At 72.3% G+C, this 55,313-nt stretch carries 54 protein-coding genes, 1 tRNA gene and 1 riboswitch (1 of these 56 running past the window's edge); of the genes, 28 read left to right on the top strand and 27 right to left on the bottom strand.

Features of this window, described 5'->3' with window-relative positions:
- Together LE181_RS16145 and LE181_RS16150 are read left to right on the top strand one after the other, a co-directional pair.
- Positions 1-1,216: tetratricopeptide repeat protein (locus tag LE181_RS16145; protein ID WP_225661984.1), on the top strand; the 1,216-nt coding region annotated here is incomplete at its 5' end.
- 101 nt (positions 1,217-1,317) lie between these two features.
- Positions 1,318-1,391: transfer RNA gene (locus LE181_RS16150), tRNA-Met, on the top strand.
- A gap of 80 nt (positions 1,392-1,471) precedes the next feature.
- Here LE181_RS16150 and LE181_RS16155 read toward each other — a convergent pair.
- The gene (locus tag LE181_RS16155; RefSeq protein ID WP_225661985.1) at positions 1,472-1,888 is read right to left on the bottom strand and encodes a Fur family transcriptional regulator; all 417 of its coding nucleotides are present in this window, start codon (positions 1,886-1,888) and stop codon (positions 1,472-1,474) included.
- Positions 1,889-2,049: 161 nt separating this feature from the next.
- Here LE181_RS16155 and LE181_RS16160 point away from each other — a divergent pair, with 161 nt between their 5' ends.
- A complete protein-coding gene (locus tag LE181_RS16160) occupies positions 2,050-3,543 on the top strand; it encodes a catalase (protein ID WP_372458383.1) in 1,494 nt (497 codons plus the stop codon).
- An 82-nt stretch (positions 3,544-3,625) separates the two neighbouring features.
- Here LE181_RS16160 and LE181_RS16165 read toward each other — a convergent pair whose 3' ends face one another.
- Both LE181_RS16165 and hisN read right to left on the bottom strand, forming a co-directional pair.
- Complete coding sequence (locus LE181_RS16165; protein ID WP_225661987.1) at positions 3,626-4,027, bottom strand: CBS domain-containing protein; 402 nt, start codon at positions 4,025-4,027, stop codon at positions 3,626-3,628.
- Positions 4,028-4,222: 195 nt separating this feature from the next.
- Positions 4,223-5,017: a histidinol-phosphatase gene (gene hisN / locus LE181_RS16170; protein ID WP_190111463.1), complete on the bottom strand. Its 795-nt coding sequence runs from the start codon at positions 5,015-5,017 to the stop codon at positions 4,223-4,225.
- Positions 5,018-5,158: 141 nt separating this feature from the next.
- Here hisN and LE181_RS16175 point away from each other — a divergent pair, with 141 nt between their 5' ends.
- A complete protein-coding gene (locus LE181_RS16175; RefSeq protein WP_225661988.1) occupies positions 5,159-5,785 on the top strand; it encodes a TetR/AcrR family transcriptional regulator in 627 nt (208 codons plus the stop codon).
- Positions 5,786-5,806: 21 nt separating this feature from the next.
- Here the strand turns inward: LE181_RS16175 and LE181_RS16180 are convergent, their stop codons facing one another.
- The 4 genes from LE181_RS16180 to LE181_RS16195 form a co-directional block, all read right to left on the bottom strand.
- Positions 5,807-6,130 (bottom strand): DMT family transporter, encoded by a 324-nt coding sequence (locus tag LE181_RS16180; RefSeq protein ID WP_190111461.1) that lies wholly within the window; start codon positions 6,128-6,130, stop codon positions 5,807-5,809.
- Between the two features lie 85 nt (positions 6,131-6,215).
- A complete protein-coding gene (gene rsgA, locus LE181_RS16185; protein WP_225661989.1) occupies positions 6,216-7,220 on the bottom strand; it encodes a ribosome small subunit-dependent GTPase A in 1,005 nt (334 codons plus the stop codon).
- Positions 7,221-7,237: 17 nt separating this feature from the next.
- Positions 7,238-8,608 carry a 3-phosphoshikimate 1-carboxyvinyltransferase gene (gene aroA / locus LE181_RS16190; RefSeq protein ID WP_225661990.1) on the bottom strand — a complete coding sequence of 457 codons (1,371 nt, stop codon included), beginning with the start codon at positions 8,606-8,608 and terminating at the stop codon, positions 7,238-7,240.
- 60 nt (positions 8,609-8,668) lie between these two features.
- Complete coding sequence (locus LE181_RS16195; protein ID WP_225661991.1) at positions 8,669-9,385, bottom strand: M50 family metallopeptidase; 717 nt, start codon at positions 9,383-9,385, stop codon at positions 8,669-8,671.
- A gap of 41 nt (positions 9,386-9,426) precedes the next feature.
- Between LE181_RS16195 and LE181_RS16200 the strand changes: the two genes are divergently transcribed.
- From LE181_RS16200 to def, 8 genes are all read left to right on the top strand, one after another.
- Positions 9,427-10,254, top strand: coding sequence for an SOS response-associated peptidase (locus LE181_RS16200; protein ID WP_225661992.1), 828 nt, complete (start codon positions 9,427-9,429; stop codon positions 10,252-10,254).
- 115 nt (positions 10,255-10,369) lie between these two features.
- Complete coding sequence (locus tag LE181_RS16205) at positions 10,370-11,011, top strand: alpha/beta hydrolase family protein (RefSeq protein ID WP_225661993.1); 642 nt, start codon at positions 10,370-10,372, stop codon at positions 11,009-11,011.
- Between the two features lie 262 nt (positions 11,012-11,273).
- On the top strand, positions 11,274-11,960 hold the full coding sequence (locus LE181_RS16210; RefSeq protein ID WP_225661994.1) for a sigma-70 family RNA polymerase sigma factor: 687 nt from the start codon (positions 11,274-11,276) through the stop codon (positions 11,958-11,960).
- Positions 11,957-12,280, top strand: coding sequence for a mycothiol system anti-sigma-R factor (gene rsrA / locus LE181_RS16215; RefSeq protein WP_190111454.1), 324 nt, complete (start codon positions 11,957-11,959; stop codon positions 12,278-12,280). The genes LE181_RS16210 and rsrA overlap by 4 nt, the downstream gene beginning before the upstream one ends.
- Before the next feature lie 134 nt (positions 12,281-12,414).
- Positions 12,415-13,770 (top strand): HD-GYP domain-containing protein, encoded by a 1,356-nt coding sequence (locus LE181_RS16220; RefSeq protein ID WP_225661995.1) that lies wholly within the window; start codon positions 12,415-12,417, stop codon positions 13,768-13,770.
- Positions 13,767-14,999, top strand: coding sequence for an HD-GYP domain-containing protein (locus tag LE181_RS16225; protein WP_225661996.1), 1,233 nt, complete (start codon positions 13,767-13,769; stop codon positions 14,997-14,999). The genes LE181_RS16220 and LE181_RS16225 overlap by 4 nt, the downstream gene beginning before the upstream one ends.
- A gap of 290 nt (positions 15,000-15,289) precedes the next feature.
- Positions 15,290-16,282 carry a tetratricopeptide repeat protein gene (locus LE181_RS16230; protein ID WP_225661997.1) on the top strand — a complete coding sequence of 331 codons (993 nt, stop codon included), beginning with the start codon at positions 15,290-15,292 and terminating at the stop codon, positions 16,280-16,282.
- Positions 16,283-16,374: 92 nt separating this feature from the next.
- On the top strand, positions 16,375-17,022 hold the full coding sequence (def, locus tag LE181_RS16235; RefSeq protein WP_225661998.1) for a peptide deformylase: 648 nt from the start codon (positions 16,375-16,377) through the stop codon (positions 17,020-17,022).
- Positions 17,023-17,085: 63 nt separating this feature from the next.
- Here the strand turns inward: def and LE181_RS16240 are convergent, their stop codons facing one another.
- From LE181_RS16240 to LE181_RS16260, 5 genes are all read right to left on the bottom strand, one after another.
- Complete coding sequence (locus LE181_RS16240) at positions 17,086-17,442, bottom strand: YciI family protein (RefSeq protein WP_225661999.1); 357 nt, start codon at positions 17,440-17,442, stop codon at positions 17,086-17,088.
- Positions 17,443-17,530: 88 nt separating this feature from the next.
- On the bottom strand, positions 17,531-18,547 hold the full coding sequence (locus tag LE181_RS16245) for a ribonucleotide-diphosphate reductase subunit beta (protein ID WP_225662000.1): 1,017 nt from the start codon (positions 18,545-18,547) through the stop codon (positions 17,531-17,533).
- Entirely contained in the window at positions 18,547-20,937 is a 2,391-nt protein-coding gene (locus tag LE181_RS16250) for a ribonucleoside-diphosphate reductase subunit alpha (protein ID WP_225662001.1), read from the bottom strand. The genes LE181_RS16245 and LE181_RS16250 overlap by 1 nt, the downstream gene beginning before the upstream one ends.
- Positions 20,938-21,114: 177 nt before the next feature.
- Positions 21,115-21,216, bottom strand: a riboswitch (adenosylcobalamin-variant (AdoCbl-variant) riboswitch).
- A 172-nt stretch (positions 21,217-21,388) separates the two neighbouring features.
- Entirely contained in the window at positions 21,389-23,020 is a 1,632-nt protein-coding gene (gene mctP / locus LE181_RS16255) for a monocarboxylate uptake permease MctP (RefSeq protein WP_225662002.1), read from the bottom strand.
- Positions 23,017-23,298 (bottom strand): DUF3311 domain-containing protein, encoded by a 282-nt coding sequence (locus tag LE181_RS16260; RefSeq protein WP_225662003.1) that lies wholly within the window; start codon positions 23,296-23,298, stop codon positions 23,017-23,019. Before LE181_RS16260 ends, mctP begins: the two co-directional genes overlap by 4 nt.
- 410 nt (positions 23,299-23,708) lie before the next feature.
- On the opposite strand from LE181_RS16260, the gene LE181_RS16265 reads away from it, so the two are divergent.
- Both LE181_RS16265 and LE181_RS16270 read left to right on the top strand, forming a co-directional pair.
- Positions 23,709-24,320, top strand: a complete 612-nt coding sequence (locus tag LE181_RS16265) for a carbonic anhydrase (RefSeq protein WP_225662004.1) — start codon at positions 23,709-23,711, stop codon at positions 24,318-24,320.
- Positions 24,321-24,394: 74 nt separating this feature from the next.
- A complete protein-coding gene (locus LE181_RS16270; RefSeq protein WP_225662005.1) occupies positions 24,395-25,882 on the top strand; it encodes a SulP family inorganic anion transporter in 1,488 nt (495 codons plus the stop codon).
- Between the two features lie 60 nt (positions 25,883-25,942).
- Here the strand turns inward: LE181_RS16270 and LE181_RS16275 are convergent, their stop codons facing one another.
- Complete coding sequence (locus tag LE181_RS16275) at positions 25,943-26,449, bottom strand: hypothetical protein (RefSeq protein WP_225662006.1); 507 nt, start codon at positions 26,447-26,449, stop codon at positions 25,943-25,945.
- A 391-nt stretch (positions 26,450-26,840) separates the two neighbouring features.
- Positions 26,841-27,608, bottom strand: a complete 768-nt coding sequence (locus tag LE181_RS16280; protein WP_225662007.1) for a GntR family transcriptional regulator — start codon at positions 27,606-27,608, stop codon at positions 26,841-26,843.
- Positions 27,609-27,846: 238 nt separating this feature from the next.
- On the opposite strand from LE181_RS16280, the gene LE181_RS16285 reads away from it, so the two are divergent.
- The 4 genes from LE181_RS16285 to LE181_RS16300 all read left to right on the top strand — a co-directional run bounded on the left by LE181_RS16285 (position 27,847) and on the right by LE181_RS16300 (position 32,533).
- On the top strand, positions 27,847-29,118 hold the full coding sequence (locus LE181_RS16285) for an extracellular solute-binding protein (protein ID WP_225662008.1): 1,272 nt from the start codon (positions 27,847-27,849) through the stop codon (positions 29,116-29,118).
- 96 nt (positions 29,119-29,214) lie between these two features.
- Complete coding sequence (locus tag LE181_RS16290) at positions 29,215-30,195, top strand: carbohydrate ABC transporter permease (protein WP_225662009.1); 981 nt, start codon at positions 29,215-29,217, stop codon at positions 30,193-30,195.
- Positions 30,192-31,037, top strand: coding sequence for a carbohydrate ABC transporter permease (locus LE181_RS16295; RefSeq protein ID WP_225662010.1), 846 nt, complete (start codon positions 30,192-30,194; stop codon positions 31,035-31,037). Before LE181_RS16290 ends, LE181_RS16295 begins: the two co-directional genes overlap by 4 nt.
- An 11-nt stretch (positions 31,038-31,048) precedes the next feature.
- Positions 31,049-32,533, top strand: coding sequence for a glycoside hydrolase family 3 protein (locus LE181_RS16300; RefSeq protein WP_225662011.1), 1,485 nt, complete (start codon positions 31,049-31,051; stop codon positions 32,531-32,533).
- Between the two features lie 110 nt (positions 32,534-32,643).
- On the opposite strand, the gene nagB is transcribed toward LE181_RS16300, so the two are convergent.
- Positions 32,644-33,429, bottom strand: coding sequence for a glucosamine-6-phosphate deaminase (nagB, locus tag LE181_RS16305; protein WP_225662012.1), 786 nt, complete (start codon positions 33,427-33,429; stop codon positions 32,644-32,646).
- A 113-nt stretch (positions 33,430-33,542) separates the two neighbouring features.
- Here nagB and LE181_RS16310 point away from each other — a divergent pair, with 113 nt between their 5' ends.
- The 4 genes from LE181_RS16310 to LE181_RS16325 all read left to right on the top strand — a co-directional run bounded on the left by LE181_RS16310 (position 33,543) and on the right by LE181_RS16325 (position 37,189).
- Positions 33,543-34,592: an SIS domain-containing protein gene (locus LE181_RS16310; protein WP_225662013.1), complete on the top strand. Its 1,050-nt coding sequence runs from the start codon at positions 33,543-33,545 to the stop codon at positions 34,590-34,592.
- A 64-nt stretch (positions 34,593-34,656) separates the two neighbouring features.
- Positions 34,657-35,247: a TetR/AcrR family transcriptional regulator gene (locus LE181_RS16315; RefSeq protein WP_225662014.1), complete on the top strand. Its 591-nt coding sequence runs from the start codon at positions 34,657-34,659 to the stop codon at positions 35,245-35,247.
- Positions 35,248-35,511: 264 nt separating this feature from the next.
- Positions 35,512-36,222, top strand: coding sequence for a helix-turn-helix transcriptional regulator (locus LE181_RS32460; protein ID WP_308103140.1), 711 nt, complete (start codon positions 35,512-35,514; stop codon positions 36,220-36,222).
- A gap of 37 nt (positions 36,223-36,259) precedes the next feature.
- Positions 36,260-37,189, top strand: a complete 930-nt coding sequence (locus tag LE181_RS16325) for a LysR family transcriptional regulator (protein ID WP_225662015.1) — start codon at positions 36,260-36,262, stop codon at positions 37,187-37,189.
- Positions 37,190-37,350: 161 nt separating this feature from the next.
- Here the strand turns inward: LE181_RS16325 and LE181_RS16330 are convergent, their stop codons facing one another.
- The 3 genes from LE181_RS16330 to LE181_RS16340 form a co-directional block, all read right to left on the bottom strand.
- A complete protein-coding gene (locus LE181_RS16330; protein ID WP_225662016.1) occupies positions 37,351-38,358 on the bottom strand; it encodes a TauD/TfdA family dioxygenase in 1,008 nt (335 codons plus the stop codon).
- Positions 38,359-38,482: 124 nt separating this feature from the next.
- Positions 38,483-38,896, bottom strand: a complete 414-nt coding sequence (locus LE181_RS16335; RefSeq protein WP_225662017.1) for a cupin domain-containing protein — start codon at positions 38,894-38,896, stop codon at positions 38,483-38,485.
- 34 nt (positions 38,897-38,930) lie between these two features.
- Positions 38,931-40,394: an MFS transporter gene (locus tag LE181_RS16340; protein ID WP_225662018.1), complete on the bottom strand. Its 1,464-nt coding sequence runs from the start codon at positions 40,392-40,394 to the stop codon at positions 38,931-38,933.
- 65 nt (positions 40,395-40,459) lie between these two features.
- On the opposite strand from LE181_RS16340, the gene LE181_RS16345 reads away from it, so the two are divergent.
- Positions 40,460-41,275, top strand: coding sequence for an ArsR/SmtB family transcription factor (locus tag LE181_RS16345; RefSeq protein ID WP_225662019.1), 816 nt, complete (start codon positions 40,460-40,462; stop codon positions 41,273-41,275).
- Between the two features lie 75 nt (positions 41,276-41,350).
- Here the strand turns inward: LE181_RS16345 and leuD are convergent, their stop codons facing one another.
- The 4 genes from leuD to LE181_RS16365 form a co-directional block, all read right to left on the bottom strand.
- Positions 41,351-41,938 (bottom strand): 3-isopropylmalate dehydratase small subunit, encoded by a 588-nt coding sequence (gene leuD, locus LE181_RS16350; RefSeq protein ID WP_225662020.1) that lies wholly within the window; start codon positions 41,936-41,938, stop codon positions 41,351-41,353.
- Between the two features lie 23 nt (positions 41,939-41,961).
- Entirely contained in the window at positions 41,962-43,362 is a 1,401-nt protein-coding gene (leuC, locus tag LE181_RS16355) for a 3-isopropylmalate dehydratase large subunit (protein WP_225662021.1), read from the bottom strand.
- Between the two features lie 67 nt (positions 43,363-43,429).
- A complete protein-coding gene (locus LE181_RS16360; protein WP_225662022.1) occupies positions 43,430-44,608 on the bottom strand; it encodes a pyridoxal phosphate-dependent aminotransferase in 1,179 nt (392 codons plus the stop codon).
- Positions 44,605-45,186: a cysteine hydrolase family protein gene (locus LE181_RS16365; RefSeq protein WP_263869015.1), complete on the bottom strand. Its 582-nt coding sequence runs from the start codon at positions 45,184-45,186 to the stop codon at positions 44,605-44,607. The genes LE181_RS16360 and LE181_RS16365 overlap by 4 nt, the downstream gene beginning before the upstream one ends.
- 305 nt (positions 45,187-45,491) lie before the next feature.
- On the opposite strand from LE181_RS16365, the gene LE181_RS16370 reads away from it, so the two are divergent.
- The 4 genes from LE181_RS16370 to LE181_RS16385 all read left to right on the top strand — a co-directional run bounded on the left by LE181_RS16370 (position 45,492) and on the right by LE181_RS16385 (position 51,063).
- Positions 45,492-47,381 (top strand): FAD/NAD(P)-binding protein, encoded by a 1,890-nt coding sequence (locus LE181_RS16370; protein ID WP_225662024.1) that lies wholly within the window; start codon positions 45,492-45,494, stop codon positions 47,379-47,381.
- A gap of 116 nt (positions 47,382-47,497) precedes the next feature.
- A complete protein-coding gene (locus LE181_RS16375; RefSeq protein ID WP_225662025.1) occupies positions 47,498-48,682 on the top strand; it encodes a LeuA family protein in 1,185 nt (394 codons plus the stop codon).
- Between the two features lie 67 nt (positions 48,683-48,749).
- A complete protein-coding gene (locus LE181_RS16380) occupies positions 48,750-49,361 on the top strand; it encodes a helix-turn-helix transcriptional regulator (RefSeq protein WP_225662026.1) in 612 nt (203 codons plus the stop codon).
- 232 nt (positions 49,362-49,593) lie between these two features.
- Positions 49,594-51,063 carry a sensor histidine kinase gene (locus LE181_RS16385; RefSeq protein WP_190111512.1) on the top strand — a complete coding sequence of 490 codons (1,470 nt, stop codon included), beginning with the start codon at positions 49,594-49,596 and terminating at the stop codon, positions 51,061-51,063.
- Between the two features lie 143 nt (positions 51,064-51,206).
- Here the strand turns inward: LE181_RS16385 and LE181_RS16390 are convergent, their stop codons facing one another.
- Both LE181_RS16390 and LE181_RS16395 read right to left on the bottom strand, forming a co-directional pair.
- A complete protein-coding gene (locus LE181_RS16390) occupies positions 51,207-51,464 on the bottom strand; it encodes a WhiB family transcriptional regulator (protein ID WP_004937597.1) in 258 nt (85 codons plus the stop codon).
- Between the two features lie 322 nt (positions 51,465-51,786).
- Entirely contained in the window at positions 51,787-52,755 is a 969-nt protein-coding gene (locus tag LE181_RS16395; RefSeq protein ID WP_225662027.1) for a diacylglycerol/lipid kinase family protein, read from the bottom strand.
- An 81-nt stretch (positions 52,756-52,836) separates the two neighbouring features.
- Here LE181_RS16395 and LE181_RS16400 point away from each other — a divergent pair, with 81 nt between their 5' ends.
- Positions 52,837-53,313, top strand: a complete 477-nt coding sequence (locus tag LE181_RS16400; protein WP_372458381.1) for a hypothetical protein — start codon at positions 52,837-52,839, stop codon at positions 53,311-53,313.
- A gap of 1 nt (position 53,314) precedes the next feature.
- On the opposite strand, the gene LE181_RS16405 is transcribed toward LE181_RS16400, so the two are convergent.
- The 3 genes from LE181_RS16405 to LE181_RS16415 form a co-directional block, all read right to left on the bottom strand.
- Positions 53,315-54,274: an RNA polymerase sigma factor SigF gene (locus tag LE181_RS16405; protein WP_225662028.1), complete on the bottom strand. Its 960-nt coding sequence runs from the start codon at positions 54,272-54,274 to the stop codon at positions 53,315-53,317.
- A 16-nt stretch (positions 54,275-54,290) separates the two neighbouring features.
- Positions 54,291-54,707: an ATP-binding protein gene (locus LE181_RS16410; RefSeq protein WP_071962378.1), complete on the bottom strand. Its 417-nt coding sequence runs from the start codon at positions 54,705-54,707 to the stop codon at positions 54,291-54,293.
- A 462-nt stretch (positions 54,708-55,169) separates the two neighbouring features.
- Positions 55,170-55,313 carry the 3' portion of a UBP-type zinc finger domain-containing protein gene (locus tag LE181_RS16415; protein ID WP_225662029.1) on the bottom strand. Its footprint extends 117 nt past the window's final position, so only the last 144 of its 261 coding nucleotides appear in the window; the start codon falls outside the window, past its right edge; the stop codon is at positions 55,170-55,172.

Consider the following 55,313-nt stretch of genomic DNA (forward strand, 5'->3'; position numbering starts at 1 on the left):
CGCCGCCGCCGCGGGCGGCCGCCGCCAGGACGGCCCGGCCGGCGAGGCCGAGCAGTGGTACCGCCAGGCCGCCGCCCGCGGCCACCGGCGCGCCGCCCTGCACCTGGGCACCCTGCTGGAGGGGCGCGGGGAGACGCAGGAGGCCGCCCGCTGGTACCTGACCTCCGCCAAGGACGGCGAGCCGCGCGCGGCCTGCGCCCTCGGCTTCCTGCTGCGCGACGCGGGCGACAGCGACAGCGCGGCCGTCTGGTGGCGCCGCGCCGCCCAGGAGGGCGACGGCAACGCCGCCAACGCCCTGGGCGCCCTGCACGCCGACCGCGGAGAACCCCAGCAGGCCGAGCGCTGGTACCGCACCGCCCTGGACGCCGGCGACGTCAACGGCGCGTACAACCTCGCCCTGCTCTGCGCCGAACAAGGCCGCACCGCCCAGGCCGAGCAGTGGTACCGCCGGGCCGCCTACGCGGGCCACCGGGAGGCCGCGAACGCGCTGGCCGTGCTCCTCCTCCAGGGCGGCGACTCCGCGGGCGCCGAGCCGTGGTTCTCCAAGGCCGCCGAGGCCGGCAGCGTGGACGCCGCCTTCAACCTGGGCATCCTCTACGCCGAGCGCGGCGAGGAGCAGCTGGCCTTCCAGTGGTACGAGCGCGCCGCCGTCGCCGGGCACACCGACGCGGCGCTGCAGGTCGCCATGGTGCTGCTGCGCGACGGCGGGGCCGACGACGTGGAGGCGGCCGAGCGCCACCTGCGGGTCGCCGTGCGCGGTGGCAGCCCCGAGGCCGCCTTCCGGCTGGGCGCGCTGCTCGACCGCGACGAGGACACCCGCTTCGAGTGCGAGGAGTGGTACGAACGGGCCGCCCGCCACGGCCACCGGCGTGCCCAGGTGCGCCTGGGGATGCTGGTCGCCGAGCGCGGCGACCTGGCCGCCGCGGCCCACTGGTACCGCGAGGCCGCCGAGGCCGGCAGCCGCAACGGCGCCTTCAACCTCGGCCTGCTGCTCGCCCGCGAGGGCAGCGAGCCGGAGGCCGCGATGTGGTGGGCCCGGGCCGCCGAGGCCGGGCACGGCCGCGCCGCGCTGCGGCTCGCCCTGCTCGCCGCGCGCCGCGGCGGCCTGGCCGAGGGCCAGATGTGGTGCGCACGGGCGGTCGAGCTGGGCCCGCCGGAGGTCGCCGAGCGGGCGGCCCGGCTGCGGGACGCACTGCAGCAGGAGCTCAGCGCGTAGCCGCGGCACGGGCCTGCGGGCGGCCGGAGGGGCCCGGCGTAAGCGGCCGTGTAAAGGGATTTGCCCCTGGGGTCACGGACGGGTTAGGGTGGTGTCACCGACGCGGGGTGGAGCAGCTCGGTAGCTCGCTGGGCTCATAACCCAGAGGTCGCAGGTTCAAATCCTGTCCCCGCTACTCTGCACAAGGCCCGGATCCTTCAGGATCCGGGCCTTTGTCGTACGTCTGCGGTGTCGCCGCAGCCTGGCGGCCAGGGCTCACGCCGTGCTGCAGCTGGGGCAGATCCCGCGGTAGGTGACCTCGACCGCCGAGACCTGGAAGCCGAAGCGCTCCTCGGCGGGGAGCCCGGCCAGGAGATCGCCCGCGGGGTGCACGTCGCGGATCGTGCCGCACCGCGAGCACACCAGGTGCTGGTGCGCGTGGTGCGCGTTGGGGTCGTAGCGCTTGGCGCGCCCGTCCGTGCTCACCTCCAGGACCTCGCCCAGCGAGACGAGCTCCCCGAGGGTGTTGTACACCGTCGCGCGCGAGATCTCGGGCAGCAGGTCGGCCGCCTTCGCGTGCACCTCGTCGGCGGTGTAGTGGACGTGGTCGCCGTCCAGGACTTCGGCGACGACGCGCCGCTGCGCGGTCAGTCGCCAGCCCCGGCCGCGGAGCCGTTCCAGCAGGTCACTCATGCCATTCACCTATCAGTCAGATAGGACCAGCGTAGCAGCGGCCCTTGTCCATCCATGGAATCGATATCGATGACTCACTCATCTTGACTTAGACAAAGTCCAATGTAGGATCGAAACCGGTTCGAGACGCGGAATCTGCGCCTCGGGCCACGAAGACGGATCTGACGACGGAGGCGTACGTGACGACGAACGGCCAGGCGGCAACGGCGGCGGGCCCGCTGACCACGGAGTCCGGTGCTCCGGTCGCGGACAACCAGAACAGCGAGACCGCGGGTCTGGGCGGCCCCGTCCTCGTGCAGGACCAGCTGCTGCTGGAGAAGCTCGCGCACTTCAACCGCGAGCGCATCCCGGAGCGCATCGTGCACGCCCGCGGCGCCGGCGCCTACGGCACCTTCACGGTGACCGCGGACGTCAGCCGCTGGACCCGGGCGGCGTTCCTCTCCGAGGTCGGCAAGCAGACGGAGACGTTCCTGCGCTTCTCCACCGTCGCCGGCAACCTCGGCTCGGCGGACGCCGTGCGCGACCCCCGCGGCTTCGCGCTGAAGTTCTACACCGAAGAGGGCAACTACGACCTCGTCGGCAACAACACCCCGGTGTTCTTCATCAAGGACGCCATCAAGTTCCCCGACTTCATCCACACCCAGAAGCGCGACCCGTACACCGGTTCGCAGGAGGCGGACAACGTCTGGGACTTCTGGGGCCTGTCGCCCGAGGCCACCCACCAGGTGACCTGGCTCTTCGGCGACCGCGGCATCCCGGCCTCGTACCGCCACATGAACGGCTACGGCTCCCACACCTACCAGTGGAACAACGAGGCCGGCGAGGTCTTCTGGGTCAAGTACCACTTCAAGACCGACCAGGGCATCAAGAACCTCACGGTCGACGAGGCCGTGCAGGTCTCGGGCATGGACCCGGACAGTCACCAGCGCGACCTGCGCGAGGCCATCGAGCGCGGCGACTTCCCGAGCTGGACCGTGCAGGTGCAGATCATGCCGGCGGACGAGGCGGCGAACTACCGCTTCAACCCGTTCGACCTCACCAAGGTGTGGCCGCACGAGGACTACCCGCCGATCGAGATCGGCAAGCTGGAGCTCAACCGCAACCCCGACAACATCTTCGCCGAGGTCGAGCAGGCCATCTTCTCGCCGGCGCACTTTGTGCCGGGCATCGGCCCGTCCCCCGACAAGATGCTGCAGGGCCGGCTGTTCGCCTACGGCGACGCCCACCGCTACCGCGTCGGCATCAACGCCGACCACCTGCCGGTGAACCGCCCGCACGCCACCGTGGCCCGTACGAACAACCGTGACGGCCACGCCTACGACGGCCGCCACGGCCGCGCCAAGAACTACGAGCCCAACAGCTTCGGCGGCCCCGTCGAGACCGGCCGCCCGCTGTGGCAGCCGCTCCCGGTGACCGGGATGACGGGCAACACCGAGGCGCCCTCGCACGCCGAGGACAACGACTTCGTCCAGGCGGGCAACCTCTACCGGCTGATGTCGGAGGAGGAGAAGGAGCGTCTGATCGCCAACCTGGCGGGCTTCATCGCCAAGGTCTCGCGCGACGACATCGTCGAGCGGGCCGTGGCCAACTTCCGCCAGGCGGACCCCGACTACGGCAAGCGGCTCGACGCCGCGGTCCAGGCCCTGCGCGGCTGATCGGCCACTGGACGCTTGCCGTACGAACCGGAGAGGCCGGACGCCATGGGGCTCCGGCCTCTCCGGCCTGTCCGGGCCGTTCTCACACGGGAACGGCGCCCGCCCGCTCCCGGGCCGGCAGCCAGCAGCGGATGATGTCGCGCACCGACACCACGCCCACGGGCTCGTGCTCGTCGAGGACGACCAGATGCCGGAACTCGCCGCGCGACATGGCCGCGGCGGCCTCCTCCAGGGTCCACTCGGGGGCGGCGAAGACCACGTCCGTGGTGGTGTGGCCGTGGGCGGTCTCGCGGTCGGGGTCCTGCCCCGCCCCGACCGCGTTGAGTATGTCGCGCTCGGTGAGGATGCCGAGCCCGCAGGTGTCGGGGTCGAGGACGACCGCCGCACCGACCCTGCGCGCGGACATCAGCCGTGCGGCCTGCCGGAGGGTGTGTGCCGGGCCGATGGTGAGGACCACCGTGCTCATGGCGTCGCGGACGAGCATGGCCGTAAGCCACCTCCTTGGTGGACTGCGGAACAGTCCCGGAAGAATGAACTCCACCCCAGGGCGGAACGCCGGGGGTTCACAAGTTCACAAGCGTCGGGACTGTCAGCGTGGCATGCCGTGCCGGACGGAACAAGGTCTGGGGAGGGCTGGATTTTGCCGAATTTTTACGACGGCCTGGTAGGTTTAAGGCCGTTACTGCCGTAGATAGCTCAACAGCTCGTCGTGCAGCAGCCCGTTGGACGCGGCGGCGTTCCCGCTGTGCGGACCCGGCCGGCCGTCCAGACCGGTGAAGCGGCCGCCCGCCTCCTCGACGATGACCACGTTCGCCGCCATGTCCCACAGCGACAGCTCCGGCTCCGCACAGATGTCCACCGATCCCTCGGCCACCATCATGTACGGCCAGAAGTCCCCGTAGCCGCGCGTCCGCCAGCAGTCGCGCGTCAGGTCCAGGAAGCCCGGCAGCATCCCGCGCTCCTCCCAGCCCGTCAGCGAGGAGTACGCGAAGGAGGCGTCGTCGATCCGGCCCACCCGCGAGACCTGCAGCCGCGACGCCGACGTCAGGCTCCGGCCGGTGTACGCACCCGAATCCTTCGCCGCCCACCAGCGGCGCCCCAGCGCCGGCGCCGACACCACGCCGACCACGGGCTGGAAGCCGCCCTCGGCCTGCACCATCAGCGAGATCAGCGTGGCCCACACCGGAACCCCGCGCACGTAGTTCTTCGTACCGTCGATCGGGTCGATCACCCAGCGGCGCGGGCCCATGCCCTCGCTGCCGAACTCCTCGCCCAGCACGGCGTCGCGGGGCCGGGCGCGGTGCAGATGACCACGGATCAGCTCCTCGGCGGCCTTGTCGGCCTCGCTCACCGGAGTCATGTCCGGTTTGGTCTCGACCTTCAGGTCGAGGGCCTTGAACCGGTCCATGGTGGCCGCGTCGGCGGCGTCGGCCAGGACGTGGGCCAGTCGCAGATCATCGTGGTAGTCGGACATGCCACGCACACTACCCGCGGCCACGCGGTCACGCGCGGCGCGACCTGCCGACGCCCTTGACAGCGTCTGGCGGTGCGTCAATCCTGTGGCCTGGCCACAACGCCACATCCGTCGTGCGGCCGTACGGCCGGGGAGGCGACGATGCCCGCGGCACGAGAACTCTTACTGGACGCGGCGTTCACAGCGCTCGGCGCCCGGCCCTGGCACGGGGTCCGGATGGTCGACGTCGCCGCGGCGGCCGGGGTGTCCCGGCAGACCCTCTACAACGAATTCGGCAGCAAGGACGGACTCGCCCGCGCCCTGGTGCGCCGCGAGACCGACGCCTTCCTCACCGGGGCGGAACGCTCCCTCGCCGAGGCCGCCGCCGCCGGCGACGCCGGCGACTGCTGCGCCGCGGCCGCCCTGTGGACCCTGCGCACGGCGCGCGCCAACCCCTTCGTACGGGCGGCGCTCACCGGCTGCCGCGGGGACCGGCTCCCGCCCGCCGCCGCGCCCCCTGTCCCGCCCCCGCGCGCCCCGCGCGACGGCCGGCCGCTCCGCGGCCCCACGCCCGGGCTGCTGGCCGAGCGGATACGCGACAGCGCGGCGGCCGCCATCGGCAGCTCCGTACCCCCGCAGGACGGGCCGGGCGACGGCGTGCTGAGGGCCTGTGAGGCAGCGGTGCGGCTGACGCTCTCCTACGTCGTCGCCCCGGCCGCCACCGACGAGGAGGCGGCGCGGGAGGTCGCCCGCCTGGTGCGCGCACTGCTGCGCCACACGCCGGCGTGAGCGGCCGGGCTCACCCGGGGGTCAGTGCGCCGAGCCCGACAGCTGCAGCCCGATGACCCCGACGATCACGAGGGCGATGGAGACCAGCTTGAGCGTGGAGACCAGGTCGTCCAGGAAGACCATGCCGTAGATCGCGGTGCCGGCCGCGCCGATGCCCGTCCAGACGGCGTAGGCCGGCCCGACGTCGAGCTTGCGCAGGGAGAGGGTCAGCAGGCCGAAGCTGCCGAGCGCGAAGCAGGCGAAGGCGATCGTGGGCCACAGCCGGGTGAAGCCGTGCGAGAGCTTGAGACAGACGGCGAAGCCGGTTTCCAGAAGTCCGGCGACGACGACCAGCAGCCACGCCATCACATTGCCTCCCGTTCGCGGACGCCCGCCGGCCCCGGCGCTCTTCATGCCCTTGCCGCCCGGGGCCGTTCGCAAACGTAGGCGATCAGTCGCCTTCGCGCCGCTCCCGGGTCGCCAGCAGCCGGCGCAGCGAGTAGAGGCGCTGCGGGTCGGCGTGGCCGTCCGCGACCCACTGGTCCAGCGCGCAGTCCTGCTCGTCGTGGCTGCACGCGCGCGGGCAGCCCTCCGTGCCGGGCTCCAGGTCGGGGAAGGCGTGGATGACCCGCGAGGGGTCCACGTGGTGCAGCCCGAAGGACCGCACGCCCGGGGTGTCGATGACCCAGCCCGTGCCCTCCGGCAGCGGCAGCGCCAGCGCCGAGGTGGTGGTGTGCCGGCCGCGCCCGGTGACGGCGTTGACGTGGCCGGTGGCCCGCTGCCGCTCCACGAGCGCGTTGACGAGCGTGGTCTTGCCGACGCCGGAGTGCCCGACGAACGCGGTGATCCGGCCCTCCAGCTGCTCGCGGACGCGGCGGGCGGCGGCGCCCTCGGCCAGCTCCTCGCGGCTGGTGACCACGTAGCGGATGCCCAGGGAGCCGTAGGACTCCATGAGCGTGTCCGCCGACGCCAGGTCCGACTTGGTCAGCACCAGCAGCGGCTCCAGCCCCGCGTCGTACGCCGCGACCAGGCAGCGGTCGATCAGGCGCGGGCGCGGCTCGGGGTCGGCGAGCGCGGTGACGATCGCCAGCTGGTCGGCGTTGGCGACGACCACCCGCTCGTACGGGTCGTCGTCGTCGGCCGTCCGGCGCAGCACCGAGCTGCGCTCCTCGACCCGCACGATGCGGGCGAGGGTGTCCTTGGCGCCGCTGAGGTCGCCGACGACCGCGACGCGGTCGCCGACGACGGCGCTCTTGCGGCCGAGCTCGCGGGCCTTCATCGCGACGACGGGCCGGTCGTCGACGAGGACGGTCAGCCGGCCGCGGTCCACGGTCAGCACGAAGCCCTCGGCGGCGTCCTCGTGCTTGGGCCGGATGGTCGTGCGCGGGCGGTTGCCCTTGCGGTTGGGGCGGACGCGGACGTCGTCCTCGTCGGTGTGCTTGCCGTAGCGGCGCATGGTGCTTCCAGGGTCTCTCAGCTTCTCGGCGCCGTCGTCGCCCCCGCGACGGAGCCGAGCATCCCGGTCCACAGCTCCGGGAAGTCGGGCAGGGTCTTGGCCGTGGTGGCCACGTTCTCCACCTGGACGCCGTCGACGGCGAGGCCGATGACGGCGGCGGCGGTGGCCAGCCGGTGGTCCTCGTAGGTGTGGAAGACGCCGCCGTGCAGGGTGCGCGGGCGGATGCGCAGGCCGTCCTCGGTCTCGGTGACGTCGCCGCCGAGCTCGTTGATCTCCTTGGCCAGGGCGGCCAGCCGGTCGGTCTCGTGCAGCCGCAGGTGGGCGATGCCGCGCAGGACGGACTCGGTCTCGGCCAGGGCCGCGACGGCCGCGATGACCGGGGTCAGCTCGCCGACCTCGTGAAGGTCGGCGTCGATGCCGGTGATGCGGCCGGTGCCGGTGAAGGTCAGGCCGGCGTCGGTGAGCTCGCAGCGGCCGCCCATGGCGGTGAAGATCTCGCGCAGCGCGTCGCCCGGCTGGGTGGTGCGCTCGGGCCAGTCGGGGATGGTGACCTTGCCGCCGGTGACCAGGGCCGCGGCCAGGAAGGGCGCGGCGTTGGACAGGTCGGGCTCGACGACCAGGTCGCGGCCGAGGAGGGCGCTGGGGGAGACCCGCCAGACGTCGGGCTCGCCGCCGGACTCGGGGGTGTCGACCTGGGCGCCGGCCGCCCGCAGCATGTCCACGGTCATCCGGATGTGGGGCAGCGACGGCAGGGCGGAGCCGACGTGCCGGACCTCGACGCCCTGGTTGAAGCGCGGGCCGGACAGCAGCAGGGCGCTGACGAACTGGGAGGACGAGGAGGCGTCGATCTCGACCGGGCCGCCGTCCAGCGCCCCGGCGCCGTGCACGGTGAGCGGGAGGGCGCCGCGGTCGTTGTCGTCGATGCGGGCGCCCAGCGCGCGCAGCGCGTCGATCACGCCGTGCAGGGGACGCTCGTAGCTGCGGGGGTCGCCGTCGAAGCGGACGGGGCCGTCGGCCAGTGCGGCGACGGGCGGCAGGAAGCGCATGACGGTGCCAGCGTTGCCGACGTCGACGGTGGCCGGGCCGTGCAGCCGGGCCGGGATGACGCGCCACGCCTCGCCCGTGGTGTCCGGGCCGCCCGTGACGGAGGAACTGGACGACACCGTCTCCTCGATGCCGACGCCCATGGCGCGCAGCGCCTCGGCCATCAGCACGGTGTCGCGGGAGCGGAGCGGGCGGCGCACCCAGCCGGGCTCGGCGGCCAGGGCGGCCAGCACGAGGGCCCTGTTGGTGACCGACTTCGATCCGGGCACGGTGACCGTCGCGTCGACGGCCCCTGTCGCGAGGGGGGCGGGCCAGAGATCGGGGTGCGCGGGGCTCTCGGTCATGCCCTTACCTTACTGAGGTTCTCTCGGTGGTCGGCTCCGCGAAGGGCATGGCCCGGCCCGTCACAGGCCGAACAGCCACCGGCCGCCGCCGGTCAGGGAGGTCAGCGACACGATGTGGAAGAGCACCAGCCACACCGTCGCGGGGAGGTTCGTCAGCCGGGCGAGCTGGTCGGCGTCGGAGTCCGGGGCGCCGCCGTGCCGGCGCTTGCGCTGCAGCTCGAAGGCGGGCCGTATGCCGCCCAGGAGCAGGAACCACACGACGCCGTAGGCGAACGCCGCCTGCACCGCGGGCCCGGTGAGCCAGGAGACGGCGACGAACGCGCCTCCGGCGAGCACCACGGTCAGGGCGCCGTAGGCGTTGCGGATCATCACCAGCATGGCGGCGAGGAGGGCCGTGGCGCCCCACAGCAGGGCGGTGATGTGCCCGGCGGCCAGCAGCCAGGCGCCCGCGAGGCCCAGCAGGGAGGGGGCGGTGTAGCCGGCGGCCGCGGTGAGGATCATGCCGGGGCCGGTCGGCCGGCCGCGCGAGACGGTCAGCCCGGAGGTGTCGGAGTGCAGCCGGATGCCGTCCAGGGTCCGCCCGCTGAGCAGGGCCATCAGGGCGTGGCCGCCCTCGTGGGCGATGGTGACGGCGTTGCGGGTGATCCGCCAGACGCCGTACGGGCCGACGGCCGCGAGCGCGACGAGGGCGGTGCCGGCGACGAGCCACGTCGAGGGGTGGGGCTGGGTGCCGAAGATGCGGTTCCAGAGGTCGGTGGCGGTGGTGCTGTTGTCCATCTGTGAGCCGCTCCTTGCGTCTTCGTGGCAGTGTGGAACTCATGTGCGGGCGATATGCGGCGAGCCGGAGGCCGGAGGACCTGGCCGGGCTCTTCGGGGTGGAGAAGTGGGAACCGGAGGAGACGCTTGCTCCGGACTGGAACGTGGCGCCGACGAAGAGCGTCCACGCGGTGCTCGAACGTCCCTTGAAAGACGCCGCCGACCGCCGTCCGGTTCGTCAGCTGCGGGTCCTGCGGTGGGGACTGGTGCCGTCGTGGGCGAAGTCCCCGGAGGGCGCGGCGAAGATGATCAATGCCCGGGCGGAGACGGTTCACGAGAAGCCGTCCTTCCGCCGGGCCTTCGAGGCGCGGCGCTGCCTGCTCCCGGCGGACGGCTACTACGAGTGGGTCACGGGGGCGCAGGAGCGGGAGCTGGAGGAGAAGGGCCGCCGCAAGCGGAGCCGTAAGCAGCCCTACTTCGTCACGCCGGCCGACGGGTCGGTGATGGCGCTGGCCGGGGTGTACGAGTTCTGGCGCGACCCGGTGCTGCCGCCGGACCATCCGCTGGCCTGGTGGGCCACGTGCTCGGTGCTCACCACCGAGGCGGATCCCGGGCCGTTCGCCGGGGCGGAGGAGGCCGGCGGGGACGACGGCCCCCGGTCACTGGCGGAGATCCACCCGCGGATGCCGCTGGTCCTGCCCCCGGAGAAGTGGTCGGCCTGGCTGGACCCGGCGTGCACGGACCCGGCCCGGCTGCGGGAGCTGCTGGCGCCCCCGCCCTCGGGACTCGTCCGGGCGTACCCGGTCGCCACGGCGGTCAGCGACGTGCGCAACAACGGGCCCGAACTGCTGACGGAACTGGCGGCGCCGGAGGAGGCGACGCTCTTCTGACGGGGCCCGCACGGCGGGCCTGTACGAACGCGCGGGAACGGGCCCCGCGCGACCGGGCCCGGCCGGCGGCCCCGTATGACGGCCGTCCGTCCGCGCGCACGGCAGGATGGGCCGGGTGACGACAAAGATCGCGGAGACCGTGCAGGACGTGCCCACCCCCGCCGGGGACGCCCGCATCCACTGGTACCTGTCGCCCGGCGCCCGCCTCGTGCTGGCCCTGGGGCACGGCGCGGGCGGCGGGGTGGAGGCGCGCGACCTGCGGGCGCTGGCCGCCGACCTGCCGCTGACGGGGGTGAGCGTCGCGCTCGTCGAACAGCCGTGGCGGGTCGCCGGGAAGCGGGTGGCCCCGGCACCCCGGACCCTGGACGAGGCGTGGCGCGCCCTGTGGCCGGCGCTCGCGGCGCCCGGGCTGCCCGTCGTCGCGGGCGGACGCAGCGCGGGGGCCCGGGTGGCCTGCCGGACGGCGGCGGAGCTCGGGGCGGCCGGCGTGCTCGCGCTGAGCTTCCCGCTGCACCCGCCGGGCAAGCCGGAGAAGTCCCGGGCCGACGAGCTGACCGGCGCGGGCCTGCCCACCCTCGTGGTGCAGGGCGCCCGCGACCCGTTCGGCCGCCCCGAGGAGTTCCCGCCCGGCACCGAACCCGTCGCGGTGCCGCACGCCGACCACGGCTTCGCGGTGCCGAAGAAGGCGGACGTCACCCAGGAGGAGGCGCTGGCAGTGATCACCTACGCGGTCCGGACCTGGCTGAAGTCGATCTAGAACGACTTCCGTTCGGCCGGGAATGATCCACGAGGTGCTGCTGTTGTGCCCTCTGTAGTCATGTACCGGCACAGACGAAGGAATGGGAGCTCCCCGCATGGGTTCGATCGCATGCCCGTCCCGCCCGCACTCGGCCGATCGCGGTTGGGCGGTCATGGGTGTGGCCCAGTCGGCCCTGGCCGGAGCGGCGAGCGCACCGGAACGTCGTCTATTCTCCGATTCGAGCGGGTCCGGTCCGGGCGCCGCCGTGGTGTTGGAGGAGGTGGGTCCGGTTACCGGGACCGACGCGGGGGCCGACGACAACCGCAAGCGGGAGCCCGCCGAGACGACGGCGGAGCGCAACGCGCGCTTCGAGCGCGACGCCCTGACCTTCCTCGACCAGATGTACTCGGCCGCCCTGCGCATGACGCGCAACGCAGCCGACGCCGAGGACCTGGTGCAGGAGACGTACGCCAAGGCATACGCGTCCTTCCACCAGTTCCGGGACGGCACGAACCTCAAGGCGTGGCTGTACCGCATCCTGACCAACACCTTCATCAACTCGTACCGCAAGAAGCAGCGGGAGCCGCTGCGCAGCGCGTCCGAGGAGATCGAGGACTGGCAGCTCGCCCGCGCCGAGTCGCACATGTCGACGGGTCTGCGCTCCGCAGAGTCCCAGGCGCTCGACCACCTTCCCGACTCCGACGTCAAGGAGGCCCTCCAGGCCATTCCCGAGGAGTTCCGCATAGCGGTCTACCTCGCGGACGTCGAGGGCTTTGCCTACAAGGAGATCGCGGACATCATGGGTACGCCCATCGGCACGGTGATGTCCCGGCTGCACCGGGGCCGTCGTCAGCTGCGCGGACTGCTGGAGGACTACGCCCGCGAGCGCGGTCTGGTCCCGGCCGGGGCCGCCCCCGCGTCGAACGGTTCCGACGAGTCGCACAATCGGAAAGGCTCGGACTCATGAGCTGCGGAGACCCGCACGAGACGGACTGCTCTGAAGTCCTCGACCATCTCTACGAGTTCCTCGATCACGAGATGCCCGACGGCAAGTGCGCCGAGTTCGAGGTGCACATCGACGAGTGCTCCCCGTGCCTGGAGAAGTACGGGCTGGAGCAGGCGGTGAAGAAGCTCGTCAAGCGCTGCTGCGGTCACGACGACGTGCCGGCCGACCTCCGCTCGAAGGTCATGGGCCGCATCGAGCTCATCCGGTCCGGGCAGTCGGTGCCCGACCAGGACCTGGTGGCCGAGGCGAAGGCGGCGGAGGCCGCCGCGCAACAGGACTGACCACTGATCCAAACCACCGTAACGGGGAACGTCACCCGAACGGACGGTGCAATACCCGGAGCCTCGTTCTCCGGCGGCTGCTGAGCCTATTCTCCCCATCCAGACGCCATGTCGAGGGTCGGGGAGGACGCGCCATGTGGGCACTTCCGGCGGCGGCACGCGTGTACGTCACGTGCGCCGTACTCGCCGCCGCGGTGTGCGCCGTGCCCGCGCTGCGGGAGGCGACCACCGTGCCCTGGGGCACGGTCGTGCTCCTCGCCGGCGTCTGCGCGGCCTGCGAGCGGCTGCCACGCTGTCCCCTGACGGTGCCGGTGCTGCTCGCCGGAGCGTTCCTGCTGCCGCCGGGCGCCGCCGCGCTGGTCGCGGCGGCGGGCGGGCTCGCCGGCCGGCCCGGCCGGGAGCCGGCGGGGGTGCGGCGGCTGTGGCACGCCGCGCAGTTCTCCCTCGCCGCCGGTGCCGCCTCGTACGTCTACGGGCTGGGCGCCCCGCGCGTCCTCGCGGGGCCGGTCTTCCCCCGCGCCGTCCTTCCCGCCCTCGCCGCGGCGCTGGTCCTCGCCCTGGTCGTCGCCGCGCTCGACGGCGGCGTGCTCGTCACCGCCGAGGGCCGCTCCCCGCGCACCGCCTGGCGCCGCCCGCTGCCGGAGGTGCTGCTGCCGCCCCTGGCCCACGGCCCCACCGCCCTGCTGACCGCCGTCCTGTGGCACGGCCCCCACGGCCGCGCCGCCGCGCTGCTGGTGCTGCTGCCCATGGCCGTCACCGCCTGGGTCCTCGACCGCTGCCGCCGCGAGCGCGCCGCGCACCAGGCCACCGTCCGGGCGCTCGTCCAGGCCGTCGACCTCAAGGACCACTACACCCGCGGCCACAGCGAGCGCGTCGGCCGCGCCTCCGTGCTGATCGCCCGGGAGCTGGGCATCAGCGGCGACCGCCTCGAAGCGCTCCGCTTCGCCGGCACCCTGCACGACGTCGGCAAGCTCGGCGTCCCCACCCGCGTGCTGCGCAAGGACGGGCCCCTCACCCCCGAGGAGCGCCGCGCCATCGAGCTCCACCCCGAGTACGGCCACGAGATGGTCCGCGGCATCGGCTTCCTCGACGAGGCGCGCGCCGCGATCCTCCACCACCACGAGCGCCTGGACGGCAGCGGCTACCCCTACGGACTGGCAGGACGTCAGATCCCCGAATCGGCCAGGGTCGTGGCCGTCGCCGACGCCTTCGACGCCATGACCTCCACCCGCAGCTACAGCCGCGCCCGCCCCGTCCCCGTCGCCCTGGCCGAGCTGCAGCGCTGCTCCGGATCCCAGTTCGACCCCCGGATGGTGGCCGCGCTCTCCCGGGCGCTCGACCGCCACGGCTGGCGCCCCGCGGAGAGCGCGGCGGAGCTCTCCCCGCTGCGCCCGCCGGGCCGTACGACCCCCAGCCGAAACGTCCCTCTTGATCACTGTTCCACGGGTTCGCCCGCCTCCGGCGAGGCACGACCGGGCGGCCGCGGATGACCCGCGAGCCCCTCGTGCGGGGCGTGTACGCCGTCGCCGGCGCGGCGGCCGTCGCCGCCCTGGCCTGGACCGCCTGGCGCGGCGTCGAGCAGCCCCACGTCGCCCTGGCCTACGGGACGCTCATCGCCCTGGGCGAGGCCGCACGGCGCCGGCCCCGTCCCTCGGGCGGGGGCCGGGAGACCGCGCCCCTCGGCTCCGCGGGCACCCTCGCCTACGCCCTGCTCGGCGAGGTCGGCGGCGAGCCCACCTCGCACGGGGCGCCGCAGGTCGTCGCCGTCGTCCTCGGCGCCACCCTGGCCGGCGCCCTGGGCCGGCCCCCCGCACCGGACCGGCTCGCCCGCCGCATCCTGGGCGCCGGCTTCGCCGCCGTCTGCTTCCAGCCACTGCACACCGTCGGAGCCCTCGGCCGCTGGCCCGCCCACAGCCCCTGCTACGCGGTCTTCCTGCTCCTCCTCCTCGCCCTCACCGCCCTGTGCGACGCCGTCCTTGCCGCCGCCCTCACCCACGCCCGCCACGGCGGCGGTTACGGGGCCGCCCTGCGCGAGGAACTGCGCACCCTGCCCGGCGTCGGCTCGGCGATCGGGGCCACCGGCGCGGTGATGGCCCTGGCCGTGGCCGCCGCGGGCCTGTGGGCGCTGCCGGTCTTCTGCCTGCCCCTGCTCGTCACCCAGCTCTCCATCCACCGCTACGAGGCCGTACGGGCCACCCGCCGCCAGACCATCGCCTCCCTCGCCCGCACCACCGAGATCGCCGGCTACACCCCCGCCGGGCACGCCCGCCGGGTGGCCGCCCTCAGCCGGGCGGTCGGCCGGGAGCTCGGCCTGTCCGGCGCCGACCTCACCGTCGTGGAGTACGCGGCCCTGATGCACGACATCGGCCAGCTCTCCCTCCTCGACCCCGTGCCCGCCGGCGCGACCGAGCCGCTGCCCGCCGAACAGCGCCGCCGCATCGCCCTGCTGGGCGGCGCCGTGGTGCGCCAGACCGGCGTGGCCCCGGAGGTCGCCCTGGTGGTCGAGCGGCAGGCGGACCCGTACCGCGACCAGCCGCTCACCGCCCGCATCGTGCGCACGGTCAACGCCTACGACGATCTCGCCGGCGACCCGGCGTGCGGCCCCCTGCGCGCGCTGGAGCGGCTGCGCCTGGCGACCGCGTACGACCACGAGCCCCGGGTGGTGGAGGCGCTCGCCACGGTGCTCGCGCGCGGCCGTCCCGCCCCTCCGCCCCCGTAGCGCCCTGCAGCACCCGAAAGCCCCCGGAGAAAACCGGGCGAAGGGGGACTGGCCCGCCGAACCCACGGGTAATGAGCGGGCGTCCGAAGGGGCATGGTTGGATGCGAAGAGACGCAGAGAATGGCGAGAATGCGGAAAACGGGGGGTGTCGTGCGCGCTCGCTTCGGCAAGGAGGTGTGGTGGGCACCGCTCCCCGGAGTCGAGGAGTGGTGGGGCGCCGTCCGCGCGGACGGCGGCCGTCACCCGGTCCATCCGGCGTGGTCGCACGCAGAAACCGGCAGGCGGGAATCGTGAGGATCTTCGGCAGGGTACGGCACCGGCCTTCCGCCTCGTGGCGGCAGGCCACCGACCGTGCCTTCACGCTCATCGGGGACGGCCGGTACGAGGACGCGGGCGCGCTGCTCACGCGCGCGGCCGACATGGAGCCGTGGCTGTCCGAGTCCTGGTTCAACCTGGCCCTGTTGCACAAGTTCCGGCACGACTGGGAGCAGGCCCGGGCCGCGGGCCTGCGGGCCGTGGCGCTGCTGGACCGCGAGGCGGGCGCCCCGGACTGGTGGAACGTGGGCATCGCCGCCACGGCCCTGCAGGACTGGCCGCTGGCGCGCCGCGCCTGGCAGGCGTACGGGCTGCGGGTGCCCGCCGAGGGCGGCCCGGCCGCCGAGCCCGTCGGCATGGAGCTCGGCAGTGCGGCGGTGCGGCTCTCCCCGGAGGGCGAGGCCGAGGTCGTCTGGGGCCGCCGGCTGGACCCGGCGCGGATCGAGGTGCTCTCCATCCCGCTGCCGTCCTCCGGCCGCCGCTGGGGCGAGGTGGTGCTGCACGACGGCGTTCCGCACGGCGAGCGCGTCACCGCCGCCGGGCCGTCCTACCCCGTCTTCGACGAGATCGAGCTGTGGGCACCCTCTCCCGTCCCGACCTGGGTGGTGCTCCTGGAGGCGGCCACCGAGGCCGACCGGGACGCCCTGGAGCGGCTCGCGGCCGACGCCGGTTTCGCCGCCGAGGACTGGTCCTCCTCCGTGCGCCTGCTGTGCCGCACGTGTTCGGAGAGCCGGATGCCCAGCGACGAGGGCGACGGCGAGCACCTCGACCCGCACGACCACAGCGAGCCCGGCCATCCCGGCCCGCTGGGCCACCGCACCGCCGGCACCGGCTCGGGCTCCCTGTGGGTGCCCGAGCGCGAGTGCGGCATCGCGGCGCCCGCCGGGCTCGTCCGCGGCCTGCTCGACGGCTGGGTCGCCGACAGCCCCGACACCCGTGAATGGCGCGATCTCGAAGAGGTCTGCTGAGCGGCCGACAAGGGGCCCCTTACACTGTATGGGGCCCTATGGATTCAGGGCAGGACAGTGCTTTCGGGTTGCGAGAGAGGCATACGGCGGACATGGCGCAGCAAGACACTGAGCAGTCGGTGAACGAAGAGCCGAAGGAGTCCGGCGAGTTCGTCGTGGACACCGAGGACTGCGAGGCGCGTGAGCTCGCGCACCGTGAGCGCGGCACCTCCCGGCCGATCACGGTCGTCGGCAACCCCGTCCTGCACAAGGAGTGCAAGGACGTGACGGAGTTCGGCGACGAGCTCGCCCAGCTGATCGACGACATGTTCGCCAGCCAGCGCACCGCGGAGGGCGTGGGCCTGGCCGCCAACCAGATCGGCGTCGACCTCAAGGTCTTCGTCTACGACTGCCCGGACGACGAGGGCGTCCGCCACGTCGGCCACGTCGTCAACCCCGTCCTCGACGAGCTGCCGGCCGGCCGCCGCGTCCTCGACGACTCCAACGAGGGCTGCCTGTCGGTGCCGACGGCCTACGCCTCGCTGGCCCGCCCCGACTACGCGGTCGTCCGCGGCCAGGACATGCACGGCAACCCGATCGCCGTCGAGGGCACCGGCTACTTCGCCCGCTGCCTGCAGCACGAGACGGACCACCTGTACGGCTACCTGTACATCGACCGCCTCTCCAAGCGCGACCGCAAGGACGCGCTGCGCCAGATGGCGGAGGGCACCCCGCGCTACCCGGTCGTCGCCAACGACTGACCCTCGTGCAGCACGCGTGTGGGGGGCGCTCCTGCGGGAGCGCCCCCCACACGCGTCGTACGGCTAGGCGGGGAAGTCGTCGGCCTCGAAGAGCCGGCGCACCTCGACCTCGCCCTCCCGGAAGGGGATGCGCCGGGCCCACTCCAGGGCCTCGTCCATGGACCCGGCCCGGATGACCCAGAAGCCGGCGACCTGGTCCTTCGCCGGGCCGAAGGGCCCCTCCGTGACGACGGGCGCGCCGTCGGAGTACGTCACCCGCGCACCGTCGGACGTGGGGTGCAGACCGTCGCCGGTGAGCCACGCCCCGGCCTCGGCCAGCTGGTCGTTGTACTGCCCCATCTCGGCGATCTGCTCCCGGGTCGGCAGCACGCCGCCCTCGGAGTCCTCGCTCGCCTTGACGATCATCATGAAACGCGGCATCGCGTGCCTCCCGTCGGTCCGGACCCGCTGTGGGTTCCCGGACGGGAGACACGCGATGCGACGTGCCGGCGGAATTAGCCCGCCCGGCTCAGAACTCGTCGTCGAACGCGACCGTGCCCTCGACGGCCACCTGGTACGCGGACGCGCGGCGCTCGAAGAAGTTGGTCAGCTCCTGGACGTTCTGCAGCTCCATGAAGGAGAACGGGTTCTCCGAGCCGAAGACCGGCGCGAAGCCCAGGCGCTGCAGGCGCTGGTCGGCCACGCACTGGAGGTACTCGCGCATGGACTCGGTGTTCATGCCCGGCAGGCCGTCGCCGCACAGGTCGCGGCCGAACTGCAGCTCCGCCTCCACGGCCTCCTTCAGCATGTCGGTGACCTGCTGCTGGAGCTCGTCGTCGAAGAGCTCGGGCTCCTCCTGGCGGACGGTGTCCACGACCTCGAACGCGAAGTTCATGTGCATGGTCTCGTCGCGGAAGACCCAGTTGGTGCCGGTCGCCAGGCCGTGCAGCAGGCCGCGGCTGCGGAACCAGTACACGTAGGCGAAGGCGCCGTAGAAGAACAGGCCCTCGATGCACGCGGCGAAGCAGATCAGGTTGAGCAGGAAGCGACGGCGGTCGGCCTTCGTCTCCAGCCGGTCGATCTTCTCGACCTCGTTGATCCACTTGAAGCAGAACTGCGCCTTGTCGCGGATGGAGGGGATGTTCTCCACCGCGTCGAACGCGGCCGCGCGCTCCTCCGGGTCGGGCAGGTAGGTGTCGAGCAGCGTCAGATAGAACTGGACGTGCACGGCCTCCTCGAAGAGCTGCCGCGACAGGTAGAGGCGCGCCTCGGGGGAGTTGATGTGCTTGTACAGCGTCAGCACGAGGTTGTTCGCCACGATCGAGTCGCCGGTCGCGAAGAACGCGACCAGGCGGCCGATCATGTGCTGCTCGCCCGGGGACAGCTTGGCGAGGTCGGCGACGTCGGAGTGGAGGTCGACCTCCTCCACGGTCCAGGTGTTCTTGATCGCGTCGCGGTAGCGGTCGTAGAAGTCCGGGTACCGCATGGGGCGCAGCGTCAGCTCGAAGCCGGGGTCGAGCAGGTTCTTCTGGCGTTCGGTGGACATTACTGGCAAGCCTCGCAGGACTCGGGGTTCTCAAGGGAGCAGGCGATGGCGTCCGCGTCGGGCGCGGCCTGCTGCACGGGGATGGTGGCGGCGGGGGCGCCGGAGCCGGACGCGGCGCGGGCGATCCGGGTGGCCGGGCGGGAGCGCAGGTAGTACGTCGTCTTGATGCCCTGCTTCCAGGCGTACGCGTACATCGAGCTGAGCTTGCCGATGGTGGGCGAGGCCATGAAGAGGTTCAGCGACTGGCTCTGGTCCAGGTACGGCGTACGGGCCGCGGCCATGTCGATCAGGGCGCGCTGCGGGATCTCCCAGGCGGTGCGGTAGAGGTCGCGCACCTCCTGCGGGATCCACTTCATGTCCTGGATCGAGCCGTTGGCGTCGGTCATCGCGTCGCGGGTGGTGCGGTCCCACACGCCGAGCTTCTTCAGGTCGTCCACCAGGTAGGTGTTGACCTGCAGGAACTCGCCCGAGAGGGTCTCGCGCTTGAAGAGGTTGGAGACCTGCGGCTCGATGCACTCGTAGACGCCCGCGATGGAGGCGATGGTCGCCGTCGGGGCGATCGCCAGCAGCAGCGAGTTGCGCATGCCGACGGCGGCGATGCGGGCGCGCAGCGCCTCCCAGCGGTCCGCCCAGCCGGCCACCGCGTTCGGGTAGTGGTCGGGGTGCAGCACGCCGCGGGCGGTGCGGGTGGCCTCCCACGCCGGGTGCGGGCCGTGCCGCTCGGCGAGGTCGGCGGACGCCTCGTACGCCGCGAGCATGATCCGCTCGGAGATGCGGGTCGACAGCTCCTTCGCCTCGGCCGAGTCGAAGGGCAGGCGCAGGCGGAAGAAGACGTCCTGCAGGCCCATCAGGCCCAGGCCCACCGGGCGCCAGCGGCTGTTGGAGCTGCCGGCCTGCTCGGTCGGGTAGAAGTTGATGTCCACGACGCGGTCGAGGAAGGTGACGGCCGTACGGACCGTACGGTCGAGCTTCTCCCAGTCCATCTCGCCGTCGGCGCCCAGGTGCTGGGCCAGGTTGACCGAGCCCAGGTTGCAGACCGCGGTCTCGCCGTCGTCGGTGACCTCAAGGATCTCGGTGCAGAGGTTCGAGGAGTGGACGACCGCGCCCTTCTCGGCCGTCTGGTTGGCCGTGCGGTTGGCGGCGTCCTTGAAGGTCATCCAGCCGTTGCCGGTCTGCGCGAGGGTGCGCATCATGCGGGCGTACAGCACGCGGGCCGGGACCTGCTTGACGGCCTTGCCGGCGGCCTCGTAGGCGCGGTAGGCGGCGTCGAACTCGTCGCCGTAGAGGTCGACCAGGTCCGGGGTGTCGGCGGGGGAGAAGAGCGACCAGTCGGCGTCGGCCTCGACGCGGCGCATGAACTCGTCCGGGATCCAGTGCGCGATGTTGAGGTTGTGGGTGCGGCGGGCCTCCTCACCGGTGTTGTCGCGGAGCTCCAGGAACTCCTCGATGTCCGCGTGCCAGGTCTCCAGGTAGACGCAGGCCGCGCCCTTGCGCCGGCCGCCCTGGTTGACGGCGGCGACGGAGGCGTCGAGGGTGCGCAGGAACGGCACGATGCCGTTGGAGTGGCCGTTGGTGCCGCGGATCAGCGAGCCGCGGGAGCGGATGCGCGAGTACGACAGGCCGATGCCGCCCGCGTGCTTCGACAGGCGCGCCACCTGGTGGTAGCGGTCGTAGATCGAGTCCAGCTCGTCCAGCGGGGAGTCCAGCAGGTAGCAGGACGACATCTGGGGGTGGCGCGTGCCGGAGTTGAAGAGCGTGGGGGAGGACGGCAGGTAGGAGAGCGTGCTCGTCAGGCGGTACAGCTCCGCGACGTCCTCCAGCGCCCGCTCGGAGTGGTCCTCGGCCAGGCCGCAGGCCACGCGCAGCAGGAAGTGCTGCGGGGTCTCGATCACGTCGCGGTGGATCGGGTGGCGCAGCAGGTAGCGGCTGTGCAGGGTGCGCAGGCCGAAGTAGCCGAAGCGGTCGTCGGCGCCGTCGACGAGGGCCTTCTCGACCAGCTCGTCCAGGCGCGCGGCGTGCTTGGCCACGAAGGCGGCGGTCTCGTCCGCGATGAGGCCCTCGCGGTGGCCGACGGCCACCGAGGCGGAGAAGGACGTCGCGCCCTGGCCGGCCGCCTCGTCGGCGATGGCGAGGGTGAGCAGCCGGGCGGCGAGGCGGGAGTACTCCGGCTCCTCGGCGATCAGGCCGGCGGCGGCCTCGGTGGCGAGGGAGCGCAGCTCCGCCTCGTCCGAGGCGGCGCTGCGGCCGCGCAGCGCGGCGGCGGCGACCTTGCCCGGGTCGGTGGCGGGAAGGTCTGCGGTGAGATCGGTCAGGGTGCGCAGCAGCGCGGTCCCGGGACCGCCGGTCGCTTCCGCGTTCTCTGAGACCGGATCGGCGGGCGCGATGGTCACGTGTGGCTCTCCCTCGCTCGGCTGGGGTGGGCCGGGCGGGAGAGCGCGACGGTCGCGTACGGGCATGCCGCTTGCACCGGGGCATGACGCGTAGGCGTCCCGTCGGCCCAACCCGCGGGGCCCGGACGAATTCAACGCCCATAGCCGAGCCCAGGGCAGGCTCGGTGGCGGACGCTGCTGCCGGCAGGTCCTCGGACTTCGGGTGCGCTGGGTATATGCGCACACATACACCGTTGCGGGACAGTTCCGGATTTCCACCGGATTCCCCTGCGACGACAGCGAGGATGAGCATACATCTAGTGCCGGGCCCCGTACGCGCCCCCACATGTTGTGTCGTCCCGTCATGGGCCGGTCGCGGAATGTGCTATCGGAGGGCTCCTGGAGGGCAAGCGGAAAGGGCCGTCACGCCCCCTGGCGGGGGTGTGACGGCCCTCGGGTGGAGGGGGGTGGGTCAGTGCCCGCCGGGGGCTCCCACGGTGGCCGGGGGGAGGTCCGTGCGGACGCCCGGGTCGCCGGCGTCGGCCGTGTAGTCCGACGGCTTCGTCTGGTCGGCCCCGTCGGGTGCCTTCAGGGCCTTCAGGACGAACGTGGCGACGATGACGACGATCACATTGAGAACGAACGCCGTGAGTCCGATGTACCCCTTCTCGCCGATGAACGGGATGAGGTTGGTGTTCCCGAAGTGATCCTGGGTGGCGCTCGGGGTGTCGTACGCCCGCCACGTCCCGTACGTCATGCCGACGGCCCAGCCCGCGAGCAGCGCCCAGCGGTGGCACCAGCGGGTGAAGAGCCCGCCCACGAGCGCGGGCACGGTCTGCAGGATCCAGATGCCACCGAGCAGCTGGAAGTTGATGGCGACCGTTTTGTCCATGGTCAGGACGAAAACGAGGGCGCCGACCTTGACGAGGAGCGATGCGAGCTTGGAGACCTTCGCCTCGTGTTCGGGCGAGGCGTCCGGTCTGAGGAAGTCCTTGTAGATGTTGCGCGTGAAGAGATTTGCGGCGGCGATCGACATGATGGCGGCCGGTACGAGCGCGCCGATGCCGATGGCCGCGAAGGCCACGCCCGTGAACCAGTCCGGGAACATGTCCTCGAACAGCTGCGGGATGGCCAGCTGGCCGTTCTTGACCTTCACCCCGGCGGCGATCGCCATGAAGCCGAGCATCGCCAGCAGGCCCAGCATCAGGGAGTAGAGGGGAAGGATGGTGGTGTTGCGCCGGATGACGTTGCGGCTGCGGCTGGAGAGCACCGCCGTCACGGAGTGCGGATAGAGGAAGAGGGCCATCGCCGAGCCGAGGGCGAGGGTCGCGTACGCCCACTGCGCCTGCGGGGCGGTGACGAGCGAGCCGCGCGGTTTTCCGGTTGCCGGGTTTTCGGCCGCGAACGCGTGACCGGCCTTCGCGAAGATGTCGTCGAAGCCACCCAGCTTGATCGGGATGTACACGATCGCCACGATGATCACGATGTAGATCAAGGTGTCCTTGACGAAGGCGATCAGCGCGGGCGCGCGCAGCCCGGAGGAATAGGTGTAGGCCGCGAGCACGCCGAAGGCGATGAGCAGCGGCAGGTCCTTCACGAACCAGTTGGTGTTCTCGCCGCCGCCCACGCCCATGACGTCCAGGACGGCCTGGATGCCGACCAGTTGCAGGGCGATGTACGGCATCGTGGCCAGGATTCCGGTCAGCGCGAGGGCGAGCGAAAGGCCCTTGGAGCCGAAACGGCCCCGCACGAAGTCGGAGGAGGTCACATAGCCGTGCTTGTGGGAGACCGACCAGAGCCGGGGCAGGAAGGTGAACACCAGCGGATAGCAGAGGATCGTGTAGGGCACCGCGAAGAAGCCCGCCGCGCCGCCCGCGTAAATGGCCGCCGGGACCGCCACGAACGTATAAGCGGTATAGAGGTCGCCGCCCAGCAGGAACCAGGTGACCCAGGTGCCGAAAGAACGGCCGCCGAGCCCCCATTCGTCGAGATTGTTCGCGTTCTCCGCACGCCGCCACTTCGAGGCCATGAAGCCCATCACGGTGACGGCCAGGAAGAAGACGATGAAGACGGTGAGCGCGACACCGTTCACGCCGTCCTTCACCGGGACTCACCCCCCTCGTGCGCCCGGGTGCGCCGCCGCTCGTGACGGCGGACGATGACGTAGGCGGTGACGGTGAGCAGCGTCGAGAGGACCACCCACAGCATCTGGTACCAGTAGAAGAAGGGAATGCCGATGAAGGCCGGGGTGAGCCGGGAGTACGAGTCGACCCAGAGCATCGCCGCGAACGGCAGCGCCAGGCACACGCCGGCGACGACCAGCGGCAGGCTGACGGCCTGTCTGGTGGGGCTCCCCGGTGGCTGAGCGGGTGGTTCCGACATGCGTGACTCCGTCCCCTGAGCGATCACTTGCGTAATGCGCAGGAATTTAGGGGAGGCAGCCTCCGGACGTCACCCCCCATCCGCATATCGGAACGGCAACACCCGTGGCGCTCCAGGGATTCGGATGGTTGAACTCCGCCCGAACCGTGCGCGGGGGGCTTGCGACGACGGGGCGCGTCGGGCGCCGTGAGGGGCGCAAGTGCCCCTCTATGCGCCCTGTTTGAGGAAAATAAAGTCTGTCATCAGCAAGTAATGTGTGGGTAAAGTATTGGTCGCGGCCGCACCGGACAATCGGACCGGCGGCCGTCGGCGCCCCCTTGCCGCGGCGCCCGAACCAGGCAATGCCGATCCACATGACCCGACCCGACCACACCGCGTCCCGAACTGCGAGACGCAGGAGGCAGGCCACCATGAAGTCGCTCATCGACAACGCCCGATCCTTCGCGAGTCACGTCGCCGAGAACGCCGAGAGCTTCCGCGCCCTGGAGGCCGGACAGTCGCCCGAGGCCCTGTTCATCAGCTGTTCCGACTCGCGCGTCGTGCCGTCCCTCATCACGGGCGCACGCCCCGGCGAACTCTTCGAGCTCCGCACCGCGGGCAACATCGTGCCCGAGTACCACCACGACCACCCGGCCGGGGAGACGGCCACCATCGAGTACGCCGTGCGCGTCCTGGGCGTCCGCGACATCATCGTCTGCGGTCACTCCCACTGCGGCGCGGTGACCGCCATCGTGCAGGACGACGAGCTCTCCTCCGCCCCCGCCGTGCGGGGCTGGCTGGAGCGTGCCGTACCGCGGGCCGTGCGGGCCCCGCGGAGTCAACTGGCCCCCGTCTCCGCCGACATGGCCGAGGCCGTGCAGCACCACGCGGTGGCCCAGCTCGAACGGCTGCGCGCCTACCCGTGCGTGCGCGAACGCATGGCGGAAGGGCTGCTGTCCCTTCACGCCTGGTACTACGAGGTCCACACCGGTGCGGTCAGGGCGCACCGGCCCGGCGGCGGCCGCTCGTTCGGGCCGCTGTAGCAAGCGGTTCCCAGCGAAGCACCGCTCAGCACTCCGCCGTGCACGACACCTTGAATCACAAGGAACCCTCACCCATGTTCTCCACCCTCAAAGACCCTCCCGCCCTGCGGCGTGACGCACTCGCGTCGCTCGTCGTCTTCCTGGTCGCCCTCCCGCTGTGCGTCGGCGTCGCCGTCGCCTCGGGCGTGCCGGCCGAGCTCGGACTGATCACCGGCATCGTCGGCGGCCTGGTCGTCGGCGCCATGCCCGGCAGCACCTTCCAGGTCAGCGGCCCGGCGGCCGGTCTCACCGTGCTCGTCTTCGAAGCCGTGCGGGAGTTCGGGCTCGGCACCCTCGGTGCCATCGTCCTCGTCACCGGCCTGCTCCAACTCGGCCTGGGCGCCCTGAAGTTCGGCCGCTGGTTCAGAGCGATCTCCGTCGCCGTCGTCCAGGGCATGCTCGCCGGCATCGGACTCGTCCTGCTGTTCGGCCAGCTGTACACGATGGCCGGGGTCCGGCAGCCGCGCTCCGGCCTGGAGAAGATCGCCGGGATACCGGGACTGGTCGCGGACGTCGTCACCGACCGGGACGCGCTGGTCTCCTTCGCGGTCGGCGCCGGGACCATCGCCGTCCTGGTGCTGTGGAAGAAGCTCCCGGCCAAGGCCCACCTGGTCCCGGCCCCGCTGGTGGCCGTCGCCCTGGCCACGGCCGTGACCGCGCTGGGCGGCCTGGACATCGCCAACGTCGAGGTGAACGGCCTGTTCGACGCCATCCAGCCGCCCGGCCTGAACGACATGACGAGCCTGGCCAGCGTCGCCGCCCTGGGCACGGTCCTGGCCTTCGCCCTGATCGCCTCGGCCGAGACCCTCTTCAGCGCCGCCGCGGTCGACCGCATGCACGACGGTCCCCCCACCCACTACGACAAGGAGCTGATGGCCCAGGGCGTCGGCAACACCGTCTGCGGCATCCTCGGCGCCCTGCCGATGACCGCGGTCATCGTCCGCAGCTCCGCCAACGTCCAGGCCGGCGCCCGGACCTCGCTCTCGCGCGTGCTGCACGGCGCCTGGCTGCTCCTGTTCGCCGTCCTGCTGCCGGCCGCCATCGGCGTCATCCCGCTGGCCGCCCTCGCCGGCGTCCTGGTCCACGCCGGCTGCAAGCTGGTGCCGTTCAAGGACCTGCCCCCGCTGTGGCGCGACCACCGCGGCGAGGTGGTGATCCTCGCGGTCACGGCCGTCGCGATCGTGTCCACCAGCATGTTCGAGGGCGTGGTGCTCGGCCTGCTGCTCGCGGTCGTGAAGTCGGCGTGGGAGACCTCCAAGGTCGGCGTCGCCGTCGACGACAGGACGGACGGCCGGGTGCTGGTCACCCTGACGGGCAACGCCACCTTCCTCCGGCTGCCCCCGCTCCTGGACACCCTCCACGCCCTGCCCCGCGACCGGCCGCTGGAGCTCGACCTCTCCGGCCTGCGCCACCTCGACCACGCGTGCCGCACCGCACTGGAGGTGTGGGCGGCACGGCACAACGCGGACGGGACGGAGCCGATGCGGCTGCGCCACCGGGAGGAGCTGACCACGGCGGCCTAGCCGGCCGCGTCCGGCACCGCCGGCACCACCGCCGGGGTGGCCGGGGAGCCGGGGCGGGCCTCAGCGGCCCGACTCGGCCCCCCGGCCGACGGCCATGACCATGACCGAGCCGACGACGACCAGGCGGTCGGTCAGCGCGTCGATCTGCTGCCGCTGCTCGGGCGGCAGGTGCCAGTCCTCCCACCACGAGGTCTCCTGCTGGCTCGCGGGGCCGGTCCACTCGGCCTCCCACGCCTGGGCCAGCTGCGCCGACAGCGGTGCGACCGACCGGGCCAGCCCGGCGTAGGCGCCGAGCAGCGCCATCATGTGGCTGTCCGGCAACCATGCCTGCCAGGCGGCGAGCATCTCGTCGGCCAGGCGGGCCACGTCCTCCAGCCACAGCACGTGCTGCGTGCCCCAGCCCTGAGGGGTGGGGCACGCGGGCATGCCCGGCAGGAGACGCTGCTCCAGCCCGTCACGGCGGGCGAAGAACTCCCGTCCGAGGGCCAGCTCGTAGTCCGAAGGGGTCCAGGAACGCTCGTTCAGAGCGATCGCGGCGGCATCGACAGCATCGACGGCTTGGCTCATTCCGACACCGTACGCGGTGATCAAGGCACTGCTCACCCCTGGGTCCCCGGGCGGACGAGCGCGCCCGCAGCACCCCGCGCCGGGGCCGCCCGCGGCCCGCGCTGCCGCCCTGCGTCGCCGGCCGCTGCAGCCTCGCCACGCTGTGCTGTTCCGGGGGCAACCCCCCGGACCCCCGGCCGTGCGGGTGGTCTCCGCCGGTGCCCCTACGTCGCCGGTCGCTGCAGCCTCGCCACGCTGTGCTGTTCCGGGGGCAACCCCCCGGACCCCCGGCCGTGCGGGTGGTCTCCGCCGGTGCCCCTACGTCGCCGGTCGCTGCAGCCTCGCCACGCTGTGCTGTTCCGGGGGCAACCCCCCGGACCCCCGGCCGTGCGGGTGGTCTCCGCCGGTGCCCCTACGTCGCCGGCCGCTGCAGCCTCGCAACGAACTTGTAGCGGTCTCCGCGGTACACCGAGCGGACCCACTCCACCGGCTTGCCCTCCGCGTCCAGCGAGTGGCGCGAGAGCATCAGCATCGGCAGTCCCACGTCCGTGCCCAGCAGGCTCGCCTCGCGGGGGGTGGCCAGGGATGTCTCGATCGTCTCCTCGGCCTCGGCGAGGTGGACGTCGTACACCTCGGCCAGGGCGGTGTAGAGGGAGGTGTACTTGGCCAGGCTCCGGCGCAGCGCCGGGAAGCGCTTCGCCGACAGGTGCGTCGTCTCGATCGCCATGGGCTCGCCGCTGGCCAGACGCAGCCGCTCGATGCGCAGCACGCGGCCGCCCGTGGCGATGTCGAGCAGGGAGGCGAGCCGGTCGTCGGCGGTGACGTAGCCGATGTCGAGCAGCTGCGAGGTGGGCTCCAGGCCCTGGGCGCGCATGTCCTCGGTGTACGAGGTCAGTTGCAGCGCCTGGGAGACCTTGGGCTTCGCGACGAATGTCCCCTTGCCCTGGATTCGTTCCAGTCGTCCCTCGACGACCAGTTCCTGGAGGGCCTGGCGCACCGTCGTCCGTGAGGTGTCGAACTCGGCGGCCAGGGTGCGCTCCGGTGGCACGGGGGTGCCGGGGGGCATGGTTTCGGTCATGTCCAGCAAGTGCCGTTTGAGCCGGTAATACTTGGGAACGCGCGCGGTCCGCGCGCCACCCGCGGTGCCGCCGCCCTCCGTCGTGCCGCCCTCGGTCGCCATGGCGTGCCTTCCCGACTCCGTTCCTGCTGCCGTCACCGGCTCCTCCGTACTTCGCGGTCACATGGTGGCACGGGCAGAGCCCGAGGGGGCCGAGAAGCCCGGGTCGACCTTGAGGTGTCGGTCCGGTAACGGAGCCGACAGCGACTCTTATACACCCTTGACACCCCAAAAGGTCTAGGCCAAGCTGCGGGCACTGGTCTAAACCATTAAAGACCATCCGGTCCTTGAGGAGAGTGCTGTGAAGCGTGGGCTCATAGCGGCGACGGGTGTCGCGGCCATGTTGGTGAGTGTTGCTGCCTGTGGGTCCAGCGACAGCGACAAGGAGACGGGTGCCGACGGTTCCCGGGGCAAGACCCTGACCGTCTGGTTCATGGATGGCTCGAATCCGCCTGCTTGGACCAAGGCCGTGCAGGCCGAGTTCGAACAGAAGACCGGTGCGAAGCTCGACATCCAGATCCAGAAGTGGGACGGCATCCAGCAGAAGCTCACCACCGCCCTCTCCGAGTCCAGCCCGCCGGACGTCGTGGAGATCGGCAACACCCAGACGCCCTCCTACGCCCAGACCGGTGGCCTCGCCGAGCTCGACGACCTCAAGAAGGAGATCGGCGCCGACTGGACCGACTCCCTCAACAAGCCGGCCGTCTTCGAGGGCAAGCAGTACGCCGCCCCCTGGTACGCCGCGAGCCGCGTCGTCATCTACAACAAGAAGATCTGGGCCGACGCCGGCATCAAGGACACCCCGAAGACCCGGGAGGAGTTCTTCAAGGACCTCGATGCCATTCAGAAGAAGGGCGATGCCGAGCCGCTCTACCTCCCCGGCCAGAACTGGTACTTCTTCGACGGCCTGACCATCGGCACCGGCGCGGACCTGGTGAAGAAGGACGGCAAGAAGTACGTCTCCAACCTCGGCGACCCCAAGGTCGCCAAGGCCATGGACGTCTACAAGCAGTACCAGTCCTTCTCCAAGGCCCCCAAGGACAAGGACGAGGCCACCCCGCAGCAGGCCGACGTCTTCGCCAAGGGCAAGACCGGCGCGTTCATCGGCATGGGCTGGGAGGCCCAGACCGCGATCAAGGCCAACCCGGAGATCGAGAAGGAGATCGGCTACTTCACCATCCCCGGTGAGAGCGCCGACAAGCCCGAGGGCGTCTTCCTCGGCGGCTCCAACCTCGCGATCTCCGAGGGCAGCAAGAAGAAGGAGCTCGCGAAGGAGTTCCTGAAGATCGCACTGTCCGACAAGAACGAGGGCGCCCTCTCCAAGGAGGTCGGCTCGATCCCCAACAAGGAAGCGCTGCTGGCCAACGTGAAGGGCAACGCGGCCGCCGAGGCCGCCGCCCCCGCGGCCAAGGGCGGCGGCACCACCCCGCTGATCCCCGAGTGGGCCGCGGTGGAGAACGCCCCCAACCCGGTCAAGGCGTACATGACGGCCGTCCTGAGCGGCAAGTCGCCCGAGGAAGCGGCCAAGCAGGTCGAGGCCGACATGAACAAGCGCCTCAGCCAGAAGCAGTGACCCGGCCGGTCGCGCGGGCGGACGCCCGTACGCCCACGCGACCGCCTCCCGCGTAACACCGTTCCACAGCTTGCACAGGGGAGAAGGCGGACGACGATGTCAGCGCAGATCGAAGAGGTGCCGGCCACCGGGCCCGCACCCCGGATCGGCAAGGGCGGCGCACCGCCGTCCCGTCCCCGCCCCGGGCGGGCCGCCCGGAGCGTCCCGTACCTGCTGATCCTCCCCGCCGTCCTCCTCACCGTGCTGCTGCTCGGCTGGACGATGGTCAAGAACGGCCTGCTGTCGCTGCAGAACCTCAACAAGCGCCAGCTGATCCGGCACGTCACCGAGTGGGCCGGCTTCGACAACTACGGCGAGGTGCTCGGCAGTTCCGAGTTCTGGTCCGTCACCGGACGTTCGGTGGTCTTCACCGCCGCCAACGTCGTGCTGATCATGACGCTCGGCTGTCTGATCGGTCTGCTGCTCGCCCGCCTGGGCGCCCGGCTGCGGCTGCTGCTCGCGCTCGGCCTCGTCCTCGCCTGGGCCATGCCCGTCGTCGCGGCGACCACCGTCTTCCAGTGGCTCTTCGACCAGCGCTTCGGCGTCGTCAACCACGTGCTGGACGCGCTCGGCTGGCACGCGATGGCCGGCTTCAACTGGACCAGCGGCCAGCTGTCCACCTTCTTCGTCATCACCGTGCTGATCGTCTGGCAGTCGATCCCCTTCGTGGCGATCAACCTCTACGCCGCGACCACCACGATCCCCAAGGAGCTGTACGAGGCCGCCTCGCTGGACGGCGCCGGCAGCCGGAAGCAGTTCACCTCGGTGACCTTCCCCTTCCTCAAGCCCTTCTTCCTCGCCACGACCTTCCTTGAGGTCATCTGGGTCTTCAAGGCGTTCACCCAGGTCTTCGCGATCAACGAGGGCGGACCCGACCGGCTCACCGAGACCCTGCCCGTCTACGCCTTCCAGGAGGGCATGGGCAGCCAGCACTTCGGCATGGGGTCCGCCATCTCCATCCTCACCATCGTGATCCTGCTGGCCCTGACCGCGTACTACCTGCGCCTGGTTCTCAAGCAAGAGGAGGACGAGCTGTGAGGCGCTCACGCTCCCTGTCCGCCGGCATCGGCCGCGTCTGGCCGGGGGCGACGGCAGTCGTCCTCTTCGTCGCCTTCGCGTTCCCCGTCTACTGGATGTTCGCCACGGCCTTCAAGGCCAACAAGGACATCGTCAGCGACACCCCCGTCTGGTTCCCGGCCAGCCCCACCCTCGACCACTTCACCAAGGCGGTCGACGCGGACGGCTTCTGGACCCTCGTGGGCAACTCGCTCACCGTCACCCTCGTCGCGGTCGGCCTCTCGCTCGTCATCGCGCTGCTCGCGTCCTTCGCCGTCGCCCGCATGCGCTTCAAGGGCCGCAAGAGCTTCATCCTCGTGATGATGATGGCCCAGATGGCGCCCTGGGAGGTCATGGTCATCGCCTACTACATGATCGTGCGCGACGCGGACATGCTGAACGGCCTGCTGCCGCTCGCCGCCATCTACACCGTGATGGTGCTGCCCTTCACCGTCCTGACGCTGCGCGGCTACGTCGCCGCCGTGCCCAAGGAGCTGGAGGAGTCCGCGATGGTCGACGGCTGCACCCGCTTCCAAGCCTTCGTCAGGGTGGTCTTCCCGCTGCTCGCCCCCGGCGTGATGGCCACCTCGCTCTTCGGCTTCATCACCGTGTGGAACGAGTTCCCGATGGTCCTGATCCTCAACAAGGACCCCGGCTCCCAGACCCTGCCGCTCTGGCTCACGGGCTTCCGCACCACCTTCGGCGACGACTGGGGCGCCACGATGGCCGCCTCCTCGCTCTTCGCCGTGCCGATCCTCATCCTCTTCGTCATCCTCCAGCGCAAGGCGGTCGGAGGACTGACGTCCGGCGCAGTGAAGGGCTAGCACTACTTCTCATGGACACGCTCACGCAGGACGCCCTCACCGTCCTCCAGCCGGGCTTCACCGGCACCACCGCCCCCGGCTGGCTGCTGCGCAGGCTCGGCGAGGGCCTGGCCGCCGTCGGCCTCTTCGGCCGCAACATCGCCTCGCCCGAGCAGCTCGCCGCGCTGACCGCACAGCTGCGCGCCGAGCGCGAGGACGTGCTCGTCGCCATCGACGAGGAGGGCGGCGACGTCACCCGCCTGGAGGTCCGCACGGGCTCCTCCTTCCCCGGCAACCTCGCCCTCGGCACGGTCGACGACACCGCCCTCACCCGGGCCGTCGCCCGCGAGCTCGGCTGCCGCCTCGCCGCGTGCGGCGTCAACCTCAACTGGGCGCCGTCCGCCGACGTCAACTCCGACCCGGACAACCCCGTCATCGGCGTCCGCTCCTTCGGCGCCGACCCGCACCTCGTCGCCCGGCACACCGCCGCCTACGTCGAGGGGCTGCAGTCCGCCGGCGTCGCCGCCTGCACCAAGCACTTCCCCGGCCACGGCGACACCGCCGTCGACTCCCACCACGACCTGCCGCGCATCGACGCGGACCTCACCACGCTGCACGCGCGCGAACTGGTGCCCTTCCGGGCGGCCGTGGCCGCCGGCACCAAGGCGGTGATGAGCGCCCACATCCTGCTGCCCGCGCTCGACCCCGCCCTGCCCGCCACCCTCAGCCCCGTCGCCCTGCACGGGCTGCTGCGCGCGCCCGTCACCCGCGGCGGCCTCGGCTTCGACGGCCTGATCGTCACCGACGGCATGGAGATGAAGGCGATCGCCGCGACGTACGGCATCGAACGCGGCAGCGTCATGGCCCTGGCGGCGGGCGCCGACGCCATCTGCGTGGGCGGCGGCCTGGCCGACGAGGAGACGGTGCTGCGGCTGCGCGACGCGCTCGTGGCGGCCGTGCGGGGCGGGGAGCTGGCCGAGGAGCGGCTCGCGGACGCCGCCGCGCGGGTGCGGTCGCTCGCGGCCTGGACCTCGGGGGCGGGTGCGGCACGGGAGGGAGCCGCACCGGCCCCGGAGGTGGGGCTGGAGGCGGCGCGGCGGGCCCTGCGGGTGACGGCCTCGCCCGGCTGGGCACCCCTCTCGGCGCCCGTGCACGTCGCGGCGTTCACGCCGCTGGCCAACATCGCCGTCGGCGACGAGACGCCGTGGGGCGTGGGCGCCGAACTGGTGCGGCTGCTGCCGGGAACGGAGACCGGGACGTACGGGCCCGGGTCGGCCGGGGCGGAAGCGGTGCTCGCGGCGGCGGGGGAGCGGCGGGTCGTCGCGGTCGTGCGCGACGTGCACCGGCATGCGTGGATGGCCGCGGCTCTGGGGACGCTGGTGGCGGCCCGGCCGGACACGGTCGTGGTGGAGATGGGCCTCAACGAGGCCCCGCCGGCGGGGGCGCTGCATGTTGCCACGCACGGGGCGGCGCGGGTGTGCGGGGTCGCTGCCGCGGAGGTCGTCGCGGGGGCGTAACCGGGGGCTCCGCCCCCGGACCCCCGGTCCTCAAACGCCGGACGGGCTGAAATTCAGCCCGTCCGGCGTTTGAGGACCGCGGCGCCGGCAGGTCCTGTAATGGGTCGGGGTTACAGGCCCTGCCAGGCCGGCTTGGCCGCGTACGTGGCGCGGAAGTAGTCGGCCAGCTTCAGCTTCGACGCGGCGGCCTCGTCGACGACCACCGTCGCATGCGGATGCAGCTGCAGCGCGGAGGCGGGCACGAACGCCGAGACCGGGCCCTCCACGCTCGCCGCCACGGCGTCCGCCTTGCCCTCGCCCGTCGCCAGCAGCACCAGGTGGCGGGCCTCCAGGATGGTGCCGATGCCCTGGGTGATGACGTGGTGCGGCACCTGGTCGATGTCGCCGTCGAAGAAACGCGCGTTGTCGACGCGGGTCTGCTGCGTCAGCGTCTTGATGCGGGTGCGCGAGGCGAGGGAGGAGCACGGCTCGTTGAAGCCGATGTGCCCGTCGGTGCCGATGCCGAGCAGCTGCAGGTCGACGCCGCCGGCCGCCGGCAGGGCGCGGTCGTACGCCTCGCAGGCGGCCTGGACGTCCTCGGCGGTGCCGTCGGGGCCCATGAAGGACGCCTCGGTCAGACCGAGCGGCTCGACCACCTCGCGCAGCACCACCGATCGGTAGGACTCGGGGTGGTCGGCGGGCAGTCCGACGTACTCGTCGAGCTGGCAGATGCGGGCGCGCGAGGCGTCGACGGCGCCCGTGCGGACCTTGGCCGTCAGCGCCTCGTAGACGGGCAGTGGGGTCGAGCCGGTGGCCACGCCGAGCAGGGCGTCGGGCTTGCGGTCCAGCAGGGCGGCGATGGTGTCCGCAATCAGTTCGCCGCCTGCCTTGGCGTCCGGAACGATGACAATTTCCACGCTGGGCCTGCCGATCTGAAGAATAAACTCGGTGGTATAGACCAATCTAGCAGAGAGTGGTCCCCGCCCATCCGGCTGGCGGGCGGCCCCCGCAGCGTGGTCGACTGGGAGCCATGACCAGGGAGCGGCCGGGCCGCCTCATGTCCGGCGAGATGACCGAGCAGCCCGTCGTCCTGCGCCGCATCCTCGACGAGGGCGCGGACCGGATCCGGGAGACCGCCGCGCGGATCGCCGCCCGCGGGCCCCGGTTCGTCCTCCTCACCGCACGCGGCACGTCCGACAACGCCGCCCTGTACGCCAAGTACCTCCTCGAAGTGCGGCTGGGCCTGCCCTGCGGGCTGACCTCCATGTCGACGACCACGATCTACGGGGCGCGGCCCGACCTCCGGGACGTCCTGGTCGTCACCGTCAGCCAGTCCGGCGCCTCGCCCGACCTCGTGGCCTCCACCCGGGCCGCACGCGAGGCCGGGGCCGTCACGCTGGCGGTCACCAACAACGCGGACTCCCCGCTGGCGGGCGTCTGCGAGCACCACCTCGACATCCTGGCCGGCCCGGAACGGGCGCTCCCCGCGACCAAGACGTACACCGCCTCGCTGCTCACCCTCTACCTCTTCGCCGAAGGTCTGCGCGGCGGCGACGGCGCGCGGGCCCGGGTGCTGCCGGAGGCGGCGCTGCGGATCCTGGAGCGCGGCGAGGAGGTCGAGCGGCTGGCGGGCCGCTACCGCTTCGCCGAGCGCATGATCCTCACCTCCCGCGGCTACGGCTACCCCACCGCCAGGGAGGCGGCGCTGAAGCTGATGGAGACCAGCTATGTCCCCGCCCTGTCCTACTCGGGCGCCGACCTGCTGCACGGTCCGCTGGCCATGGTCGACGCCCTCTCGCCCGTCATCGCCGTCGTCCCCGGGGGCAGGGCCGGCGAGGCGCTCCGGCCGGTGCTGCAGCGGCTGCGCGGCCGCGGTGCCGACCTGTTCGTCGTCGGTGGCCCGGCGGAGGTCGCCCGGGCGTCGGCCGGCTTCGCCCTGCCGGCCCCGGCCGTGGCCGAGGAGCTCCAACCGGTGCTGGAGATCCTCCCGTTGCAGATGCTGGTCCACGAGATCGCCGTCGCCCGCGGCCAGGACCCGGACGCGCCGCGGGCCCTGGCCAAGGTGACCGAGACGCGGTAGGCGCCGCGCGTCCCCGCGATGTGGCCGTAGCGCATTGTCTAGTGGCCGCTATAGAATTTGGGCCATGGCTCCCACGCGCGGACGGCCGCGATCCTTCGACCGTGACGCGGCGCTCGAACAGGCCGTCCTGGCCTTCTGGGCCCGCGGCTACGAAGCCACCTCGATCGCCGACCTCACCCGCGCCATGGGCATCGGCGCACCCAGCCTCTACGCCGCCTTCGGCGACAAGGCGGCGCTCTTCGGCGAGGCCCTCGACCGCTACCAGGAGCGGTACGGCAGCTGGGCCGTGCGTGCCGTCGAGGAGGAGCCGACCGCCCGGGCCGCCATGGAGCGGCTGCTGCGCGAGGCGGCGGCCCAGCTGACGACGGAGGGCCGGCCCCGGGGCTGCTTCCTGATCGGTGCGGGCGACCAGGGCACCACCACCAGCGGCGATGCGGAGGAGGCGCTGCGCGTGCGGCGCCGCGCGGCCACCGCGGTCCTGGAGGAACGCATCCGCCGTGGTGCGCGGGCGGGCGAACTGCCACCGGAGGAAGCCCCGGCGCTGGCCCGTCTCGTGCTCGCCGTGTTCCAGGGCATGGCCCAGCAGGCCCGGGACGGCGCGAGCCGCACGCAATTGGAAAAGGTGGCCGCGGCCGCCCTGCGGGGCTGGCCCTAGGGCGTGTCCGCAGGGCCCGGGTGGCCCTGGCGGAAGACGGGCCGCATGCTGTATGGACAAAGCCCCGTGTGCAGGTGCCACCGAATGAATACCCCGGGGTTTAGTGGGGTGTGCATTCTGTCCGCTCTTGCTGCAGGAGATCTCTGAATGTAAGTTACGCATCAGCTTCTGCGCTGAGTCGGCATGGGGGGTCGTCCGACCGTATTGCGCTGTGCATTTCCCTTTCTTTCCCCCTCCCGGATGAGAGACAGGAGAAAGGCCGGCATGGAAGCGTCAGGCGGACTTCTCGCTCGCCCCGTCGTGTTGCTGGCCGTTCACGATCCCGAATCCCGTGATTTCCTGGGTGCCGCCCTGCGCGGGGGCGGCCGGCCGTGCGTCGTGCGCGCCGTGGACGCCCGGCGACCGCTGCCGCAGTGGCCGCTGGACCGGGTGGACGTGGCCGTCCTCGCCGTGGAGCGGGGGCCGCTGCCCGCCGACGCCGTGCGGGGCCTGGCCGCCCGCGGCATCCCCGCCCTGCTCGTGGCGGCGCACTGGACGCGGCACGCCCTCGACGCGGCCTTCGCCGCGGGCGCCGCGGGCTGCCTGGTCAGGACCTGCGGGGGCGACGGCCTGGCGGCCGCGGCCGGTGCGGTGGCCGCCGGACACCGGCTGCTCTCCCCCGAACTGCTCGACGTCGACGGGCCCGCCCCCCGGCCCCACGCCGCCGCTCCCGCTCCCGCCCCCGACGGGGAAGGGCGTGCCGCCTTCCGGCGGCCCGATCCCCTGCGCACCCTCACCGAACGGGAGCGCGAGGTCTTCGCCCTGCTCGCCGCGGGCCTCAGCACCGCCGAGGCGGCGTCCTCGCTCCGGGTGGCCCCCAGCACGGTCAAGAGCCACATCTCGCACGTGCTCACGAAGCTCGGCGTCCGCAGCCGGCTCGAAGCCGTGCTGTTGATGCAGCACGCGCCGGACGGCCGGCCGTGCGGTCAGGGCTGACCGGCTCGTCCGGTCCGGTCGACGAAACGGGAAATCAATGAAACTTTCACAGCTGGCTGCTTTTGTTGCCATCGCCGACACCGGAAGTTTTACCAAGGCAGCCGATTTATTGGGTGTCAGTCAATCCGCGGTCAGTCATGCGATGGCGAGTCTGGAGGCCGAACTGCGGGTGGGAATCATGACGCGCGACCGCGGGGGCGTGGACCTGACCCAGGCGGGGCAGCGCATCATCGAGCATGCCCGTTCCGCATTACGCAACGTCGAGCAGATACGCCTGGACGCCGCTGCCGCGGCACCGCGGGGTGCCGACCGCAGGATCGTCATCGGCACGAGCCAGAGTTTCTCCCTCCAGTTACTGCCCCGGCTCATCACGGAATTCCGGGCGCGGTTCCGGAACCTGGAGATCGTGCTGCGCGAGGGAAACGACAGCAAGATCACGGAGATGTTGCACGAGCAGATGGTCGACGTCGGCGTCGTGACGCTGCCGAAACCCGGTCTGCGGACCTTCCCGCTGCTGCAGGACGAAATGTGCGTCGTTCTGCCCCAGCAGCACCGCTGGGCCTCGACCTCCGGCCTGTCGGTGCGTCAGCTCGCCCAGGAGGAGATCCTCCTTCCCACCGACGGCGTGGAACCCACCCTCCGGGCGCTGTTCGCGGCCGCCGACAGCCGGCTGAGGGTCACCCACCGCATCCAGGACCTGCAGGTCCTGCTGAGCATGGTCTCCGCGGGCATCGGGGTCACCGTGCTGCCGTCCCTGGCCCTGTCCGCCGTCTCGCCGAGTCTGCGCGCCGTGCCCTTCGAGCCCGCCGTCAAGCGCCGCCTCGGCATCGGGGTCCGCACGACGCCCGAGGAGTCGTCGGCGGTCATGGCCTTCATCACCACCGCCCAGGCGCTCGCCCGCGGCAACGAGTGGTGCGGCCGCACCGCCGGGGGCCCCGCGTTCCGCGAGGACGACGCCCTGCGGTAGCCGCCCGTCCCGGAGCCCGCCCCGGAGCCGGAGCCGGAGAACGGGCGCGGCACAACGGACCCGCACAACGAGCGGGTGGGAACGGTACGGAAAAACGGGCGCGGCCCGTGGGCCCCGGCGGAAGCGGGGCCCACGGGCCGTGGACGGCGGCGGCGGAACGGTCAGTCGCCGACCCGCCCCTGGATCCCCCCGATCCAGCGGTCGGCGTGCCGGTCCGCGGCCGCCTGGTCGCGGAAGGCGTAGGTCTTGAGCAGCCAGCGCCGCCGGGCCCGCGCCGGGTCGTTGATCTCCATCTTGTCCCGGCTGTGCAGGCCGTCCTGGTTGGCGAACGTGAACAGGTCGCCGTTCTGCACGCGGTGCCGCTTCTTCTCCGCCTTGACCAGCGCGTTCTTCAGCGCCAGCAGTGCGTCCTTGGCCTTCTCCGGGCCGCCGGGGACCACCGTGGTGCTGGTGTCGAGGTAGCGGAAGCTGTGGTGGTTCTCCAGGATCGGGTGCTCCCCGGAGTCCGTCAGGTCCCCGTTGTTGTCCCGCGAGAGGACGTCGAACGGCGTGATGAAGTACGGCTGCCGCAGGATCTCCTGCTCCTCCTCGGAGAGGTGGGCGAGCAGGCTGCGGCCGTCGACGAAGCCCGTGTAGATGTAGTCGCCGTCCGGGCAGCGCATGCCGAGCAGCGAGATGAAGTCGGCGCGCACCGGGTGGGCGGTGCGGTCGTTGTGGAAGACGAGTTCGCTGTCGCTGAAGCCCGTCTGCTTGCCGCTGTAACGGTTGATCGCGATGACGTCGGTGAAGAAGTCGCCGTTGAAGCGGGTGGCGTAGGAGAGCAGCGGGGTGCCCACGAGCTGTCCGAAGAGCTCCAGGAAGACCTCGCCGACGAAGGTCTTCTTCTTGCGGTGCTTGTCCGCGATCGGGTCGTCCAGGTCGAGCTCCGGAATCTCCCTGTCCAGCGGGCAGTTGCGCAGCACGTGGGCGTCGGAGGCGCCGGACTCGCGCTCCGCGCGGATCCGGGCGCACACCTCGCGGAAGAAGGCCGGGACCTCGCCCCGGTCCACGACGTCCGCCACCGCGCGGGAGAAGGCCGGGTAGTCCTCGTACGGGTTCTTCCCGACAGTTTCCAGGACGGTGCGGAGTCCGTCGCGCTCGGCGTCTGTCAGTACGTAGAAGGGTTCCATGTCTTCGCTTTCCCCGGGGTGCGGCCGACTTGTGGTCGACATCAGTCTCGGCCGCACCGCGGGGTCCCGCATCGTCCGATGGAGGAAGGCGTCGGACGGAGGAAAACGCCAGGTGGGAAAGGCGTCAGCGCAGCGGCGCGGTGGGCGCGTCCCGGAAGCCGAGGACGACGCAGCCCGTCTCGGTGCTCACCTGGTGCACGCTCCCCGGCTCCACGACGATCAGGTCGCCGGTGGTGTAGCGGGCGCCGCTGTCGTCGCACAGCTCGCCCTGGAGGACGAACATCGCTTCGTAGCCGAGGTGTTCGTGCAGGTCGCCGTGGGCGCCCGGCGCCATGCGGCTGATGAGGCCGGTCGCCGGGCTGGGGCCGTCCGTGGTGTAGAGCCGTACGGCCTCGACGCCGGCGCGGCCGGGCTCGGACCAGGTCGTCCAGTCGAGCGCGTCGAGCCCTTCGGGGCTCAGCAGGCCGCGCAGCACGGTGGCGGGACGGGGGCCGGCATCCGGGCGGCCGGTCGGCGCGTCGGTGGGGGTAGTGCTCATGGTGCGCTGGCTCCTTGCGGGTTCTGGGCGGGTTCTAGGCGGTGGTGGTGGCGGTGGCCGCGGTCTTGCGCCGCGCGCCGACGGCGAGGACGCCGCCGGTGAGGAAGGCCGCCGTGGCGAGGGCGGCGGAGAGGTGGAGGCCGTCGGTGAGACGGTCGGCCGTGGCGACGAGGGTGCCGAACAGGGCGACGCCGACCGCGCTGCCGACCTGACGCGAGACGTTGAAGACCGCGGAGGCCACGCCGGCCCCGTCCGCCGGGGCCGACTCGATGATCGCGGCCATGGAGGCGAGGGCCGTCATGGTCTGCCCGAGGCCGGTGGCGATCAGGGCGAACAGCAGGACGGGGTAGGGGGTGTCGGAGCCGGCCAGCAGCCAGCCGAGGAACCCCGCGGCACCCAGGAAGAGGCCCACCGTCATGGGCACGTACGGGCCGGTGCGCGCGGCGACGCGGGCGAAGACGGGGGCCGCGATCAGGCCCATGCAGACCGAGGGCAGCAGGGCGAGGCCGGTGGTCAGGGCGTCGTACCCGCGCTCCTGCTGGAAGTAGAGGGTGGAGAGGAACAGCATGCCGTAGTAGCCGAGGCTGATGAGCAGGCCCACCAGCGCGGTGGCGGAGAAGGCGCCCGTGCGGAACAGCGACAGGCGCAGCAGCGGCGCCCGGCCCTCCGGCCGGAGGCGCACGGACGCCTCCAGGCGCCGTTCGACCACGACGAACAGGGCGAGGGCCACCACGCCCACGGCGAAGGCGCCCAGCACGCGGGGGGAGCCCCAGCCCGCCGAGCCGGCCTCGTTGATGCCGCCGGCCAGGGCGATCAGGCCCACGACGCCGAGGACCTGGCCCGCCGGGTCCATGCGGTGGGTCGCCGGCTTGCGGGTGGCGGCCGGAAGGTGACGCAGGGTCAGCGCCATGGCGAGGGCGCCCACGGGCAGGTTCAGCCAGAACACGGCCCGCCAGTCCAGCCCGGCGATCAGCAGACCGCCGACCACGGGCCCGGCGCCGAACGCGATCGAGGCGACGGCCCCCCAGATCGCGATCGCCCGGGCGCGCACGGCCTTGTCGGGGTAGGTGGCCTGCAGCAGCGCGAGCGAGGCGGGGACGAGGAACGCGGCTCCGGCGCCCTGCGCCAGCCGGCCCGCCACCAGCACGGCCGTGGTGCCGGCGAGGCCGCAGCCGATCGAGGCGAGGGTGAAGACGGCCAGGCCCGCCAGGAACATCCGGCGGTGCCCCAGCCGGTCGCCCAGGCCGCCGCCGAGCAGCAGCAGCCCGGCGAAGAGGGTGCTGTAGCCGTCGACGATCCACTGCAGGGCGGACGGGCCGGCGTCCAGCGAGGAACGGATGTCCGGCACGGCCACGGTGACGACCGTGACGTCCAGCATCACCAGGAAGTAGCCGAGGCTCAGGGCGATCAGGGGGGTGAGGGCCAGGGGCGGGCGGGCGGGCGCCCCGCCGGTATCGGCGACGGGCCGCCGTTCGGCCGAGGGGTCGGTGACGGTCATGACGGCAGTCTCGGCCCCGGACACTTCGCCGGACACCGAAGTGTCGTCGGCGTAGGGTGCGGGACATGAGCGCCTCGACCAGCACGCCGGACGCCCCCGACGGGGAAGGGCCCGCCGGGCGGACCGCCGCCCGCCCGCACCGGCAGACCGACATCGCCAGGGCCGCCGCCCTGATCGCCGACCCCTCCCGCGCCCGGATCCTCAAGGCCCTCTGCGACGGCCGCGCCCTGCCCGCCGGCGCCCTGGCCCGCGAGGCGGGCGTCAGCGCCCCCACCGTCAGCGCCCACCTCGCCAAGCTCGTGGAGGGGGGACTGGTCACCGCCGTCCGCGAGGGACGCCACCGGTACTACCGGCTGGCGGGCCCCGACATCAGCAGCGCGCTGGAGGCCCTCGCCCTCATCGCCCCGCCGCTGCCGGTGACTTCGCTGCGCGAGAGCAGCGTCGCCAACGCCCTGCACCGCTCCCGGACCTGCTACGACCACCTGGCCGGGCAGCTGGGCGTGGCCCTGATGCGCGCCCTGATCGACCGCGAGGTGCTCACCGGCCACGACGGCGTCCACCGCCCCGAGGAGGCGGTGCGCGACCGGCCGTCGGCGTACGGGCACGACAGCGCCTACCGGCTCACCGGCAGCGGCCGCGCGGAGCTCCTCTCCTTCGGCGTCGACCCCGACCGGCTGCCGAGCCGCCGCCCGGCCATCCGCTACTGCGTGGACTGGAGCGAGCACCAGCACCACCTCGCGGGCGCCCTGGGCGCGGCGATCACCGCCCGGCTCTTCGGCCTGGGCTGGCTGCGCTACGGCGTCAGCCCGCGCGTGGTGCACCTGACCGAGCCGGGCGCGGACGGGCTCCTGCGCACCTTCGGGCTGGCCGTCCCCGCCTGAGACCCGGCGCCGCACGCACGACGAGGGCCCGGACGCGTGATGCGTCCGGGCCCTCGCGGCCGTGGGGGGCGGCGGTCAGAAGGTCGTGGGCAGGGCGGGGCGGCGGCCCCGCTCGTAGGCGGCGATCTCGTCCTCGTACTGCAGGGTGGCGGAGATCGTGTCGTGCCCGGCCAGCAGCCGGGCCCGGACGTCATCGTCCAGGGCGAACGGCTGGACGAGGCCGGCGCAGCGCACTTCGAGCCGTTCGAGGTCCACGACGACCCCGACGGCCGGATCGGCCTCGATCAGCCGCCACAGCCGCTCGACGACCTCGGCCGGCACGACGACCGTGAGCAGGCCGTTGAGCAGCGAGTTGCCCCGGAAGATGTCGCCGTAGCGCGGGGCGATGACCGCCTTGAAGCCGTAGTCCTGCAGCGCCCAGACGGCGTACTCGCGCGAGGAGCCGGTACCGAAGTCGTTCCCGGCCACCAGCACGGTCGCGCCCCGGTGCGCGGGACGGTTGAGGACGAACTCCGGGTCCTCGCGCCAGTCGGCGAACAGGGACGCGGCATGACCGGTCCTGCTCGAACTCACGCAGAAGCGGGCGGGGATGATCTGGTCGGTGTCGACGTCGCTGCGGCGCAGCGGGACCGCCGTGCCGGTGTGGACGGTGAACTTCTCCATGCCAGTCACTGTCGGTCGTTCCCTCACAGGTCGGCGGGGGCGGCGAGCCGGCCGGCCACGGCCGTGGCGGCGGCGACGGGGGGCGAGACGATGTGGGTGCGCGACCCCTTGCCCTGCCGGCCCTCGAAGTTGCGGTTGTTGGTGGAGGCGGCGCGTTGTCCCGGGCGCAGCCGGTCCTCGTTGAGCGCGGCGCACATCGAGCAGCCCGCGCCGGCCCGGAAGTCGGCGCCCGCCTCGGCGAAGACCCGGTCCAGGCCCTCGTCGACGGCCTGCCGGCGCACCCCGGCCGAACCGGGGACGATCATCATGTGGAGGCCGTCGGCGACCCGCCGGCCGCGCAGCACCTCGGCCGCGGCCCGCAGGTCCTCGATCCGGCCGTTGGTGCAGGACCCGAGGAAGACCGCGTCGACGGCCACGTCCCGCATCGCCGTGCCGGGCCGCAGGTCCATGTAGGACAGGGCCCGTTCGGCCGCCGCCCGCTCGGCCTCGCCGGCGAAGTCGCCGGGGGCCGGCACCCGGCCGTCCAGCGGGACGGCCTGCGCGGGGTTGGTGCCCCAGGAGACGTACGGGCTCAGGGTGCTCGCGTCCAGGGTCACCGACCGGTCGAAGACCGCGTCGTCGTCGCTGCGCAGGCTCCTCCAGTACGCCACCTCCGCCTCCCACGCAGCGCCCTGCGGCATCCCGGGCCGCTGCGCCAGGTAGGCGAAGGTGGTCTCGTCGGGGGCGATCATCCCGGCCCGGGAGCCCGCCTCCACCGTCATGTTGCACAACGTCATCCGGGCCTCCATCGACAGGGCGTCGACGGCCTCGCCCCGGTACTCGACGATGTGGCCCTGGCCGCCGGCGGTGCCGATGCGCGCGATCAGCGCGAGGACCAGGTCCTTGGCGGTGACGCCCTGGGGGAGCCGGCCCGGGATGTCGACCACCATGTTCCGCAGCGGCCGCATGCCCAGCGTCTGCGTGGCGAGCACGTGCTCCACCTGGCTGGCGCCGATACCGAAGGCGAGCGCGCCGAACGCGCCGAGGGTGGTGGTGTGCGAGTCGCAGCACACGATGGTCATGCCCGGCCGCACCAGGCCGAGTTCGGGGCCGATGACGTGCACGATGCCCTGCCCGGGATCGCCCAGGCGGTGCAGGGGGATGCCGAACTGCGCGCAGTTCTCCCGCATCAGCTGCGCCTGCCGGCGGCCCGCCGGATCCGCGATGATCCGGTCCAGGGCGAGGGTGGGGGTGTTGTGGTCCTCGGTCCCCAGGGTGAGGCCGGGCCGGCGCACGGTGCGGCCCGCCGCGCGCAGCGCGTCGAACGCCTGGGGGGTGTTCACCTCGTGCAGCAACTGCAGGTCGACGTAGAGCAGGTCCTCCCCGCTCCCGCCCTGCCGCACGACATGCGCGTCCCACACCTTCTGCGCCAGTGTCGAACCCATGTGTCTTCCCGCTCCTCGTCTCGTGGTGCCTGTGGTGGTGCGCGGACCGCGCGCGTACGGTCCGGGGTCAGCCGCGCTGCGCCAGGGCGGTGCCCATCCGGTCGAGCGCCTCGCCGATCACCGCGGGGGAGGTGGCGAAGGAGAGCCGGACGTGGCCCTCGCCGCCGGGCCCGAACGCGGTGCCGGGGGTGAGGGCGACCCCCGCCTCCCGCAGCAGCCAGTCGGCGAACGCGGCGGATCCGGCGAAGCCCGTGCCGCGGATGTCGGCGAAGGCGTAGAACGCGCCGTCCGGCGCGGTGCAGCGGATCCCCGGGAGGGCGTCGAGCCCCTCGGTGATCAGGTCCCGGCGCGCCGCGTACGCGTCCCGCATCCGGGCCACGTCGCCCTGCGGTCCGGTGAGCGCGGCCACGGCACCGCGCTGGACGAACGAGCCGGCGCAACCGACCGTGTGCTGCTGGACCTTGAGCGCCTCGGCGATGACGTCGGAGGGGCCCGCGAGGTAGCCGAGCCGCCAGCCGGTCATGGCGTGGCCCTTGGAGAACCCGTTCACCGTGAGGGTGCGGCCGGCGCAGCCGGGCAGTGACGCGAGGCTGATGTGGGGGGTGCCGTCGTAGCGGATGTGCTCGTAGATCTCGTCGGCGACGACGAACAGGTCGTGCTCGGCCGCGAACGCGGCGATGTCCGCCGCCTCCTGTGCGGTCAGGGCGCGCCCGGTGGGGTTGTTGGGCGTGTTGACCAGCAGGACCCGGGTGCGATCCGTGACGTGCGCGGCGAGGACCTCCCGGCTGATGCGGAAGCCGTCCGCCGCACTCAGCTCGGCCTGGACGGGCACGGCGCCGGCGAGGCGGGCCATCGCGGAATAGCTGACCCAGCTCGGGGTGGGAATGATGATTTCGTCGCCCGGGTCGAGAAGCGTCATCAGCGAGATGAAAAGCGCGTGTTTCGCCGACGGCGTGACAATGATGTCCCGGGCCGGGTCGGCGGTGATGCCGTTGTCCTTTCCGAGCTTTTCCGATATCGCCGTGAGGAGTTCCGGTATTCCGCGGCTCGGCGTGTAGTGCGTGTCGCCGGCGGCGAGAGCCGCGGTGGCCTCCGCCACGACATGCCCCGGAGTGTCGAAATCCGGTTCTCCGCCGCCGAGGTCGAGGACCCGCACGCCCCGGGCGCGCAGATCCCGCACCGCGTCGAAGACCGCGAACGTTGCCGAATTCTCTATTCCGGAAACCCGGGCCGCCACCCGGCTCATGCCGCGCCCTCCCGCTCCCGGCCGGCGCCCAGCGCCTCCCGCACGGTGGTGATCGTCGCGGTGCGGGCGAGGACCGTGAGGGCCGCCGCGTGCAGCGCGTCGTCCGCGGTGGCGGTGGCGTCCTCCAGGACCTCCACGCAGTAGTCGCGGTCGTGGCCCTCGCGGGCGGTGGACAGCACGACCAGGTCGGTGGTGACCCCGGTGAGCAGGAGGGTGTTGACGTTCCGGGCGCGCAGGACGCGGTCCAGCTCGGTGCCGTGGAACGGGCTGAGGCGGTGCTTGGCCACCACGGGCTCGCCGGGGACCGGCGCGAGCGAGGCGTGCACCTCGGTGGCCCAGGTGCCCAGCACGATGCGCCCGTCCTCGCGCGCCTCCCGGAAGACCGGCGAGGTGGCGGGCCACTCCGGGTAGCCGGGGGAGAAGCCGACCACGACGTACACCACGGGCACGCCGCCCGCCCGGGCCAGGGCGATGGCCTCGGCGGCCCGCTCCAGGACCTGCCGCCGCTCCACCTGTTCCAGGTAGCCCTCCTGCGCGTACTTCCCGTCGGGATGCACGATCTCGTTGATGAGGTCCATCACCAGAAGTGCCGGACGCCGTGAGTGGTCTACGGGCATTACCCGGCCGACAGGGTTTTCCACGGACTTCTCCAATTGCCTGAAGCAGAACTCGGGGCGGGCACACAGTACCACCGGGATTCCCTGGGAAAAGCCCGTCGGCTGTGCATGAGCAGGATTCATGAAAAGCATGAACAAGCAGGTGTTGAACGGGGATTCTGCACGGCCGTAGGCTCGCCCCAGAAATCGCTTGGGAGAGAGATATGGCTTTGACGCACCCTGGCACGGACCGTGTTTTCCGGCGATTCCCCGGGATTACGGAGACCGTGGACCCGGCCGCGTCCGACGCGGTCCCGTACCGCATCGCCGTGGTCGGCAGCGGCCCGCGCGGCCTCTCCGTCCTCGAACGGCTGGCCGCCCGGCTGGCTGCGGACCGGCCGGACCGGCCCGTGGACCTGCACCTGATCGACGAAGTCCAGGTCGGCTGCGGCCGGGTGTGGCGCTCGGACCAGCCCGAACACTTCCTGATGAACACCGTGGCGGGCGAGGTCTCCTCGTTCTCCGGCCCCCCGGACGGCGGCCCGGCCCGCCCCGGCGCCGGCCCCTCGCTCGCCCAGTGGTGGAGCACCGTCGACCCCGGCTGCCCCGGCGCCAACGGCTACGCCCCCCGCGCCCTGCACGGCCGTTACATGCTCTTCGTCCTCGACGCCGTGAAGGCCGCACTGCCCCCGAACGTCACGCTGCACGAAGTGCGCGCCTCGGTCACGGACGTCGAACCCTTCGACGGCGGATACCGGCTGGAATTCGCCGACGGCACACCGCTGTTCGCCGACCGCGTCATTCTCGTCACCGGCCACGCCCGCCCCGAATTGCACGGACTGCACAAAGAACTGGCGGAATTCGCGGCCACCCGCCCCGCATTGCGCTACATTCGCGGCGACTCCGCGGCGGACATGCCGCTGGAGGCGATACCGGCCGGTTCCGCGGTGGGCGTCCTCGGCCTCGGACTGTCGTTCTACGACGTGATGGCCGGCCTCACCCTCGGCCGCGGCGGACGCTTCACCGACGACGGCGCGGGCGGACTGACGTACCTGCCCAGCGGCAACGAGCCGTTCCTCGTGGCCGGTTCCCGCAGCGGAATGCCGCTGCCCGCCCGCGGCCGCAACCAGAAGCACGCCGACTTCACCTACACACCACTCCTCTTCACCACCGACCGCGTCCGCGGCGAACGCCCGCACGGCACCCTGGACTTCAGGGCCGACGTCCTGCCCTGGCTGCTGGCCGAGGCCCGGCTCGTCTACTACGCCACCGCCCTGCGCCGCAGGAGCTGCACCGAGGCGGCCGCGGCGTTCACCGACGAGGCCGTGCGCGCCGCGGCGGACGGCCCGCCCCCCGTCGCCGCGATCGCGGCCCGCCACGGGGCCGGCGACCTGCCGCCGCTCGACCTCGACGCGCTGGCCCGACCCTTCGAGGGCCGCTCCTACCCCGGACCCGAGGCGTTCGAGAAGGAGCTCCTCCAGGCCATCGACGACGACCTCGCCCACGCCGAACAGGGCAACGCCGACTCGCCGCTCAAGGCCGCCCTGGACGTGCTGCGCGACACCCGCGCCCTCGTCCGCTCCCTCGTGGACTTCGCCGGCCTGCAACCGGCCTCCCACCGGGACGACTTCATCGGCTGGTACGGCGCCCGCAGCTCCTTCCTCGCGGCCGGCCCGCCCCGCCTCCGCCTCCGGCAGACCGCCGCCCTGATCGAATGCGGCCTGCTGCGCATCGCCGGCCCGCACACCCGCTTCGCCGGCGACCCCGCAACGGACGCCTTCCTCGTCTCCTCCCCCTTCGTGGCCGGCTCCGCCGTGCCCGTCACCACCGTGATCGACGCCCGCATCCCCTCGCCCGACCTGCGCCACGACCCGGCCCCCCTGACCCGCCGGCTCGTCGAGCGGGGCCTGTGGACCGACTACGTCAACGGCGAGGGCCCCGACGCCTTCCGCACCGGCGGGGTGGCCGTCACCGACAGCCCGTACCACCCCGTGGGCCGCGACGGCCTGCCCGACACCGGGCTGTACGTCCTCGGGATCCCCACCGAGCACACCCGCTGGTTCATGCAGGGCGGCAGCAGCCGGCCGGGCTTCTGGACCGACTTCGTCCGCGACGCCGACGCCATCGCCGGCCACGCCCTCGGCGGCATCACCGCCCGCCGGCCCGCCCTCGGCTGACCCGGCCGGAACACCAGCACCACAAGCCATTCATGCGATTCACGCGACTCACGCCACTCACGCACCGGACCGTCACCATGCACCGCATGGTGCGAGGCTAGAAAGTGCAGGAAGCCATGCAGAACACCACTGAGGCCCGCCGGATTTCCGTGTTCGACACGACGCTCCGCGACGGCGAGCAGGCCCCCGGCAACGCGCTGACCCCCCAGCAGAAGCTGGACATCGCGCTGCGCATCGAGGCACTCGGGGTCGACTACATCGAGGCCGGTTTCCCGGCCTCCTCGCCCAGCGAGTTCCGGGCCGCCCAGCTGATCTCCCGGAACCTCACCCGGGCCCGCTTCACCACCTTCGCCCGCGCCGTGCGCCAGGACGTCGCGACCGCGGTGGAGGCCGGCGGCACCGAGAACCACCAGGTGCAGGTCGCGGCGACCGGCAGCGACATGCACCTGCGGCACAAGCGGGGCATCACCCGCGAACAGGGCGTCGCCGAGGTCGCCGACGCCGTCGCCTACGCCCGCTCGCTGGGCGTGGCCGAGGTCTCCGTCGGCATCGAGGACGCCAGCCGCGGCGAGCACGACCTGCTCCGCGCCATCACCGAGGGCGCCATCGAGGCCGGCGCCACCTGCATCGTCGTCGCCGACACCTCCGGCGCCCTCACCCCCGAGGAGTACGCCGACCTCATCCGCACCTTCCGCACCTGGGCCCCGGCGCCCGTCCGCATCGCCACCCACTGCCACCAGGACTTCGGTCTCTCCCTCGCCAACGCGGTCGCCGGCCTCGTGGCGGGCGCCGACGAGGTGCAGGCGACCCTGGGCGGCATCGGCGAGCGCGCCGGCAACACCCCGCTGGAAGAGGTCGCCGCCCTCCTCGCCTACAAGCGCGACCGGCTCGGCATCTACACCGACATCGACCTCGCGGCCATGTACGACGCCTACACCCACCTGCGCAAGGCGATCCGCCTGGAGGAGCCCCGCAACAAGGCGATCTTCGGCACCTACGCCTTCGGCACCGCCGCCGGCATCCACCAGCAGGGACTGCTGCGCAACCCCGCCACGTACGAGTACGTCGAGCCCGCCCGCTTCGGCCGCGAGCGCTCCATCCTCATCGGCCGCCACTCCGGCCGCGCGGTGCTGCGCCACCTGGTCGACGAGATCGGCGTGTCCGTCGACGAGGCGCGGATCGACGAGCTGTACCGGGTCCACATCGCCGAGCGGGTCGGCGGCGACTGCGAGGACCTCTCGGTGCTCAAGGAGCGGCTGATCAGGACGTTCGAGGGCGCGGGCGAGCTGGTCGGCAGCTGACCGGCCGGACGGCGAACGAACGACGGAACGACAGACCGGGCGGGGAAGGCCGGGAAAGGGGAGACCGATGAGCCTCGGCACAGTGACGGCCGGTACGGACGTGGCGGTGGTGGCGGTCGGCCGGCACGAGGACGTCACCGGCGCGGTCGCGGCGCTGACCGAACGGGGCCGGCGGGTCGTGCTCGTCTCCTCCGGCTGGACCCGGCCGCGGCTGGAACGGGCCCTGGCGCTCGGCGTCCGCGGCTGCCTGGTGGCGGGGACCGACGAGCCGCGGCTGGCCGCCGCGGTCCGGGCGGTCGCCGCCGGGAACGTGGTGATCTCGCCCGAGCTGTTCGAGCTGCGCCGGGAACCGGCCCGGCCGCCCGCAGCCGGCGCCGCGGCGCGCCGGGCGGAGTTGCTGCGGACCCTCTCGGCCCGTGAGCGCACGGTCCTGGCCCTGCTCGGGCAGGGGCTCTCCAGCGCCGAAGTGGCCGAGCGGCTCGCCATCACGCCGGCGACCGTGAAGAGCCACGTCTCGCACACCCTGGCCAAGCTGGGCGTGCGCACCCGCATCGAGGCGGTGCTCATGGCGCGGGACCCGCGGGCCGCGGCGCCGGGACGGGACCCTCGACCCGTCCGGCACCGCAGCCCGGAGCTGCCACCGACCGGTCCGCGGTACGGAGTGTGCGGTGCTCCGTGACGGGGTCCGGCCGGTCTGAGGACCCGGCGCCGTCAGGGCCGAGGGCGTCCGGTCCTCGTTCCGCCCTCCTGTGCGGGGAGAACGGAGGTCTGCGCGCGGCCGGCCCGGTGGCCCGGCGGCGGCACTGCCAGCATTGTGGACTAGACCATTCTTCACTGTCCATGCTCGTTCAACCACTGTCGGAAAAACTTTCGGGCACCCCGCCCCGGGTAGGCTCACTGCCGTGCCCTCCATGAACGACCTCGTACGTCAGCACACCGCACTCGACGACTCCGACCTGGAGTGGTTGCACCTACTGGTCTCGGAGTGGCAGCTGCTCTCCGACCTGTCCTTCGCCGACCTGGTCCTGTGGGTGCCCACCCTCGACGGCACCCGCTACGTGTCGGTCGCCCAGATGCGGCCCAACACCGGTCCCACCTCCTACCAGGACGACATGGTCGGCCACCTCGTGCCGCGCGGCCGCCGGCCCATGCTCGACGCCGCGCTCGACGAGGGCCGGATCGTCCGGGAGGGCGACCCGGAGTGGCGGGAGGAGGTGCCCGTGCGGGTCGAGTCCATCCCGGTCCGCCGGGAGGGGCGGGTGCTGGGCGTCATCGCCCGGAACACCAACCTGCTGACCGTCCGTACGCCCAGCCGGCTGGAGCTCACCTATCTGCAGAGCGCGTCCGACCTCGCCCAGATGATCGCCGCCGGGGCCTTCCCGTTCCCCGGTCAACAAGTCGACATGGACGCCTCGCCGCGCGCCGGCGACGGGCTGATCAGGCTCGACGCCGACGGCATCGTGCAGTACGCCAGCCCCAACGCCCTCTCCGCCTACCACCGGCTGGGCCTGGCGGCCGATCTCGTGGGGCACCATCTGGGCGAGACCACCGCCCGGTTGGCGCCCTCGCGGACCCCGGTCGACGAGGGGCTGGCCAAGCTCGCCAGCGGCTGGGCGCCCCGGGAGTTCGAGGTCGAGGCCAACGACGGCGTCATTCATCTGAGGGCCATCCCGCTCAAACCCAAGGGCAGTCACATCGGTTCGCTCGTGCTGTTGCGCGACGTGACCGAACTGCGACGCCGCGAGCGCGAGTTGATCACCAAGGACGCCACCATCCGGGAGATCCATCACCGGGTGAAGAACAACCTGCAGACCGTGGCCGCCCTGCTCCGCCTCCAGGCCCGCCGCATCGGCTCGCCCGAGGGCCGCGAGGCGCTGGAGGAGGCGGTCCGCCGGGTCGGTTCCATCGCGATCGTCCACGAGACGCTGTCGCAGAACCTTGACGAACGGGTCGAATTCGACGAGATCGCCGACCGCGTCCTCGCCATGGTCGCCGAGATCTCCCCGGGCCGGGTCGCCGCCCGGCGGACCGGTCGTTTCGGCATACTCGACGCCGAGGTCGCCACGCCGCTGTCGATGGTGCTGACCGAGTTGCTGCAGAACGCCCTGGAACACGGCTTCGGGCCGGGGGAGCAGGGCACGGTGGAGGTCACCGCGGTGCGTGGTGGCACCCGGCGCGACGCCCGGCTGCTGATCTCCGTGCAGGACGACGGCCGGGGGCTGCCCGAGGGCTTCGACCCGCACCGCGCCGGCAACCTCGGACTGCAGATCGTACGGACCCTGGTCGAGGGGGAGTTGGGCGGAAAGTTCGACATGCTGCCCGCTTCCGGGCAGGGAACACGCGTGGTGCTCGACATCCCGGTGCGGGCGGAGAAGCCGTAACGCCCTCGCCCGGCGGCGTCGCGGCGGGAAAAGCACTGAGCCCCGGGCCTCTCCTGCGAGAGGCCCGGGGCTCAAAGCTTTGTTGTGCTTAGCGCACGGGTGGGGGGTACTGCGCGCTGCGGCTCGGGGGCCGAAGGGGTGCGTCAGGCGGTCGCGTTGCGCGCCCGGTTGCGAGCGGCGCGGCGCTTCATGGCGCGGCGCTCGTCCTCGCTGAGACCACCCCAGACGCCGGAGTCCTGGCCGGACTCGAGCGCCCACTGCAGGCACTGCTCCATGACGGGGCAGCGGCGGCAGACGGCCTTGGCTTCCTCGATCTGCAGCAGCGCAGGACCGGTGTTGCCGATGGGGAAGAACAGCTCGGGGTCTTCCTCGCGGCAAACGGCGTTGTGACGCCAGTCCATGGCTGCTCCATCTCCTCGTGTTACGGCTACGTGGCTTGTGAATGTGAACGCTTTCACGAATCCCCCCGCAAGGGAAGGGCCGACGCCCAGGCAGGGCTGGATGCGGTCCAGAGAATGAAGGAGGGGGTTCGTGGGCTGTCCGGGAAGCCTTGATGGCGGGCTGTCCCGATCGCCATGAAGAGACTCGCAAACCTCGGCGACGGATACAACCCCTTCCGGAAAGTTTTTTTTGATTCCTCGGTGTCGGCTAGGTCACAGCCGTCATTCCAGGGGGTGGAACCCAGTCTAAACGTTCGAGTGGAAGGACTTTAGGCCCTAGCACTCACACAATCACACGCAGTGCACGGCGTACGCCTGTGAACGTCACGCTCGTACGCACTCCGAGGTGGTCGCCGTCCATCTGGAACGGCAGGGGAGCCTGCGAATGCAAGGTGAAAGAGGTCTGGTCATGCAGTGACACAGCGTGTTTTCCCTGCGGGCCGCGCTCCGGCGTCGACGTCATCAGCTGGGTGGCGTAACGGGCCGCGGTCAGTGTCGACAGCTTGGTGAATCCCAGCACGTCAAGGGCGGTGTCGAAGGACGCCTCGGGCGCCGCGTAGACCGGCCGGTTCCCCAGATACGTCCACGGTGCGGTGTTGCAGATTATCGACATGACGAGATTGCGGAGTGGCTCCTCGCCCGGTCGTTCGAGGGTGATCGCGCCGTTCCGGCGGTTCGTTTCTCCGAAGAACTGACGCATCGCCTGTCGCACGTACAGGGAGTGCGTCGAACGCTTGCCGCGCTCGCGCTGCTGCTCCACCCGGCCGACGACCCCCGCGTCGAACCCGAAGCCCGCGCAGAAGGTGAACCAGCGCGACGGCGCGCCCTCGTCGTCCGTGCCGGGCGTGCCGCCGGCCAGGCCCAGGCCCACCGTGCGCTCGGAGCCCTCGCGCAGCGCGTCCAGCAGGGCCCCCGTCGCCTCGACCACGTCGTTGGGCAGGCCCAGTGCCCGGGCGAAGACGTTCGTCGAGCCGCCCGGCACCACGGCCAGCCGCGGCAGGCCCTCCGGGTCCGGCCCGGCGTGCAGCAGGCCGTTGACCACCTCGTTGACCGTGCCGTCCCCGCCCAGGGCGACCACGAGCTCGATGTTCCCGCTCTCGGCGGCCCGCCGCGCCAGGTCCCGGGCGTGTCCCCGGTACTCCGTGGTGGCGACGTCGAGCTTGAGGTCGCTCGCGAGGGCGTGCACCAGGACATCGCGAGTACGGGCACTGGTGGTGGTGGCCGACGGATTGACCACGAGAAGCGCACGCATGCGCGCCAGCCTACCTACCTGTCGGTACACGACCCATCCCAGGCCCGGCTCCGCACGTTTGCGGACAGATACCCTGCAAGGGTGAGCAGCAAGCAGTCCGCCTCGAAATCCGCCCGGAAGGGTGCCGCGCCGAGCGCCCCGCAGAGCGCCGCCCCCGAGCCCGCCGTCCCCCGGCCCGCCCGGCTGACGGCGGCGGCCGCACTGGTCGCCGCCGAGGGGCTGGCCCTCGCCGTCTCGGGCGTCTATCTGCTGGTCATGGGGTTGCTGGGCCGCCCGGACAGCCCCCAGCAGGCCGAGATGGGCGGGCTGACCGTGCTGGCCCTGGCCGCCCTGCCGCTGGCCGCCGCGCGCGGGCTGTGGCTGCGACGCCGCTGGAGCCGCGGCCCCGCCATGATCACGCAGATCATGGCGCTGCCGGTGGCCTGGACGCTCTACAACGCCGGCGGTGCGCTCGTCGCGGGGGCCGTGGCGCTCGCCCTGGTCGCCGTGGCCACCCTCGTCCTGCTGGTGAACCCCACGGCGACCGAGGCGCTCGGCATCGGCCCGCGCGAGAGCTGACTCACTCCTCGATCAGCAACCGGTCCCGGAGCTGGGCCAGCGTGCGGGCCAGCAGCCGGGAGACGTGCATCTGGGAGATGCCCACCTCCTGGGCGATCTGCGACTGGGTCATGTTGCCGAAGAAGCGCAGCAGCAGGATCTTCTTCTCCCGCGGCGGCAGGTCCTCCAGCAGCGGCTTGAGGGACTCGCGGTACTCCACGCCCTCCAGCGCCTCGTCCTCGGCGCCGAGCGTGTCGGCGACCGCCGGGGACTCGTCGTCGGTGTCCGGCACGTCCAGCGAGAGCGTGCTGTAGGCGTTGGCCGACTCCAGCCCCTCCAGCACCTCCTCCTCGGAGATGCCCAGGTGCTCGGCCAGCTCGTGGACCGTGGGGGCCCGGCCGTGCCGCTGGGACAGCTCGGCCGTCGCGGTCGTCAGCGCCAGCCGCAGCTCCTGGAGCCGGCGCGGCACCCGCACCGCCCAGCCCTTGTCGCGGAAGTGCCGCTTGATCTCGCCGACGACCGTGGGCGTCGCGTACGTGGAGAACTCGACCCCGCGATCCGGGTCGAAGCGGTCCACGGACTTGATCAGGCCGATCGTGGCGACCTGGGTCAGGTCGTCGAGCGGCTCGCCGCGGTTGCGGAACCGCCGCGCCAGGTGCTCCACCAGGGGCAGGTGCATCCGCACCAGGTGGTTGCGCAGCTCGGCCCGCTCCGGCGAGCCGTCCGGCAGCGCACGCAGCTCCATGAACAGGGCCCGGGCTCCGCTGCGGTCGTGCGGATCGGGATGCGCGTGCCGCTGCCGGTGCTGGTGCCGCTGCTGATCCATGTGGTCCGCCCGCTCTGATGACTCGCCCGCCCGGCCCTCTTCCGGCCGGCCCTCCTCCGGCGGCGGCCCGTCCGGCTGGACGTCCTCCGGATGCGGCCGGGCAGGCTGCTGCGGGATGGCCGGGGTACGCACTCCCCGCGATGACGCAGTACTCACGGAGCCCCCTCTTCCGTCACGGCTGCCCGGGGCCGGCGCCGCGCTTCTTGTGCAGGCTGATGCTGACCGTGCGGTCGTCCGCGACAGTGGAGTCGACCTCACCGGCCAGCGCGGAGAGCACCGTCCAGGCGAACGTGTCGCGCTCGGGAGCGCGGCCGTCCGTGGTGGGCGCCGAGACGGTCACCCGCAGGGCGTCGCCCACCAGCCGGAAGACGCAGCTGAGCACGGAGCCGGGAACGGCCTGTTGCAGCAGGATCGCGCACGCCTCGTCGACGGCGATGCGCAAGTCCTCGATCTCGTCGAGGGTGAAGTCCAAGCGGGCCGCGAGGCCGGCTGTCGCCGTCCGCAGCACCGACAGGTAGGCACCCGCAGCGGGCAGCCGGACTTCCACGAAGTCCTGGGTCGTCCCAGGCTCGCCTGCGATTGGGGACACCCTCACCTCCAAGGTGGCACAAGCTCATTGAGCTGTCGGGAGCGCCGGTCCCGCGGCCTTCGGGGGAAGGAGGAGCGGGCCGGTGCGGCACATGGTCCGGCTGAGACGCTATCGCGATCTGCGGTTCCGCGCCGCAGGCCCACGACTGTCACTCATGGTAAGCCCATGAGTACGGAAGGTGGGTAGGGTCGTGCGGTCTCAAATCGAAAGAGAAGTCGGCCTGTTGGGGATTTTCGTCACTCTGCGCGAGCGCCGCAAGGGCCCCCGGGCGTTTCCTCCGACATCAGCGGCGACGTCCGCACCGCCGGTCGCTCACTGTCCGTGTGTGCCGCCGCCGTCACGGTGCGGCGTCCCGGCATGGCGCGGCGCGGCGTGGCGGGCCGCACCCGCCTCGCAGCCCCCGATTCCGTCACTCTCCGCTACTCCCACGGGTGTTGTCCGGCCGCCCGCGCCCCCGCTCGCTCAGACGATGTGCTGGTCCACGTAGCACCAACGCCAGCTCTGACCCGGCTCGTAGCTGCGCATCACCGCGTGACCCGTCTCCTCGAAGTGCGCCGTCGCATGACGGTACGGCGAGGAGTCGCAGCACCCCACGTGCCCGCACTC

It is taken from the genome of Streptomyces sichuanensis, assembly GCF_020328095.1.
Lineage (GTDB): Bacteria > Actinomycetota > Actinomycetes > Streptomycetales > Streptomycetaceae > Streptomyces > Streptomyces cinnamoneus.

Bases quoted from the DNA above. Each gene is read 5' to 3' on its own strand.
- LE181_RS16380 (WP_225662026.1), top strand. From the start codon at position 48,750: ATGAGCCTCGGCACAGTGACGGCCGGTACGGACGTGGCGGTGGTGGCG.
- LE181_RS16335 (WP_225662017.1), bottom strand. From the start codon at position 38,896: ATGAGCACTACCCCCACCGACGCGCCGACCGGCCGCCCGGATGCCGGC.
- LE181_RS16260 (WP_225662003.1), bottom strand. From the start codon at position 23,298: ATGTCGGAACCACCCGCTCAGCCACCGGGGAGCCCCACCAGACAGGCC.
- hisN (WP_190111463.1), bottom strand. From the start codon at position 5,017: ATGTCCGACTACCACGATGATCTGCGACTGGCCCACGTCCTGGCCGAC.
- LE181_RS16385 (WP_190111512.1), top strand. From the start codon at position 49,594: ATGAACGACCTCGTACGTCAGCACACCGCACTCGACGACTCCGACCTG.
- LE181_RS16395 (WP_225662027.1), bottom strand. From the start codon at position 52,755: ATGCGTGCGCTTCTCGTGGTCAATCCGTCGGCCACCACCACCAGTGCC.
- LE181_RS16340 (WP_225662018.1), bottom strand. From the start codon at position 40,394: ATGACCGTCACCGACCCCTCGGCCGAACGGCGGCCCGTCGCCGATACC.
- LE181_RS32460 (WP_308103140.1), top strand. From the start codon at position 35,512: ATGGAAGCGTCAGGCGGACTTCTCGCTCGCCCCGTCGTGTTGCTGGCC.
- rsrA (WP_190111454.1), top strand. From the start codon at position 11,957: ATGAGCTGCGGAGACCCGCACGAGACGGACTGCTCTGAAGTCCTCGAC.
- LE181_RS16270 (WP_225662005.1), top strand. From the start codon at position 24,395: ATGTTCTCCACCCTCAAAGACCCTCCCGCCCTGCGGCGTGACGCACTC.
- LE181_RS16175 (WP_225661988.1), top strand. From the start codon at position 5,159: ATGCCCGCGGCACGAGAACTCTTACTGGACGCGGCGTTCACAGCGCTC.
- LE181_RS16375 (WP_225662025.1), top strand. From the start codon at position 47,498: ATGCAGAACACCACTGAGGCCCGCCGGATTTCCGTGTTCGACACGACG.
- LE181_RS16345 (WP_225662019.1), top strand. From the start codon at position 40,460: ATGAGCGCCTCGACCAGCACGCCGGACGCCCCCGACGGGGAAGGGCCC.
- leuC (WP_225662021.1), bottom strand. From the start codon at position 43,362: ATGGGTTCGACACTGGCGCAGAAGGTGTGGGACGCGCATGTCGTGCGG.
- LE181_RS16315 (WP_225662014.1), top strand. From the start codon at position 34,657: ATGGCTCCCACGCGCGGACGGCCGCGATCCTTCGACCGTGACGCGGCG.
- LE181_RS16225 (WP_225661996.1), top strand. From the start codon at position 13,767: ATGACCCGCGAGCCCCTCGTGCGGGGCGTGTACGCCGTCGCCGGCGCG.
- LE181_RS16220 (WP_225661995.1), top strand. From the start codon at position 12,415: ATGTGGGCACTTCCGGCGGCGGCACGCGTGTACGTCACGTGCGCCGTA.
- LE181_RS16265 (WP_225662004.1), top strand. From the start codon at position 23,709: ATGAAGTCGCTCATCGACAACGCCCGATCCTTCGCGAGTCACGTCGCC.
- LE181_RS16155 (WP_225661985.1), bottom strand. From the start codon at position 1,888: ATGAGTGACCTGCTGGAACGGCTCCGCGGCCGGGGCTGGCGACTGACC.
- leuD (WP_225662020.1), bottom strand. From the start codon at position 41,938: ATGGAGAAGTTCACCGTCCACACCGGCACGGCGGTCCCGCTGCGCCGC.
- LE181_RS16280 (WP_225662007.1), bottom strand. From the start codon at position 27,608: ATGGCGACCGAGGGCGGCACGACGGAGGGCGGCGGCACCGCGGGTGGC.
- LE181_RS16180 (WP_190111461.1), bottom strand. From the start codon at position 6,130: ATGGCGTGGCTGCTGGTCGTCGTCGCCGGACTTCTGGAAACCGGCTTC.
- aroA (WP_225661990.1), bottom strand. From the start codon at position 8,608: ATGACCGAGAGCCCCGCGCACCCCGATCTCTGGCCCGCCCCCCTCGCG.
- LE181_RS16290 (WP_225662009.1), top strand. From the start codon at position 29,215: ATGTCAGCGCAGATCGAAGAGGTGCCGGCCACCGGGCCCGCACCCCGG.
- LE181_RS16325 (WP_225662015.1), top strand. From the start codon at position 36,260: ATGAAACTTTCACAGCTGGCTGCTTTTGTTGCCATCGCCGACACCGGA.
- LE181_RS16390 (WP_004937597.1), bottom strand. From the start codon at position 51,464: ATGGACTGGCGTCACAACGCCGTTTGCCGCGAGGAAGACCCCGAGCTG.
- LE181_RS16330 (WP_225662016.1), bottom strand. From the start codon at position 38,358: ATGGAACCCTTCTACGTACTGACAGACGCCGAGCGCGACGGACTCCGC.
- def (WP_225661998.1), top strand. From the start codon at position 16,375: ATGGCGCAGCAAGACACTGAGCAGTCGGTGAACGAAGAGCCGAAGGAG.
- LE181_RS16165 (WP_225661987.1), bottom strand. From the start codon at position 4,027: ATGCTCGTCCGCGACGCCATGAGCACGGTGGTCCTCACCATCGGCCCG.
- LE181_RS16240 (WP_225661999.1), bottom strand. From the start codon at position 17,442: ATGCCGCGTTTCATGATGATCGTCAAGGCGAGCGAGGACTCCGAGGGC.
- LE181_RS16360 (WP_225662022.1), bottom strand. From the start codon at position 44,608: ATGAGCCGGGTGGCGGCCCGGGTTTCCGGAATAGAGAATTCGGCAACG.
- LE181_RS16195 (WP_225661991.1), bottom strand. From the start codon at position 9,385: ATGGACAACAGCACCACCGCCACCGACCTCTGGAACCGCATCTTCGGC.
- LE181_RS16300 (WP_225662011.1), top strand. From the start codon at position 31,049: ATGGACACGCTCACGCAGGACGCCCTCACCGTCCTCCAGCCGGGCTTC.
- LE181_RS16200 (WP_225661992.1), top strand. From the start codon at position 9,427: ATGTGCGGGCGATATGCGGCGAGCCGGAGGCCGGAGGACCTGGCCGGG.
- rsgA (WP_225661989.1), bottom strand. From the start codon at position 7,220: ATGCGCCGCTACGGCAAGCACACCGACGAGGACGACGTCCGCGTCCGC.
- LE181_RS16365 (WP_263869015.1), bottom strand. From the start codon at position 45,186: ATGGACCTCATCAACGAGATCGTGCATCCCGACGGGAAGTACGCGCAG.
- LE181_RS16310 (WP_225662013.1), top strand. From the start codon at position 33,543: ATGACCAGGGAGCGGCCGGGCCGCCTCATGTCCGGCGAGATGACCGAG.
- LE181_RS16245 (WP_225662000.1), bottom strand. From the start codon at position 18,547: ATGTCCACCGAACGCCAGAAGAACCTGCTCGACCCCGGCTTCGAGCTG.
- LE181_RS16275 (WP_225662006.1), bottom strand. From the start codon at position 26,449: ATGAGCCAAGCCGTCGATGCTGTCGATGCCGCCGCGATCGCTCTGAAC.